At 55.6% G+C, this 56,722-nt stretch carries 53 protein-coding genes and 1 pseudogene (1 of these 54 cut by a window edge); 28 read left to right on the plus strand and 26 right to left on the minus strand.

Annotated elements, in window-relative coordinates; translation table 11 throughout:
* Positions 1–733 precede the first annotated feature (733 nt).
* The 3 genes from Q0932_RS18030 to Q0932_RS18040 form a co-directional block, all read right to left on the minus strand.
* Positions 734–1,321 (minus strand): dihydrofolate reductase family protein, encoded by a 588-nt coding sequence (locus Q0932_RS18030; RefSeq protein ID WP_299356208.1) that lies wholly within the window; start codon positions 1,319–1,321, stop codon positions 734–736.
* 241 nt (positions 1,322–1,562) lie between these two features.
* The gene (locus tag Q0932_RS18035; protein WP_299356210.1) at positions 1,563–2,498 is read right to left on the minus strand and encodes a carbon-nitrogen hydrolase family protein; all 936 of its coding nucleotides are present in this window, start codon (positions 2,496–2,498) and stop codon (positions 1,563–1,565) included.
* Positions 2,499–2,509: 11 nt separating this feature from the next.
* On the minus strand, positions 2,510–3,361 hold the full coding sequence (locus Q0932_RS18040; protein WP_299356212.1) for a class I SAM-dependent methyltransferase: 852 nt from the start codon (positions 3,359–3,361) through the stop codon (positions 2,510–2,512).
* A 128-nt stretch (positions 3,362–3,489) separates the two neighbouring features.
* On the opposite strand from Q0932_RS18040, the gene Q0932_RS18045 reads away from it, so the two are divergent.
* Positions 3,490–5,094: a winged helix-turn-helix domain-containing protein gene (locus Q0932_RS18045; protein ID WP_299356214.1), complete on the plus strand. Its 1,605-nt coding sequence runs from the start codon at positions 3,490–3,492 to the stop codon at positions 5,092–5,094.
* A 26-nt stretch (positions 5,095–5,120) separates the two neighbouring features.
* Here Q0932_RS18045 and Q0932_RS18050 read toward each other — a convergent pair whose 3' ends face one another.
* From Q0932_RS18050 to Q0932_RS18065, 4 genes are all read right to left on the minus strand, one after another.
* The gene (locus Q0932_RS18050; protein ID WP_299356216.1) at positions 5,121–6,536 is read right to left on the minus strand and encodes an FAD-binding oxidoreductase; all 1,416 of its coding nucleotides are present in this window, start codon (positions 6,534–6,536) and stop codon (positions 5,121–5,123) included.
* A gap of 128 nt (positions 6,537–6,664) precedes the next feature.
* A complete protein-coding gene (locus tag Q0932_RS18055) occupies positions 6,665–6,922 on the minus strand; it encodes a DUF4242 domain-containing protein (protein WP_073251810.1) in 258 nt (85 codons plus the stop codon).
* 30 nt (positions 6,923–6,952) lie between these two features.
* Positions 6,953–10,561, minus strand: coding sequence for an adenylate/guanylate cyclase domain-containing protein (locus Q0932_RS18060; protein ID WP_299356221.1), 3,609 nt, complete (start codon positions 10,559–10,561; stop codon positions 6,953–6,955).
* Positions 10,562–11,105: 544 nt separating this feature from the next.
* Positions 11,106–11,408, minus strand: a complete 303-nt coding sequence (locus tag Q0932_RS18065) for a DUF2282 domain-containing protein (RefSeq protein WP_299356223.1) — start codon at positions 11,406–11,408, stop codon at positions 11,106–11,108.
* Between the two features lie 836 nt (positions 11,409–12,244).
* Between Q0932_RS18065 and Q0932_RS18070 the strand changes: the two genes are divergently transcribed.
* On the plus strand, positions 12,245–13,414 hold the full coding sequence (locus tag Q0932_RS18070; RefSeq protein WP_299356225.1) for an aminotransferase class V-fold PLP-dependent enzyme: 1,170 nt from the start codon (positions 12,245–12,247) through the stop codon (positions 13,412–13,414).
* Positions 13,415–13,753: 339 nt separating this feature from the next.
* Here the strand turns inward: Q0932_RS18070 and Q0932_RS18075 are convergent, their stop codons facing one another.
* Positions 13,754–14,098 (minus strand): MerR family transcriptional regulator, encoded by a 345-nt coding sequence (locus Q0932_RS18075; RefSeq protein WP_299356228.1) that lies wholly within the window; start codon positions 14,096–14,098, stop codon positions 13,754–13,756.
* A gap of 108 nt (positions 14,099–14,206) precedes the next feature.
* On the opposite strand from Q0932_RS18075, the gene Q0932_RS18080 reads away from it, so the two are divergent.
* The 4 genes and pseudogenes from Q0932_RS18080 to Q0932_RS18095 all read left to right on the plus strand — a co-directional run bounded on the left by Q0932_RS18080 (position 14,207) and on the right by Q0932_RS18095 (position 18,277).
* Positions 14,207–15,286, plus strand: a complete 1,080-nt coding sequence (locus Q0932_RS18080) for an FAD-dependent oxidoreductase (protein WP_299356230.1) — start codon at positions 14,207–14,209, stop codon at positions 15,284–15,286.
* Between the two features lie 350 nt (positions 15,287–15,636).
* A complete protein-coding gene (locus Q0932_RS18085; RefSeq protein ID WP_299356232.1) occupies positions 15,637–15,972 on the plus strand; it encodes a DUF2846 domain-containing protein in 336 nt (111 codons plus the stop codon).
* Between the two features lie 146 nt (positions 15,973–16,118).
* Positions 16,119–16,750, plus strand: a pseudogene (locus Q0932_RS18090) (tyrosine-type recombinase/integrase).
* Positions 16,751–16,987: 237 nt separating this feature from the next.
* Entirely contained in the window at positions 16,988–18,277 is a 1,290-nt protein-coding gene (locus Q0932_RS18095) for an adenylate/guanylate cyclase domain-containing protein (protein ID WP_299356234.1), read from the plus strand.
* A gap of 317 nt (positions 18,278–18,594) precedes the next feature.
* Here Q0932_RS18095 and Q0932_RS18100 read toward each other — a convergent pair whose 3' ends face one another.
* The gene (locus tag Q0932_RS18100; protein ID WP_299356236.1) at positions 18,595–18,765 is read right to left on the minus strand and encodes a hypothetical protein; all 171 of its coding nucleotides are present in this window, start codon (positions 18,763–18,765) and stop codon (positions 18,595–18,597) included.
* Complete coding sequence (locus Q0932_RS18105; protein WP_299356238.1) at positions 18,743–18,907, minus strand: hypothetical protein; 165 nt, start codon at positions 18,905–18,907, stop codon at positions 18,743–18,745. Before Q0932_RS18105 ends, Q0932_RS18100 begins: the two co-directional genes overlap by 23 nt.
* 368 nt (positions 18,908–19,275) lie before the next feature.
* Between Q0932_RS18105 and Q0932_RS18110 the strand changes: the two genes are divergently transcribed.
* The gene (locus Q0932_RS18110; RefSeq protein WP_299356240.1) at positions 19,276–19,608 is read left to right on the plus strand and encodes a TfoX/Sxy family protein; all 333 of its coding nucleotides are present in this window, start codon (positions 19,276–19,278) and stop codon (positions 19,606–19,608) included.
* 62 nt (positions 19,609–19,670) lie between these two features.
* Here the strand turns inward: Q0932_RS18110 and ndk are convergent, their stop codons facing one another.
* The gene (gene ndk / locus Q0932_RS18115) at positions 19,671–20,093 is read right to left on the minus strand and encodes a nucleoside-diphosphate kinase (RefSeq protein ID WP_299356242.1); all 423 of its coding nucleotides are present in this window, start codon (positions 20,091–20,093) and stop codon (positions 19,671–19,673) included.
* A 132-nt stretch (positions 20,094–20,225) separates the two neighbouring features.
* On the opposite strand from ndk, the gene Q0932_RS18120 reads away from it, so the two are divergent.
* Genes Q0932_RS18120 through Q0932_RS18130 form a run of 3 tightly spaced genes read left to right on the plus strand, consistent with a single transcriptional unit; the run spans position 20,226 to position 23,342 of the window.
* Positions 20,226–22,085 carry an ABC-F family ATP-binding cassette domain-containing protein gene (locus Q0932_RS18120; protein WP_299356326.1) on the plus strand — a complete coding sequence of 620 codons (1,860 nt, stop codon included), beginning with the start codon at positions 20,226–20,228 and terminating at the stop codon, positions 22,083–22,085.
* 4 nt (positions 22,086–22,089) lie between these two features.
* Positions 22,090–22,710, plus strand: a complete 621-nt coding sequence (locus tag Q0932_RS18125; RefSeq protein WP_299356244.1) for a MarC family protein — start codon at positions 22,090–22,092, stop codon at positions 22,708–22,710.
* Positions 22,711–22,760: 50 nt separating this feature from the next.
* Entirely contained in the window at positions 22,761–23,342 is a 582-nt protein-coding gene (locus Q0932_RS18130; protein WP_299356246.1) for a TIGR02281 family clan AA aspartic protease, read from the plus strand.
* A 10-nt stretch (positions 23,343–23,352) separates the two neighbouring features.
* Here the strand turns inward: Q0932_RS18130 and Q0932_RS18135 are convergent, their stop codons facing one another.
* Positions 23,353–23,823 carry a DNA polymerase III subunit chi gene (locus tag Q0932_RS18135; protein WP_299356248.1) on the minus strand — a complete coding sequence of 157 codons (471 nt, stop codon included), beginning with the start codon at positions 23,821–23,823 and terminating at the stop codon, positions 23,353–23,355.
* Between the two features lies 1 nt (position 23,824).
* Positions 23,825–25,300 (minus strand): leucyl aminopeptidase, encoded by a 1,476-nt coding sequence (locus Q0932_RS18140; protein ID WP_299356251.1) that lies wholly within the window; start codon positions 25,298–25,300, stop codon positions 23,825–23,827.
* A gap of 128 nt (positions 25,301–25,428) precedes the next feature.
* On the opposite strand from Q0932_RS18140, the gene lptF reads away from it, so the two are divergent.
* Genes lptF through rsmA form a run of 6 tightly spaced genes read left to right on the plus strand, consistent with a single transcriptional unit; the run spans position 25,429 to position 32,882 of the window.
* Complete coding sequence (gene lptF, locus Q0932_RS18145) at positions 25,429–26,547, plus strand: LPS export ABC transporter permease LptF (protein WP_299356253.1); 1,119 nt, start codon at positions 25,429–25,431, stop codon at positions 26,545–26,547.
* Positions 26,544–27,644 (plus strand): LPS export ABC transporter permease LptG, encoded by a 1,101-nt coding sequence (gene lptG / locus Q0932_RS18150; RefSeq protein WP_299356255.1) that lies wholly within the window; start codon positions 26,544–26,546, stop codon positions 27,642–27,644. Before lptF ends, lptG begins: the two co-directional genes overlap by 4 nt.
* On the plus strand, positions 27,641–29,797 hold the full coding sequence (gene lptD, locus Q0932_RS18155; protein WP_299356257.1) for an LPS assembly protein LptD: 2,157 nt from the start codon (positions 27,641–27,643) through the stop codon (positions 29,795–29,797). The genes lptG and lptD overlap by 4 nt, the downstream gene beginning before the upstream one ends.
* A gap of 20 nt (positions 29,798–29,817) precedes the next feature.
* On the plus strand, positions 29,818–31,053 hold the full coding sequence (locus Q0932_RS18160) for a peptidylprolyl isomerase (RefSeq protein ID WP_299356259.1): 1,236 nt from the start codon (positions 29,818–29,820) through the stop codon (positions 31,051–31,053).
* Positions 31,050–32,036, plus strand: a complete 987-nt coding sequence (gene pdxA, locus Q0932_RS18165) for a 4-hydroxythreonine-4-phosphate dehydrogenase PdxA (protein WP_299356261.1) — start codon at positions 31,050–31,052, stop codon at positions 32,034–32,036. The genes Q0932_RS18160 and pdxA overlap by 4 nt, the downstream gene beginning before the upstream one ends.
* 3 nt (positions 32,037–32,039) lie before the next feature.
* Positions 32,040–32,882, plus strand: coding sequence for a 16S rRNA (adenine(1518)-N(6)/adenine(1519)-N(6))-dimethyltransferase RsmA (rsmA, locus tag Q0932_RS18170; RefSeq protein WP_299356263.1), 843 nt, complete (start codon positions 32,040–32,042; stop codon positions 32,880–32,882).
* A gap of 51 nt (positions 32,883–32,933) precedes the next feature.
* On the opposite strand, the gene Q0932_RS18175 is transcribed toward rsmA, so the two are convergent.
* The 3 genes from Q0932_RS18175 to prfA all read right to left on the minus strand — a co-directional run bounded on the left by Q0932_RS18175 (position 32,934) and on the right by prfA (position 35,605).
* Positions 32,934–33,500 carry a DUF4167 domain-containing protein gene (locus Q0932_RS18175; protein WP_299356265.1) on the minus strand — a complete coding sequence of 189 codons (567 nt, stop codon included), beginning with the start codon at positions 33,498–33,500 and terminating at the stop codon, positions 32,934–32,936.
* Positions 33,501–33,725: 225 nt separating this feature from the next.
* A complete protein-coding gene (gene prmC / locus Q0932_RS18180; protein ID WP_299356267.1) occupies positions 33,726–34,553 on the minus strand; it encodes a peptide chain release factor N(5)-glutamine methyltransferase in 828 nt (275 codons plus the stop codon).
* Positions 34,550–35,605 (minus strand): peptide chain release factor 1, encoded by a 1,056-nt coding sequence (gene prfA / locus Q0932_RS18185; RefSeq protein ID WP_299356269.1) that lies wholly within the window; start codon positions 35,603–35,605, stop codon positions 34,550–34,552. Before prfA ends, prmC begins: the two co-directional genes overlap by 4 nt.
* A gap of 61 nt (positions 35,606–35,666) precedes the next feature.
* Here prfA and Q0932_RS18190 point away from each other — a divergent pair, with 61 nt between their 5' ends.
* The gene (locus Q0932_RS18190) at positions 35,667–35,987 is read left to right on the plus strand and encodes a hypothetical protein (protein ID WP_299356271.1); all 321 of its coding nucleotides are present in this window, start codon (positions 35,667–35,669) and stop codon (positions 35,985–35,987) included.
* Here Q0932_RS18190 and Q0932_RS18195 read toward each other — a convergent pair.
* The 3 genes from Q0932_RS18195 to Q0932_RS18205 all read right to left on the minus strand — a co-directional run bounded on the left by Q0932_RS18195 (position 35,910) and on the right by Q0932_RS18205 (position 38,803).
* A complete protein-coding gene (locus Q0932_RS18195; RefSeq protein WP_366141430.1) occupies positions 35,910–36,314 on the minus strand; it encodes a DUF1499 domain-containing protein in 405 nt (134 codons plus the stop codon). The two genes, Q0932_RS18190 and Q0932_RS18195, sit on opposite strands and share 78 nt — an antisense overlap.
* Before the next feature lie 205 nt (positions 36,315–36,519).
* Positions 36,520–37,485 (minus strand): agmatinase, encoded by a 966-nt coding sequence (speB, locus tag Q0932_RS18200; RefSeq protein WP_299356275.1) that lies wholly within the window; start codon positions 37,483–37,485, stop codon positions 36,520–36,522.
* Positions 37,486–37,642: 157 nt separating this feature from the next.
* Positions 37,643–38,803: a M20 aminoacylase family protein gene (locus Q0932_RS18205; protein ID WP_299356277.1), complete on the minus strand. Its 1,161-nt coding sequence runs from the start codon at positions 38,801–38,803 to the stop codon at positions 37,643–37,645.
* A 64-nt stretch (positions 38,804–38,867) separates the two neighbouring features.
* On the opposite strand from Q0932_RS18205, the gene mazG reads away from it, so the two are divergent.
* The 3 genes from mazG (at position 38,868) to Q0932_RS18220 (ending at position 41,324) form a co-directional block, all read left to right on the plus strand.
* Positions 38,868–39,692 (plus strand): nucleoside triphosphate pyrophosphohydrolase, encoded by an 825-nt coding sequence (gene mazG / locus Q0932_RS18210; protein ID WP_299356279.1) that lies wholly within the window; start codon positions 38,868–38,870, stop codon positions 39,690–39,692.
* A gap of 31 nt (positions 39,693–39,723) precedes the next feature.
* Positions 39,724–40,152, plus strand: a complete 429-nt coding sequence (locus tag Q0932_RS18215) for a thioesterase family protein (RefSeq protein WP_299356281.1) — start codon at positions 39,724–39,726, stop codon at positions 40,150–40,152.
* A gap of 158 nt (positions 40,153–40,310) precedes the next feature.
* Entirely contained in the window at positions 40,311–41,324 is a 1,014-nt protein-coding gene (locus Q0932_RS18220; RefSeq protein WP_299356283.1) for a Fe(3+) ABC transporter substrate-binding protein, read from the plus strand.
* Between the two features lie 32 nt (positions 41,325–41,356).
* On the opposite strand, the gene Q0932_RS18225 is transcribed toward Q0932_RS18220, so the two are convergent.
* Positions 41,357–42,196, minus strand: a complete 840-nt coding sequence (locus Q0932_RS18225) for a LysR family transcriptional regulator (RefSeq protein ID WP_299356285.1) — start codon at positions 42,194–42,196, stop codon at positions 41,357–41,359.
* Between the two features lie 101 nt (positions 42,197–42,297).
* Between Q0932_RS18225 and Q0932_RS18230 the strand changes: the two genes are divergently transcribed.
* Complete coding sequence (locus tag Q0932_RS18230; protein WP_299356287.1) at positions 42,298–42,888, plus strand: HD domain-containing protein; 591 nt, start codon at positions 42,298–42,300, stop codon at positions 42,886–42,888.
* Positions 42,889–42,935: 47 nt separating this feature from the next.
* Here Q0932_RS18230 and Q0932_RS18235 read toward each other — a convergent pair whose 3' ends face one another.
* Complete coding sequence (locus Q0932_RS18235) at positions 42,936–43,397, minus strand: GNAT family N-acetyltransferase (protein ID WP_299356289.1); 462 nt, start codon at positions 43,395–43,397, stop codon at positions 42,936–42,938.
* Between the two features lie 162 nt (positions 43,398–43,559).
* On the opposite strand from Q0932_RS18235, the gene Q0932_RS18240 reads away from it, so the two are divergent.
* The 4 genes from Q0932_RS18240 to Q0932_RS18255 all read left to right on the plus strand — a co-directional run bounded on the left by Q0932_RS18240 (position 43,560) and on the right by Q0932_RS18255 (position 47,609).
* Positions 43,560–44,735 carry a PLP-dependent aspartate aminotransferase family protein gene (locus Q0932_RS18240; protein WP_299356291.1) on the plus strand — a complete coding sequence of 392 codons (1,176 nt, stop codon included), beginning with the start codon at positions 43,560–43,562 and terminating at the stop codon, positions 44,733–44,735.
* A gap of 73 nt (positions 44,736–44,808) precedes the next feature.
* Complete coding sequence (locus Q0932_RS18245; protein WP_299356294.1) at positions 44,809–45,750, plus strand: nucleoside hydrolase; 942 nt, start codon at positions 44,809–44,811, stop codon at positions 45,748–45,750.
* Positions 45,747–46,196, plus strand: a complete 450-nt coding sequence (locus Q0932_RS18250) for a GNAT family N-acetyltransferase (protein WP_299356296.1) — start codon at positions 45,747–45,749, stop codon at positions 46,194–46,196. Before Q0932_RS18245 ends, Q0932_RS18250 begins: the two co-directional genes overlap by 4 nt.
* A gap of 9 nt (positions 46,197–46,205) precedes the next feature.
* Positions 46,206–47,609, plus strand: a complete 1,404-nt coding sequence (locus Q0932_RS18255; RefSeq protein WP_299356298.1) for a protein adenylyltransferase SelO family protein — start codon at positions 46,206–46,208, stop codon at positions 47,607–47,609.
* Positions 47,610–47,661: 52 nt separating this feature from the next.
* Here the strand turns inward: Q0932_RS18255 and Q0932_RS18260 are convergent, their stop codons facing one another.
* Complete coding sequence (locus tag Q0932_RS18260) at positions 47,662–48,537, minus strand: DMT family transporter (protein ID WP_299356300.1); 876 nt, start codon at positions 48,535–48,537, stop codon at positions 47,662–47,664.
* 126 nt (positions 48,538–48,663) lie between these two features.
* Between Q0932_RS18260 and Q0932_RS18265 the strand changes: the two genes are divergently transcribed.
* A complete protein-coding gene (locus tag Q0932_RS18265; protein ID WP_299356302.1) occupies positions 48,664–49,359 on the plus strand; it encodes an endonuclease/exonuclease/phosphatase family protein in 696 nt (231 codons plus the stop codon).
* A gap of 103 nt (positions 49,360–49,462) precedes the next feature.
* Positions 49,463–50,305: a PhzF family phenazine biosynthesis protein gene (locus Q0932_RS18270; RefSeq protein ID WP_299356304.1), complete on the plus strand. Its 843-nt coding sequence runs from the start codon at positions 49,463–49,465 to the stop codon at positions 50,303–50,305.
* Positions 50,306–50,348: 43 nt separating this feature from the next.
* Here the strand turns inward: Q0932_RS18270 and Q0932_RS18275 are convergent, their stop codons facing one another.
* A complete protein-coding gene (locus Q0932_RS18275; RefSeq protein WP_299356306.1) occupies positions 50,349–50,975 on the minus strand; it encodes a GNAT family N-acetyltransferase in 627 nt (208 codons plus the stop codon).
* A gap of 136 nt (positions 50,976–51,111) precedes the next feature.
* The gene (locus Q0932_RS18280; protein WP_299356308.1) at positions 51,112–52,425 is read right to left on the minus strand and encodes a DEAD/DEAH box helicase; all 1,314 of its coding nucleotides are present in this window, start codon (positions 52,423–52,425) and stop codon (positions 51,112–51,114) included.
* A gap of 342 nt (positions 52,426–52,767) precedes the next feature.
* Here Q0932_RS18280 and Q0932_RS18285 point away from each other — a divergent pair, with 342 nt between their 5' ends.
* A complete protein-coding gene (locus tag Q0932_RS18285; RefSeq protein ID WP_299356310.1) occupies positions 52,768–53,178 on the plus strand; it encodes a Fur family transcriptional regulator in 411 nt (136 codons plus the stop codon).
* Between the two features lie 15 nt (positions 53,179–53,193).
* Here Q0932_RS18285 and Q0932_RS18290 read toward each other — a convergent pair whose 3' ends face one another.
* Together Q0932_RS18290 and Q0932_RS18295 are read right to left on the minus strand one after the other, a co-directional pair.
* A complete protein-coding gene (locus Q0932_RS18290) occupies positions 53,194–54,363 on the minus strand; it encodes a BamA/TamA family outer membrane protein (protein ID WP_299356312.1) in 1,170 nt (389 codons plus the stop codon).
* Between the two features lie 63 nt (positions 54,364–54,426).
* Positions 54,427–56,722 carry the 3' portion of an FAD-dependent oxidoreductase gene (locus tag Q0932_RS18295; RefSeq protein WP_299356313.1) on the minus strand. 128 nt of this gene lie beyond the right edge of the window, so only the last 2,296 of its 2,424 coding nucleotides appear in the window; the start codon falls outside the window, past its right edge; the stop codon is at positions 54,427–54,429.

Genomic DNA, 56,722 nt, shown 5'->3' on the forward strand with positions numbered 1-56,722 from the left:
TCAGTCGCTTGTTTGCCATTCTTAGTCCTCCGTTTCCTAACCTTAACGGTGGACCCATTCAGATGGGGAGGCTCAACGAAACCTACAGAACGTCACTGCGAATTCTGACCGGTGATACTTGAACTCCTGTCTTATGTAGGTAGGTTCCCAAAGGCTTGTTTGCAGTTCCCCACTTATCCCCGGGAAAAACCGTAGTCCGCCCCCGCGCACTAAACGACAGTAGGATAATGACCAACATGCCCACGGCGTACCAACCTATCGTACAGCACCCATAAGCCCAGAACAAACCCCTTAGTCTGGAAAGTTTCAACGCTTCATCGTGCAAAACCCTTTAAAATAAGGTCAGAAACCTACAGGAACAGGGGATAGATCATCACTTGCGCATCATTCCCCTCCTTCACAGCTCGCTCTGGTAATCCGAACCACCCAGCCCCCAGTTAACATGCTAATAGCTACTGACAATACCCCTGCCCCCAGATACCCCCTGCCATAACGACGAAAGTGCGAGCGTGGCGCGTTAACAAATTCTGTCTTCTTTTTCAAAAGTAACAGTTAGTTTCCGGAACACCGGTACGTGTTGCAAGGCACACGAAGAAACCCAACCGACAAATGTCTGCTCAGCGGGACAATCCGGGCCTTCACCTGGATCGGACTATTTGGCGTTTTCGACCCACAGCCGACCTTGGTTCGGCTCGCAGCCAATGGCTGCTCCGAGCCCCTTTTACTGAATACTTTACGCAGCAGAATGTCTGCTCTTGGGTTGTCCCTTTTTTATCCGATAACGAAACTGGATATAGTCATTCGGGCAAACCACCGCCTGCGCATCAATAAGGTCCACATCTCCGAGCGTACTTCCGAACAAAGGCGCGCCATCTCCAATCAAAATTGGCATCTGCGTAATAGTGATCTCATTCAACCTCCCGAGGTTGATGAAGTTTTGAATGGTTGCGCCACCATCAATGTAGGCGCTGCGATAGCCGTCCCTCTCAAGCTCGTCTAACAGCACCGTCAGGTCGCCAGAATACATTTTGACCTTGTCTTTAAGGTTGTCCGGGGGCGTTTGAACCGTGTTGCTGAGAACAACAATTTTCAGTGCTCCATAGGGCCATTGCTCTGGCGACAGATCGAAGCTGCTGATTATGTCCATGCACTTGCGCCCCATGATCATACAATCGACCGACGCGATGTAGGTCTCAAAGTCGATATAGCCTTCGCCTACACCGGCCTCTGGATTTCCAGCGGTCTGCAGCCAGTCAATGCTACCATCGGGTCTGGCAATGAACCCATCCACGCTCGCCGCGATGTATGCAGAGCACTTCATGGGAACCTCCTCGATATTTGGTCGAGCCTTAGGTTATGCATTAACACCCGATTTTGAAAGCTGGCATTCGCTGCGAGTAATTGAACAACAGCTTTGTCCGCTCACCGGTCCTTCAGGTATCGCGCAGCTAAGGTCCGGTTTGAGCCCAATCTTACAAATGCTGCGATTGGCGCGAACCGGATGTTAGGGCGGAGAACTGACATCCGTTTCTCCCCAAATGGACGACGGCTCTTGTAGTTGGTCAATCAAAAAAAGCGACAGGAGGTTTCACTTGTCGATCCACAGACAAGCTGAAAACATCCGGGCGCGCATAGTGACCAGAGGCGTCAAACTTGCGACGTGATGCGCGGGCTTCCTCCACATTTATCTCTGCGATCAAGAAACCTTTTTCACGACGCATCGGCCCCGCACAGATTCCACCGAAGGGTTTGTAGATGACGGCGTCACCGGGATTGATCCATTCGTCCTTGTTGGGAAAGAGTTCATCAAAATATGGGATATCGGTCGGAATATCAGAGGCTTCCAGCGCGGTGGCGCAACCTATCACCCAACAACCGCCTTCCCGTGCAACATGTTGCATCGTTGCCTGCCAAGTGTCGCCACAATCCCAAGTCGGCGCGACATAGATGTCAATGTTCTGCGCATAGAGTGCATAGCGCGCCAACGGCATGTAGCTTTCCCAGCAGATAAGCGAACCGATCCGCCCCACGGCTGTATCAACGACTTTCAGTCCGGACGCGTCCCCAAATCCCCAAACCATGCGCTCCGGGTTGGTTGGCATCAGTTTGCGATGGTTGTTCACGATCCGCCCATCCGCGTCGATGATCGTACAGGAATTGTAAAGAGTAGAGCCGGAGATCGCACCATCAAGTTCTTGATACCCTACCACCAGTACCATCTCATGCTCACGAGCCGCTTCTTGCAGGGGCATCATTTGTTTCTTGCTCAAGTCGATCGAGTTGGCTTGCAGCCGCGTAAACAATTCGTCCGTTTTTCCCATTCCTGCCCCGGGTGAGAGACGCCACAGGAATGTCGGATATCCTGGAAACCAGGCTTCGGGAAAGACAAGAAGGTTGGCACCCTCCCGAGCGGCCTTTCCGACAAGCTCAATGGCACGCTCCATGCTGGCAGAAAGATTAAGATAGACGGGCGGTTCCTGAACAATTGCAGTTTTCATGCCGTTTCCTTTCAATTGCGACCCGAAGTGACAACCATCTCGCAAGGGCCCTCAAACCCATCCGCTGTTTCAAATTTTGTCAGCGCGACGGCGATTTCCTCCCAAACGGTGTTCTGGTCTTTGGCGGTTAGGCCGGACAGCATCTGATGCAGGGCCCCAAAGCTCTCGCGTTCGAACCGCAGACAGTCCGCAGCCGACGGCAATCGCAAGGGAGAGTGGATTACGGTTTCTTTTATCTCGGTAAACCCTGCACGCTCCAGAAGCTCGGCCAGAACCCCGTGGCCGCCCAGGCTGAACGGACCAGGCTGCCCTGGCAAGGGCGGCGGAAGGGCGGCACGATCCCGAATAATCGACACCGGTACAGAGAAAAAACCGTTGTTCTGAGGTGTGGAATAGACCATCGCTGCAAATCGCGAACCTGGCTTCAAAGCCGTGCGAATTCGGGCAAGCGCGGCCAATTGATCAGGAAAGTAGATCAACCCCACACGGGAAATGGCGGCGTCAAATGAGGCTGGCGCAACGTCCAGCGCCTCAGCATCAACGACCATGGTGTCCAGATTTTCATACCCTTCCGCGCGTGCATTTTCTGCTGCGAACTCCAGTTTGTTTTCAGAAATATCTGTGGCCAGCACCCGACCTGCCGGGCCAATTCGGGCAGCCGCGCTTAGCGATTGCTCGCCGGCTCCGGCCGCCACATCCAACACATGGGACCCGGTGGTAACGCCCGCCATGTCAAGCATCGTTTTGGTTGCCGGTCCTAGCCATTGGTTAAGCACCTGCCCCCAATCGTTCCAAGCTTTTGCCGCATCTTGCCATTGGGCGTGTGTCGTCGTCTTGTAACCTTTCGGATCAAATACTGTCATGACATGTCCTATCATTTAATCTGCTCAAAGCCTGATGAACATGACGAAATAAGTCCCAACGGTTTTCCAACGATTTTCCGATTTTTGCGGTATGATGAGGAGACTAGCCTCGAAAAGAAAACTCTTAAATGTGCTCCGCTGCTTCCTCTGACAGATACCTAGTGCATGGCCATACAGTGACCCCGGCAACCTGTGAAATTGCCAGTGGAGATACTGTCACTCGTATCGAACCTAAATCCATGGAGGTGCTGGTGTATCTATTTGCCCATCAGGACAGCGTAGTGTCACGAGAGCAGATTCATGACGCCATCTGGGGCGACGTTGTCGTGGGTGACGACTCTTTGACCAACGCCATAATAAAAATCCGCAAGGCTTTTGGGGACAATGCGCGAAATCCCAGCGTTATCGAGACAATCCCAAAGCGTGGGTATCGGCTGATCGCCGAAGTCACGACCCCAAAACCACCCGTGGCAAAGCAAAGTTTCGGCTTGGTCTGGGTGTCGGTTGTTTTGGTTCTGTTGCTTCTTGGAAGTGTTGCCATAACCCTATTCCCACGAACCGAAGCTGCAGCGCCTCAAATCAAATTGCAATCCGACGCCCAAACGCGAATTGTAGTGTCTCCCTTTGTGAACCTGTCCGGTGACGCCTCGCAGGATTATCTCGTGCGTGGCATGGAGCAGACAGTTGTCACCGGATTGGCTGCTATTCCCCATGTTTCAGCTATGCAGTCTCATCCACGCATCAATCAGGCTGACTATCGCCTTGAAGGAAGTGTATGGCCCACCGAAAACCGCATCCTGATCCATACGCGACTGCTAGATGGTGAGGATGGAACAGTGTTGGCCATCCACCGCCATGACCGGGCATACTCCGATCTGCTCACTGTGATGACAGAAATTGAGACGACCATTACTTCGGACCTTTCTCTTGTAATCGAACAAGCCAATCTCAGCGCTCAGGCACGAGGGTATACCGACAGCGTGGAAGCATTCGATTTGTTCTTGCAGGCTCAGGCAGCCCTTTTGCCTCGCGACCGCTCGGGAACTTCGTTGGCGCGAGCCCTGTATGAACGCGCCATTGCCCGCGATCCGGGTTTTGCTCGAGCCTATGGAGGGTTGGCTTTGGTTCACGCTGCCGAATACCGAAACGAATGGGCCGAAGATAGTAGCCTTGCACTTAACCGGGCTCTGTCCATGGCAGGTACAGCCCTAAGCATTCAGCCCAATTTGCCGGAACAGTATTGGGTGATCGGATATGTTCACACCCAAAGACGCCAGCTGGAAGATGCGGAGAACGCATTACACAAGGCTTTGGCGCTGGACCCGAGCTACGCGGATGCGTTGGCCTTGCTTGGTGGCATCCGGACTTATGCGGGGCAGCCCGGTAAATCGATACCTCTATTACGGAAGGCAATGCGGCGGAATCCGGGTGCAGGGTACCTCTATTTCATGCTGTTGGGACGGGCTTACTATTATCTTGGCGACTGCGGTCAGGCTCAGATCAATCTCCACGAGGCCGCTCGCCGCAATCCATCCAATTTGGAAACCCGATTGTACATGGCGGCCTGCCAAGTACAGTTTGGCGAACCAGACGAAGCAGCCTGGGAGGTCGAGGAAATCCTGGGACAGGAACCTGAATTCTCCCTGACTGGTTTTCTGAGCACCTATCCGATGGAGGATGACGGACAGATAACAATGCTGACCCGAGATCTGAAATTGGCAGGGCTACCCTGATCTGTCCAATATCGGACCAATCGTTTTCAAGTGGGCAAAATGTTGTGATTTATTCTGAAAAGGTTATCCGGATCATATTTGCCCTTGATCAGAGACAATTTATCACCGTTTTCACCGTAAGCACCCGCCATGTGATCCGCTTCATCTTCGGGCATGAAATTCACATAAGCGCTGCCAGTTGAATAGGGCTTCATCCGATCATAAAGGGTGCGCGCCCACGCGATACACTCATCATCCTTTGCGGGATCTTCCCAGCGAGTGTGCACATTCATGATGAAATGCGATGACCGCTCTGGGTATGCGGTCTCACCTGCACCAACCCGTGCCATTTCACCGCCCACATGGGCAATGAACACTTCACAAGCCGGATCCGGCAATGTGGCAATTCCTTCCAGAAGTGTTGCAATCGCGTCTGAAGAAAGAGCCGCGAAGTCGTGGCTCTTCCAATAATTGCGGGCACCGGCGGCCAGAAGTGGATCAAAGGCGGCCTGCCAACCAACGAATGGATGCGGGGAAATGACATCAACGATCGGGTTTCCAAGGCCACGCAAACCTGCCATTGCCGCTTCGCCTTCATCCATGGGACCGGCATAGCAAGCGGCGAGAATGAGAACCTCGCGTCCGTGCCAATCCTCGGTAAGAAATGGCAAAGGCGGGGCTTTGCGCATCACGCTCCATACTGTCAATTCATCCGGCGCATTATCAGCAATTTTTGTGACTTCTGCCAACAGACCAGATGCCTCTTCGATCGGATGAACGATCAATCCAGACAAGACCTCGGGCCCCAGAGAGTGCAATTGGAATTCAAAAGAGGTAATCACCCCGAAATTGCCGCCGCCCCCCCGTATGGCCCAAAAAAGGTCAGGGTGACTGGTCGCTGACGCTGTGACGATAGATCCATCCGCTGTCACCACTTCGACTGACAAAAGACTGTCGATTGTCATTCCAAATTTCCGGGTGGTCCAGCCAAAGCCACCACCCAGCGTGAGGCCTGCAATACCAGTGGTCGAGTTTATACCCGATGGAACGATAAGCGCGTGCGCTTGGGTTTCGCGATCCACATCGCCCAGAAGTGCGCCGGGTTCCACACGGGCAGTTTTGTTCATTGGGTCCACATCAACAGAACGCATTTGCGACAGATCAAGTAGAACCGTTCCGTCGGCAACCGCATGCCCGGCGATCTGGTGGCCACCGGACTTCACTGACATAACCAGCCCGCCGTCCCGAACAAAATTTACCGCTTTTTGTACATCGTGGGGCCCTAGAGCTCGGATCACAAAGCCTGGATGGCGGTCAACCATTCCATTCCATATCGTTCGGGCGTCGTCGTATTCCGCACTGCCCTTAAGATGCACCGCCCCCTTGAGCGAAGCATCAAGTGCGTTCAAAGTTTCTTGATCTACGGCAACTGCGCCGTCATTGAGTGTAAGTAATTCAAGCATAAGAATTGGCCTTCCTTTTTCAGGTAAGGCTTCTTGCGAGACTGCCTCGACTGGAGAAAAGACCTCTTCTCACCTGTTCCCGGTGATGGGGCAGAACTTGTAAGTATTAGTTTAGGCGGTCCGGACCTTCAGGCAAAGATGCCGGGGTCGATCCGATCCACCGATGTTATGACATCAGCTGGAATATTCAGGCGCTCAGCAGCCTTTCGCAGGCTGTCTTCGTCGGGCGCTTCGTATAGGCAATATGTTTTGCGTTTATCAGCGCTTAGAAACGAAAAAATCCATTCGACGCCCTCTTCATCATTGATCTCTTTAATTTGAATTTTGGCTTCGTTGTCTATTTCGAGCTGTTCCGCAAAGTTTCTTTCAATAATAAATCTAGGCATATTTCACCCCCAAAAGTGTTCGCAGAATTCCTAAGTCATTTGTCCTTGGAGCTTTGATATAAGTGTTACCATACCCAGATCCCCGGCCGTTGCCAACGCTTCTGCTTCCAGATGAATAGCACGTTCCGCATCTTTGAGGCGACCTCGGCGTCGCAAGGCGAACGCATATGCCGCCTTGCTATGCGCAATCCACGGTGGTGCGGCCATGCTCGTGTCAATTTTGATTGCCTTATCAAACATTTTGTCCGAAATTTCCCAATTCCCCATCAATCCGGCAAGGCTGCCAAGCCGACGAGCAGCGGCACCAATACAGGCCGTGGTCGCACCCGCAGTGATTGTAAGGTTTTCGTAAGGGACCAGCATGTCAAAAATGGTTTTGGCATGTTTTTTGTTTTCCACCGCCACACAAATGTCGGCCAGATACGAAAGCGTTGTCGAATACATGGCATCTGGCGATATCGAAAACCCAGTTTCCGCCAGTTCGTTCAGTATGCGTTCAGCCGTTTCTAAATAGCCCAATTCAGCAGCGATTACACCGAAACCCGGTTTCCAACTCGCATCACCCGGACTCTCTGTCATCAAACGTTTAATGACTGGCGCGACCTCCTGCAATCGACCTTGCTCCCGGCGAATGGTGAACATCTGAACGCCATAAACACCCTCAACATGTTTGCCATGAGTCTGGCGTCCAATCTTTACAGCTTCGTTGGCATAGCTCTCGGCGCGCTCAAAGTCCCCTTCCAGAGTAGCAACCATCGCCCGGGCATGTGTTTGCACCCAATAAAGCTGACGATGATTATCTTTGGTCGATATCTCTGTCAAAAGCTCAAGTGAGTTATCCATCAACTGGCGATCCGCCATTTCCGCTCCGACAAACAGGCTCAGCGTTCGGTCCCGCCCCTGATCAATGTTGCCCAGTTTCTCGGCAACCTTGTGCATGGCCTCAAGGTTTTTGCGCCAATCGCGCACTTCGTCTTCCTGTCTTGCAACAAATGACGCGGCAAATCGCGCCATCATGACGTGGAATTGGGATTTGAGGTCGCCCAGTTTCGCGGCCAACTTCAGACATTGTTGGCTGTACTCTGCACTTGCCGCAAATTGACCAGTGAACATGTAAGTGCGTGCCAGCTGGCTCATTAATTTGCATCGTCGGACCTCATCATGCTCTGGCAAGTCGTTCAGAGCCTTCAAGCAAACCTTGATGGCTTGTTCATGCAATTCACCGGCCATCATGCTTGAATCAGCAAAATGGTGTGCGGCATCTGCCGCGATTTCGACATCTCCGATTTCACACGCGGCTTCTGACGCTTCTTTGAGAGTGGCGATACCTTCCGGCAATCGACCGACGCTATCATAGCCTCTTCCGACAAGAATTTTGCCAACAATTACTTCCCGGCTGGATTCACCTCCTAGTTTGTGCGCGGCTTTGAGGGCTTCCTTTGCATTTGTCATCGCCTCATGACTGGCCGAACGTGCAAGGGCCATTTCAGTTGCAGATTGCCAGCGTTGAAAAGCTGCTGCCCAATCTTCTGCGGCGGTCAAATGGTGTGCTAACAGTTCAGGACGACGCTCAATTTCGGCAGATCGAAGCAGAGTCAGAGCGCCGGCAACTTTCGCGTGCAACTCCCTGCGGGTCGAGGCCAGCATAGATTGAAAGGCTGTGTCTCGGATCAGGGCGTGCCGGAAAACAAAGTAGCCGCGGTTATGGCCGCTTTCGAATATCAGGCCCGATTTGCAAAGATCATCGAGGCAGTTTCGGATTTCCGCCTCGCCTTTATCCATTGTAGCGCGCAGTAACGCTGGTTCAAATTCGCGGCCTATAACCGAGCCAGCTAGTGCCACTTGCTTGGCTTCCAGTGAAACAGCGTCGAGGCGTGCCATCAAAGTGCCCTTTAATGACGAGGGCACTTTGAATTTTCCTTTTTCTCCTGACGTGACTATGGCGCGCGTCAATTCCTCTACAAACAGCGGAATGCCATCCGTCCTCTCAACAACCGTCTGAACGAGATCTCGATCTGGCTCGCTTCCGGAAATACTTCGGACCAAATTAGCAACATGATCAAAATCAAATCGCCGCAGTTGTAGCGTTTGAACATGGGCGTCACCATCGTCTTGGTCCAACTCCCAACCGGGTCTGTGGGTTATCAAGAGCATCAGCGGAAGATCCGCACAAATTGCTTTAAAACGATCCAGAAGAGCATTGGTCGACGGGTCGATCCAGTGGGCATCTTCAATGAACAGAATGACTGGACGCACATTTGCACGCGCTTTGACGGTGTCTATCAGTGTCTGAATTGTAAGGTCGCGTTGTTCTTGGGGGGACAAATCGAGTATTTGCTGGGCAATCTTACTGCGTGGCGCCACCAGAGCGGCAAAAACTGGAAGCACCTGATCAATGTCCAAACCCTGCCTTGCTTCAAGCATTGCCTGTACTTGTTCCAAAACACGATCATCGTCAAAACCCGGTTCGACACCCGCGTCCCGAGAAATGCGTTCGGTAACTGGGTGGAACGGGCTACTGGTTAGATAAGGTGAACAATTCAATCTCATTATATCTGCATTGCCTGCGATAGCTTCGTCGGCCAGGAACTCTTCGGTCAAACGGGATTTCCCGATGCCCGCCTCACCTGCGAGCAACACGACCTCGCCCTTACCGGTATTGGCGCCTTTCCAAGCCTGACGAAGGATGCCGTTTTCAAGATTTCTCCCGACCAGTGCGCTGTTTGAATCCCCCCGATGTGTAGCGCGAAATCGGCTTTCGGCACTGTGCTCAGCAACGACCTGTAAAAGCGTGCGTTGGCTGTCAAACCCTATTAGCTCAACCCGCCCAAGTGAAGAAAATTCGAAAATTCGGCGCAGCGCCGCCTCTGTTTCTTCTTCAGGGAGGACGATCGTGTTAGGTGGAGCATACTCTTGTATTCGCGCAGCAAGATTGAGGATTGGGCCTGTCATCGCTCCTTCTTCGTATGTGTTTTCTCCGATTGCGTCACCGACGACGACCTCACCACTTGCGACGCCCATCCGAACCGCCAAAGGTTCACCGTCCGGTGTTTTTAACTCTTTCACACGGTCCACCGCGTCCAGACCAGCTTTTACGGCGCGAACTGCGTGATCTTCGTAGGCGCTAGGCCATCCAAAAAACACCAAAAGCCCATCACCGAGATACTTGGCAACGTAACCTCCATAACGGCTGACAGCACCAGCAACGGCATCCTGATATCGCTGCAACAGGATGCGCATATCTTCGGGGTCCAAACGGTTGGTGAGTTTGGTCGACCCGACGAGGTCGGCGAATAGAACCGTTAGGTGGCGACGTTCCGCAATCGTGTTTGCATTTGGCTTTGACGAAACCACCGTATCAGGTACGGAGTGGCCGGAAATTTGAGAGGGTTCATTTTGAAGGGTTTGCTCGTTCAAAGATGGCGCCAGCTCGGGCGTTGACAAACTTGCTAAGCTGTTTTGGGGGTCCTTGATAGCAGCCAAAATAATCTTTCGATGGCCCAAGCTTACGCCCAATTCTTTTAAGTCATCACCAGTAAGCAACGGCAAGACTCTTTCATCTACATCATTACTGATGAATGAATCAGTGTACTGATCCAAACCTAGTTCAAAGAGCCATGCGTCGATGTTAAGGGCCATACTGTTAACAATGCTTGTTTATGAGATTTCGATCAAGATATTGATCTCAGTGCGGAACCCGCCCCACTAAACACTAAACGGCCATCGGCTAGATTTGGGAATTCGCCAATTGATGTTGCATCAAGCATGACACGCGACTGAATTGGCCGGTGTAACCACGGCCTACACGGCCGTTGCATCAAGCATGTTCCACAGCCATTCGTTCCTTTGATGGGGTTTTTTCACTTCCAAAACCGACGAAACTTTCGTTTCAGAAAAGTCGGCGATCTTCCGTGTCAATAAATTTGGGCTTTGACCGCATCCCTACACTCGACAAAGTGGGCAAGTTTAGTTTGGCTTCAAAGCTGACTTTTGCGCGAATATCCGACAAAGGCAAGTTTGGGCCGAAAACGACGGTCAGAGCCAATCGTCTCAGCGGCAACAAAGTCCGCAACTGAGACATCCAAGACTTGCGCAGCCAACGGCTGGTTTTCCGCATTGCCGCCATTGGCGCATTACGCGGCGAATGACGGCAGTGAGCCCGAACCGACAAATGCTGCAATGTTCAGGAGGGTAGGTCACGCTCGATTGGTTTGAACGATGATTTGCGTTCGGTTCCGTCTGCCATGTCCGGCAGTTCGATATCCAAGCAGGTGCCTTGTTCCACTAAGGTCCATGCATTCCCCTGATAATCGACGGTCGAAGTTCCGGCGCAAGTCGTACCTGGTCCAGCACCACAATGGTTTTCGCCAGCTTTTGATATACCGTAGCATTTCTCTTGGGGGCCCGCTTCTGAAATTGTTGGGTTTACTGCCACTGCCGCAGTTACGACACTTGCGAGGGTCAGGGCTGTTGTTCGGTGAGACATGCTGGTCCTTTCTGAAATGACTTGGGCTCAGTACGCCGCTCCAAATTGCGCGCTGACTTCAGTACTCTTAAAGATGCTAAATTCCGGCAAATGTTTTCAAAGAATGCCTTCACTGCAGCAAGCGACGTGAGCCAAAACGAGAAAACGAACAGTGCTAAAGTAACACATGTTACGTCACTTTGTACACTTCCTGCCCTCGAAGCCGCTGGCGTAGAGTTCATTCCTGAGAACAGCGGTGCACTTCCAACCGGGGGACATGCCTTGTTTTCTTTTTCTCGTTATACTCACGTCAAGCTTGGGAACCACCATAAGTCCTGGCCACTGTCCTTTCGGCTAAAAACAAAATTTGGCAGTAGCGCCCCGCCTTGTTCCCCAATCACCAAGGCGGGGTTATTCTTTACCCTGCGACATCAGTCAAATTGCCACATTCTTATGTTTGAATGCTCGTGGGATAATGAGGTGCCTGCTATTTCCAGGCTTCCGTGAGTGGACTTAAGCACCTTCAGCCCTGCCTCTCCCCTGAGGTGGGGTTATTCTTTGCCTATAGTCGATTGTAAGACCCGCCAACTGTTCCCTAGGCCGTCACGTCGTTGGCCGTTAGGAAACCGCCTTTCTTTAAGTTCTCCTTCGCTGATGCAGCGCCGATTGAGCACTTACAGCGAACGGCGGGAAAGTCCCGCATAGCAGACCTTTGTGCAGGACGCAGCTAACGGCAGGTTTGAGCCCATTCTGGCAAAAACTCTTCGTCGTTGCGAATGTCCAAGATTTGGTACGTTGTTCCAATCGGTTGTTTTCATTCTCTTGCGTTGCTACATCTCGCGCATGGGGAGTAAGGCATGATAGACATTGACAAAGTTCGTTTGGATACTCCGAGCTGCGAAAAAGTTTTGCATTTCAACAATGCAGGATCGTCGCTCATGCCCACGCCTGTTTTTAGCGCGCTGCAACGTGTGTTGCGCGATGAAAACGAGGTTGGCGGTTACGAGGCCGAACGGCGCGCACAAAGCGATATACAAGCTTTCTATTCCGAATTCGCAGGCCTTCTGAACGCCGATCCTGATGAGATCGCCTTTGTTGAGAATGCGACCCGCGCTTGGGACATGGCCTTCTACGGTCTGCATTTGAGACCTGGTGACAGGGTCATCACCCACGGGTCCGAATACGCGTCCAATTACCTCGCGCTCTTGCAACAGTCGCGTCGGCTTGGGTTTGAGATTGATCTCGTGCCGTCTGATGAGTTCGGCCAGATTGATGTCGACGCGTTGGATGGCATGATCGGCCCAAAGACAAAGTTGATGGCAATCACGCATGTTCCGACACAGGGTGGCTTGGTTAATCCCGCCGCCGAGGTTGGAAAAATCGCGCGGAAACACGGCGTTCTGTACTTGCTGGATGCCTGCCAATCCGTCGGGCAAATCAACGTAGATGTCGCCGAGATCGGCTGCGATATCCTGTCAGGAACGGGTCGGAAGTTTTTGCGAGGCCCAAGAGGAACAGGTTTTCTATACGTTCGAAAGGGCGTCATTGATCAGATCGACCCCCCCTTCATTGATCTCCTTTCTGCGAAATGGACCGGCACTAACAGCTTTGAATTTGTTGATGGCGCAAAGCGATTTGAGAATTGGGAAAGCTATGTCGCTGGTCGCGTTGGCCTGATGGAAGCGGCCCGGTATGCGCGAAACATTGGCCTCTCAAACATAGAAACGCGTGTGGCGTTGCTTGCTCAGGATCTACGTGATGCGCTCGCAGGAATCAAAGGCGTTTCTGTGCATGATTTGGGTCAGCAGAAGTGTGGGATTGTCACGTTCACAAAGGTCGGAATTGAACCCGCCACTGTTACAGAACGTCTCCGCACTGACGGGATAAATGTGTCAGTTTCTGCCATGCCCTCTGCACGTCTCGATCTTGAACCGCGTGGCCTCATGTCGATGACAAGAGCCTCTGTGCATTACTTTAACACGCACGATGAGATTGCCCGATTTGTTGACGCCGTCAAAAGGGCATAGCGGAAAGCAGACCTTGGACGTGCCTTTGGGAACGGAAGCCTTGTCCGCTTTGCAGTCCTTCGGGGTAGTTTGGACGCTCGCAGATGCAGCGAATGGCGGCAGAGAGCCCATATTGACCAATGCTGCGATTAGCGTGAACTGGAAGTAGGGCGGATTGCGGACCTTCGCTGCGTTTCACATGAATTCCCGAGTTGTGGACAAAACGGATATTCGCTTCACCTAGCCAAATGTCAGCTTTGCCAATCTCTCGGTTCTACTTTTCAAGCCAAATTTACAGTGTAATGCGCGCTGCAACGAAGCAGACTCTTACTGTGAAACTCCATCAAGGCCGTAGGTTATTCATCCTAACCTGGACAAAGTGTTCTCCAGAAACCGGATTGCATTTCCAATCTGATCTGCCCGCTCGTTCAACTCTTCGATTTTACCTAGGACGACGGCGCGCGCGGCCTCGCGGTCGCAACTTTCTGCATTGGCCTCCACAATTGAGCGAAGGTCAGCGACTGACATGCCTGCTTCTCGTGCACCTGCGAAAAACTCGAGCCAGACTAGGCAGTCGTCTTTGTATTTGCGGTAACTATTCGTCTCACTGTCCCCAACGGTTGAGGTGATGAGACCGTTTTGCTCATAAAACCGGATGGTGTCCCGGCTGAAGCCGGATCTCTGTGCAAGTTCGCCAATACGCATAGCAAAATCCCAAACCATGGACAGTGGTCTATTGTTTTTATTTCTACTTTGTTTATATGCAACCAAGGGAATGAAATTGCAATCACTTCAGGCATCAGGACATAGCATATGAAAAAACGCATTATTATTATCGGTGGGGGCTATGTTGGCGTTCAACTGGCCAAGGCTTTGGACAACAAGGCCGAAGTAACGCTGATTGAGCCTCGCAGCCATTTTTTCCATGCCCCTGCGATGATCCGCTCAGTTGTCGATCCGCGAGTTCTGGACCAGGGGTTGATCCCCTATGATGATTTGCTCAAGAGTGGCCAGATCCTGCGCGCGCGTGCAAAAAGCATTAGTGCTGAAGGCGTCACACTTGAAGACGGAACAGAAGTGCTTGGCGATTACATCGTTGTCGGGACAGGCTCTGACAATGCGATGCCGTTTAAGCCTGCAAATGATAGCATCGAAGCCTTTCGCGCGGACAGCGCGCGTATCCACGCGATGCTGGAAGCCGCGCAGAGCGTGGCCATTGTTGGTGCAGGTGCGGTCGGAACAGAATTGGCTGGCGAAATCGCGCATTTCATGCCGGACAAAAAGGTCACATTGGTTTCTTCAGAACAGTCACTGTTCCCGACTAAGCCATCAAAACTTGGGACAGCCCTACACGGTAAACTCAATGATGCTGGCGTGACGACAATCTTTGGTGCGCGTGCTGAAAACCTTGAGAGCATGACCGAGCCTTATGCTGGGGCGCTTCACCTGAATAACGGTCACAGAATTGCTGCCGATCTGATCTTCCCCGTCATCGGGTCTCGTGCCTCGTCCGCCATTCTTGAGACACTACCCGGCATTACCAAAGGTACCGCCAATAGGGTCAAGACCGACCCGTGGTTGCGCCCTTCTGACCTGCCGAATGTCTTTGCGGCCGGAGATGTGGCAGAGGCCGGTGATGCGATGACGATCGTCGCTGTCAGCCGCCAAACGCCCTGGTTGAAAAAGATGCTGGCGTCGCTGATCAACGGCAAAAAGGTCGAGGAAATGACCAAATACAAGCCATGGAGCAAAGCGCCTTTCCTAGTCCCCTTGGGGCCGAAGAAAGGGAACTCCTATCTCGTTATGATCACTGCCGGAGATACGATAACACGTCTCATGAAGGGCAAGGACCTGTTTGTGTCCAAATATCGGAAGATGCTGAACCGGACCTGAGGCGAACCATGTCCAAGAAAAGGAATTCACCCTCGGGGCCAATCGGGTTTTTTGCATTGAACTCAACCATCACGGCAGACATTCGCTGCATTGCGAAAAAGGACACAAAGCCGCCGTTCCATGCGTTTAGTTTCAAGGTCAGCAAAGCGGACAAAGCTGCCGTCAACACTCACCCTTCGCATTTCTAACGGAGCGACAACATAGCGAGTTGGAAAAACTTTGAAAGCCGATCGATAGTACGACGACCCAAAATGAGAAAATGACCAATGCTCAGACGTCGATTTCTTTTCGCTTTCGCCGGCCTCACTACTTTGACCGCCTGCATGGGTGGGCAAGAGGCGGGAACCGTAATGCAGACCGGTTCATCTTTCGAGGCTCCCGCAGGTAAGGCGTTGGTGGTGTTCTACCGCCCTGCAGCGTTTGCCGGTGGCGCAATCCGCTTTCAAGTGCAGCATACAGACGGGCCTGTAGGCCAACTGACCAGCGGTGCTGTGCTACAGAAAGTGGTCAGTCCAGGCGAACAAACTTTCTGGGCACAAGCGATAAGTCAGGACGCCATTACCATTCAAACGCAGGCGGGCCAAACCTATTATGTGCGAGGTGATGTTCGCATGGGGATCTACGCAGGTCGTCCACAGTTCACGCAGGTATCCGAGACTACAGCGCGTCAGGATATGTCGCGTTAGAGTGGCGACCATTTTTTGTTAGCTCAGTCAACTTCAGAAAAGGGCTCCCACCCGACTTTCTCCGCAGGTGCACATAAGTTTGTTATCTTGAGTTGCCAACGTCTGGCTGGCGCTGTGGTGGATCGTGGCGGATGGGAGGAGCCATCATGGCCATTGCAAACTTACCTGCCATTCGAGCCTGCCGCCCTGCTTGGAACAAGGGCCGTGTCGTCGGGCAAAAACGCCCTCTGATGCCGAAACATGTCTGGGCCATTCGCGTGCGACTAGAAATCGCCGAGAACACCGTGATCTGGCTTTGTTCAACCTTGCCATCGACAGCAAGCTTCAAGGGTGTGACCTGGTAATGCTGAAGGTTGCCTACATCTACGCCTCGGGCCAGGTCAAGGAACGGGCTTCGATTATCCAAAGCAAAACGCAGCGACCCGAGCGGTTTGAAATCACCGAGGGCACGCGCAAATCAATTCTGCGATGGATGAAGGAGCCGCTGATGGTTGGTTCGGAATACCTATGGCCCGGACGGTTTCACGAACGGTTGCATATTTCGACCCGTCAATACGCACGCTTGGTTCGCGAATGGGTCAAATCCATAGGGCTCGATCCTACATCATTTGGCACGCATTCGATGCGAAGAACCAAGGTCGCGCACATCTATCGCAAGACTGGAAATCTGCGAGCGGTTCAGCTTCTGCTCGGCCACACGAAGATGGTCAGTACTGTTCGATACCCTGGTGTCGAGCTGGAAGACGCGTTGGCTATCTCGGAAGCCGTTGAAATTTAACCACAAGGGCCGCCTTCTTGGGCGGCCCAAACCGGCAATTGATCTACCTTGCGCTATGCTGCGACGCGGCCCGTCAAACCTGACGTTCGCTGCGAGTGCGACAACGGTCGACCATCGAACTTACAGTTCGTGGGACAAAACTGCCACTCTTGAGTCAAGTGTTCTTCGCCCGCGAGATGGTCAGAGCAACCCTGACACTCTATGCTCACAGCGACTAGAGAATTGGGGGAGGGGCAGATGCAAGGGCAAACGACGGATACCGAAAACGCTAACCTGCGGGCCGAGGTCGACCGATTGCGTGAACGTGATGCCGCGACCAGAGAAATCCTGTCAGTTATTCGCCAGAACCGGGACGACGAACAGCCAGTTCTGGACACGATCATTCGAAACGCAGTGATGCTTTGCCATGCAAATGGCGCAGGTCTGTGGCTACTAAATGAGGCTGGTGACATCACTCGTTTGGCTAGCGTGGCAACCGTCGATCCCGAAGAGGCGAGTTTCTCTCCGGGATTAGAGTATCCACGCGACGAGAATTCACCCATGGGGCGGTGTCTGCGCGACGCGCGGGCGATCAATGAGGCAGACATCCACAACGATCCATACTACTTTGATGGAGAACCCAACCACGTCAGAATGATCGAGGAAGTTGGCATTCGAAGCCGGTTGCTGGTGCCTCTCGTGGAAAACGGTACTGCCTTTGGATGTATCAGTCTGGTTCGACTGGAAGTGCGCCCGTTTTCCGACGAGGAAGTTTCGCTAATAGAATCCTTCGCCGAGCATGCCGTGATCGCCATCGGGAATACCCGCCAATTCAACGCGCTGGAAACTTTGAACCTGGAACTCAGCGATAGGGTCAATGAGCAGGTAGTCGAGATCGAGCGCATGGCGCGCCTAAAGAGGTTTCTGCCAGCGGTCGTGGCGGACGAGGTGATCAGTCAGGGGGCTGACTCGGTGCTGTCGAGCCATCGCGCGCTGCTGGGGGTGTTGTTCTGCGACATTCGCGGGTTTTCGGCATTTTGCGAAATGGCGGAGCCTGAGGAAACCATCGAGGTCCTGCAAACCTACTACGAAGAAATGAGCAAACTAATTAGCGTGCACGGTGCGGGAGTTGATCAGCGCATGGGAGATGGGATCATGGTCTTGTTTAACGACCCTCTTCCCTGTGATGACCCGGCTGGAAACGCGGTTCGGCTAGCACTTGAAATGCGCGCCCGCATGACCGAATTGTCCAAACAGTGGAAGCGCTTGGGGTATCGGTTGGGATTTGGTGTGGGTGTTTCGCTAGGTTATGCAACCGTCGGAATGGTGGGTTTTGAATGCCGGTTCGACTACACAGCATCGGGAACCGCGATCAACCTTGCTTCCCGCCTTTGCGACGAAGCCGCGGACGGTGAAATTCTACTCAGCCCACGGGCGTGCATCGCGGTTGAAGACAAGTATCCGGTCGATTCGCGCGGGGAATTTGCGTTGAAAGGTTTTCGTGATCCGATCGAAATCTTCACATTGGGCTCCGGTGTTGTGCCGTAACAATTCAGAAAACTGGAGGGTCGATCCAGTTTCTAATTTGGGCTCGTTGTCGCCATTGGAGCAATCGCAGACATCTTGTTGTCTAGCCCGGCTCGCGACAACACGACCGGCCCATAGCCGACCTTGGTGGGCTGCGCAGCGATTGTCTGGATTTAAACCAATAGCCGGATGTTATCTTGTCGAAGTCACTCATTGCCTTTCTATAAAAAATTAAGGCTGTAACCTATGTTCAGGCTGTGAGCCCGATAATATCCGTTTGCAAAATCTGTCGGGATAACCACTTGGGTCGTACTCAGCCGGTTGTCATACATCCATTTTCAGCGATTGGTTCGCTGGTGATCAGGCGCCCCGCGTGCGGATGTAACTGGCGTAAAGGCGCTTGTATGCTGGGTGGATGCACCGGCTTTCTCGATCGAGACATTCTGGCGCTTGGCGTAGTCTGCGGCCATCGCGTCCATCTCATCTTCAAAGCCCGCCGCGCATGTCATCGGCGTGTTTGCCTTCCATGATCTCGCTACGGGCAACCGCTTTCTCGACATGTTCGAGGGCATCGTTACTGCCTTGATGGGCGCGCTTCTGGATGCCGGAAATCGTGCTGCCCTGTCCGAACAGGTCTGAAAAATGGCTCATGATGTTCTCCTTTTCTAAAGTGTCTTAGCCCCCTAAAACTGTGCCACTATTTAGTGTCATGAGAGGATGTGGGGATGGCTCGGAAACGGCATTCGGCATCAAATCGGCAAGAAATCATCCTTGTTTCGGCAGCGCGATGCCATCTTCTTAAGTTCTGCTGACCTCATCCAATACCTGCAACGCACAGGACTGAGGAAGGAGCAGACAAATGAAAACATCAACCAGCAACACCCGCTACCCGGCGCAACCGGCAAAGCAGGCGCCTCAAACCCCTGCCCCAAAATGCCGTTCATGTTTGACGACTGGGCGATGATCTGAGCACGAATTTCGTGCATGACACCGGTTAAACACTTGCCTAGGCTGGCCGAATGCATTCACCGGTTTCATCTATTCGAAATCTCGGCCCGGCCTTTGAGGCCGCCTGCAAACAGGCTGGCATACATTCGGCAGAAGAGTTGCGCGAACTTGGGGCCGACGACGCCTATGCGCGTCTGCTGCAATCAGGAACCCGGCCGCATTTCATCGGCTACTATGTACTGGTGATGGGGCTTCAGGGCCGCCCCTGGAACGATTGCAAGGGCAAGGAAAAAGCCGCTCTACGACAGCGATTTGACGCGCTCAAAGCCCGTGCGCATGACAAGGGCCGCTCCGATCTGGAAGCGGCCCTCAACAGGATCGGCGTTATCGAAAAACGCCTTTGATCTTCATTTTGGCAAAAATACTCCGGGGAGCGCGAGGGGTTGGCCCCTCGCCTGCGCCGGCCTTAGCCGACCAGTTCGAGGCCCGAGAAGAAATACGCGATCTCGACGGCCGCAGTTTCGGGAGCGTCCGAACCGTGAACCGAGTTTTCGCCAACTGATTCAGCAAATTCTGCGCGGATGGTGCCCGCTGCCGCGTCTGCCGGGTTGGTTGCGCCCATGACTTCGCGGTTTTTCGCGATGGCGCCTTCGCCTTCCAGAACCTGAGCGACGATGGGAGCCGAGGCCATGAATTCGCACAGTTCGTCGTAGAACGGACGCTCGGCGTGAACCGAGTAGAACACGCCAGCTTGTGCTTTGGTCAGGTGGATGCGTTTTTGTGCAACGATGCGCAGGCCAGCTTCTTCGAACTTGGCATTGATTGCGCCAGTCAGGTTGCGGCGGGTGGCATCGGGTTTGATGATCGAAAAGGTGCGTTCCAGCGCCATGTGTCAGTCTCCTAAATGCGGGAACAGGCACCCTGCCCGTCCCAATGTGCGAATTGGCGCCCCGATACCACGGGCAAAGCGACTTGAAAAGCAGTGATTGACGCCGCTCTTGTGTTCGGTCAAACGGTGCGCATGCTCAAGATTTCAGACATCAGTTATTCCGTCGAAGGCCGCCCTTTGTTTGAAGGCGCAACTGCGACCATTCCACCGGGCCACAAAGTCGGGCTTATCGGGCGCAATGGCGCCGGAAAAACCACGCTTTTCCGCCTGATCCGCGGAGAACTGGCGCTCGAAGGGGGGGCTATTTCTCTCCCCCAGCGCGCGCGCATCGGTGGGGTTGCCCAGGAAGTTCCCGGCAACGAGGTCTCACTGATTGATACCGTGTTGGCCGCAGACACTGAACGAGCGTCGTTGATGGCTGAAGCGGAAACCGCCACAGACTCGCACCGGATTGCAGATATTCAAACCCGTTTGGCTGACATCGATGCCTGGAGTGCCGAGGCGCGCGCGGGCTCGATCCTCAAAGGCCTGGGGTTTGACCATGCCGAACAACTCAAACCCTGCTCTGCCTTTTCGGGTGGTTGGCGTATGCGTGTGGCCTTGGCCGCTGTTCTATTTTCGCAACCTGACTACCTGTTGTTGGACGAACCGACCAACTATCTGGATCTGGAAGGCGCACTTTGGCTGGAGAATTATCTGGTCAAGTATCCCCACACAGTTCTGATTATCAGCCACGACCGCGAGCTATTGAACCGATCTGTCGGTGCCATCCTGCATCTGGATGAACGCAAACTGACCTATTACACCGGCCCCTATGACCAGTTCGCACGCCAACGCGCCGAACAGCGCGCAGTTCAGGCGGCAGCAGCGAAAAAGCAACAAGCCCAACGCGAACACCTTCAGGCCTTTGTGGACCGCTTCAAAGCCAAGGCCAGCAAGGCCAAGCAGGCACAGTCTCGTGTAAAGATGCTGGAAAAGATGACGCCCATTACAGCGCCCGAAGATGCGGCGCGCGTGGTCTTCACTTTCCCCAAACCTGAAGAACTGTCTCCGCCCATCATCGCCATCGAAGGTGGCTCAACGGGATATGGTGACACTGTTGTTCTGAAAAACCTCGATCTGCGCATTGACCAGGATGACCGCATCGCCCTTTTGGGGAAAAACGGCCAAGGCAAGTCCACGCTGGCAAAGCTTTTGTCTGGGCGTTTGGACGCGATGGGTGGAAAATTCACCACATCCAACAAACTTCGGATCGGGTTCTTTGCCCAGCATCAGGTTGACGAGCTTTATGTTGACGAGACCCCCATCCAGCACCTTCTGCGCGAACGACCAGCCGAAGGTCAGGCACGTTTGCGCGCCCGCCTTGCAGGCTTTGGTCTGGGCGCGGCCCAGGCCGAAACCGAAGTGGGACGACTGTCTGGTGGTCAAAAGGCGCGTCTGTCGCTGCTTCTGGCCACGTTAGATGCGCCGCATCTTTTGATCCTTGATGAACCGACCAACCACCTTGATATCGAAAGCCGCGAAGCGTTGGTTGAGGCGCTGACGGCCTACTCGGGCGCTGTTATTCTGGTCAGCCACGATATGCATTTGCTGACGTTGGTGGCGGATCGCCTTTGGCTGGTCAACAACGGCACCGTGAAGCCCTACGAAGAAGACCTGCCAACATATCGCAAGATGTTGCTGACCGCAGACAGACCGGCAGGCAAATCCAAACCCAAACCAGCAGCCAAACGCGCAACCCGTGATGAGGTTCTAGCCCTCAAAGCTGAGGTGAGGAAATGCGAGCAACGCGTTGAAAAGCTGAATGAAATGTCAGACAAGCTTGCCAAGAAACTCGCGGATTCGTCGCTCTATGAAGACGGCAAACTGGGTGAGATGGAGGTCTGGCAAAAGAAATACGCCGAGGTGCGTGACGGCATGGACCGTGCCGAAGAGTTATGGATACGCGCCCTTGAAAAGCTTGAAAAAGCTGAAAGCAGAGGCGTAACCTAATCCGATGGACAGCGCCGCCCTGATCACCGCTTTTGTCACGCTCTTTGTGATTATCGACCCGATTGGGCTGACACCGATGTTTGTCGCTCTGACCCAAGGGGTTGATGCTGCGTCCCGGCGGTCAATCGCACTCCGGTCCTGCCTGATCGCGTTCGCCATTCTTGCCTTGTTTGCATTTTTTGGTGAGGCCGTTCTTGGATTTGTCGGCATTTCGATGCCCGCCTTTCGCATCGCCGGTGGTGTCTTACTATTCCTGACCGCGCTCGACATGCTGTTTGAGCGCCGGACAAAACGCCGCGAAGACCGGGTGGACGAGGACGAAGGCCCTGACCCATCGGTGTTTCCGCTTGCGATCCCGCTGATTGCCGGGCCCGGTTCAATTGCCACGGTGATCTTGCTCAGTGGCCAATTGGGATCAGGGATTTCCGGCGCAGCCTTGGTGCTGGGAGTGGCCGTGGCAGTGCTCGTGGTTGTGATGGGCTTTTTTCTGATGGCTGGCGTGCTGGAACGGGTTCTGGGCAAGACCGGCGTCAATGTCGCAACCCGTCTTCTGGGCATGTTGTTGGCGGCCTTGTCGGTGCAATTCATTCTTGAAGGGTTGCGAGATTTCGGTTTCGCCGCCTGACTTTATCCGGCGCAATGCCGTGCCTATATACCTCTGAACAAGGAGGCGACATGGACGAACATGACTACATGAGCTTGGTTTACCTGGTGGTCCTAGGCAGTGCAGTGATCTTTTGGTTCGTGACAAGCCATCGCCAGAGTTTCAGCAAGAACATCCAACAAGGTTTGGCGTGGGTTTTGATCTTTGTTGGCGTGCTGGCTGCCTATGGCATGTGGGAAGATATTCGCAGCACTGTGCTTGTAGAACACCGCGTAGACGCAGACACCGGTCAGATTGAAATTCCCCGCAGCCCTGACGGCCATTACCGGCTGGCACTGGATGTGAACGGATCGCGGATCGACTTTGTCGTCGACACCGGGGCGACAGACATCGTTCTCAGCAAAGCCGACGCCATCCGCGCTGGCTTCGATCCCGAGGCGCTGCCCTATTTCGGACGGGCCTATACCGCCAACGGCGAAGTGCGCACCGCACCAGTCGAACTTGACGAAATCCGTTTGGGCGACCTGATCGATCGAAACATTCCGGCCAGCATCAACGAAGGAGAGTTGAACCAGTCTTTGCTGGGCATGCGGTATCTTCAACAGTTCAGTGAGATTACGATCACCGGTGGAAAACTGATCCTTACAAGGTAAGGAACCCTGTTTAATCGCTGGTTTTTTCGGCCTTTTTCTGCCAACGCCCGTCGTCTTCAGACCAGTACTCGGCCGCGCACCCTGCGTTGGTCAGGGATGTCCATTGTGTGCGGGCATGGGCCACGGCGGCCTCGTCATGACCGTCAAACAGGATCACACCCCGTTCTGCCGCCTGCACCTCATCGGGCGTAATATCGGCGCCATCAATACTGACGACATAGACAGCGCCGTTAAGGTTGTCCGCGGCGGTTGTGAGCAAGACCGGCTGATCCGCGTCATGCGAGCCCCCTGCCATGCCATGTGGCAGAAACCCGGCGTCGCCGCCAGCCTGCCACAGCTTTTGATCCAACCACTCCAGCCGTTCTCGGTTACCGCCGCGTACGAGGATCGGCCAGCCCTGCTCCAACGCCTTACCCACCAGCGTCGTCAATGTGACGTCGACCGGGTTGCGGGTCAGGTGATAGAACAGGGCTTTGCCCATTTTATGCGCCTGTTTCGAAGTGATTGGACACCAATCGGTTCAGCGCCATCACGCCCCAGCCCGTTGCCCCGGTTGGCGCATAGGTACTTTCGAATTTCACGCTGGCCACGCCTGCGATGTCGAGGTGAATCCAGGGTGTGCCTTCGGCGATAAAGCGATGCAGGAACTCTGCGGCCGTGGCAGACCCTGCAGGACGCCCGCCAGTGTTCTTCAGATCAGCAATGCGAGACTTCAACTGATCAGCATAGCCCTGCCCCAGCGGCATCCGCCATGCGCCTTCATGCTCAGCCTCTGCCGCTTTGAGGAAGCGGTTACAAAAACTGTCATCGTTTGAAAACACACCCGCCTTGTGATGTCCCAAACCGATAATGATCGCGCCGGTCAAGGTGGCCAGATCGATGATGCCCGCAGGCGCAAACCGCTCTTGTGTGTACTGCAGCACGTCGCATAGCACCATGCGGCCCTCAGCATCGGTGTTGATGACTTCAATGGTGTCACCCTTCATAGATGTGACTACATCGCCAGGACGCGTTGCACGGGCCGACGGCATGTTTTCGACCAACCCGACAAGGCCCACCACGTTGGCAGGCGCTTTGCGCAAAGCAAGCGCCCGCATGGTGCCAGCGACAACGCCCGCGCCGCCCATGTCCATCGTCATATCTTCCATGCCTCCAGCGGGTTTCAGCGAAATCCCGCCGGTGTCAAAGACCACGCCTTTGCCCACCAGTGCTAGCGGCGCGGCGTCTTTCTCGCCGCCCTTCCACTGCATGACAACAACCTTCGAAGGGCTGTCGGACCCCTGCCCGACACTCAGCAACGCGCCCATGCCCAGGTCTGCCAATTTGTCTTCGTCCAGCACTTCGACCTCAAGACCGATCTCGGTCATGGCTTCAAGCCGGTTGGCGAATTCTGTCGTGGTCAGAACGTTGGCAGGCTCATTTGTCAAATCGCGCGTCATGAACACGCCTTCGGCCACGGCCAACAAGGGTGCAGCAGCGCTTTCAAGGTCGTCCGGCTTTGACGCCATCACTGACACAACGCGCGCATCTTTGTCTTTGTCACCACTCTTGTGATCGTCAAAGCCATAGTCCCGCAGCGCCAAGCCCAAAAGGATATGTTCAGCCCGCCGGAACGATCCAGCACATAACGTGAGTGCTGATTTTCCTCGTGCCTTGGCCAACGCCACACCACACTTACGTGCAGTTTCAATATCCGCGTTGCGGGCGACGAACACCACGTCGACCGCTTCGGCCGCCAATCCCGTTGGAAAGGCAAGTGTTGCAAGTGTTGCAGGCTTGGCATCTGCTGCGCGTTCAGCGATCAACCGTGCCAAAGCACCTTTGGTCAGACGATTGATACGCCGCACGGCAGTATCCATCTTACCGTCCTGCGGCACCAAGAGCGCGATACGGCCCTCGCGCGCCGCCAGCGCATCGGTTTCGGTCTCAAAAAATTCAAACCGTACCGGCTGAACCATAACAATACTCCCCTGTTGCTGCCCAATTCCTAGCGTGCCCACACAACATATGCCAGATAGCAGTTTCCGTACGGCTACATTTCCATTATTGTCGCCCAAAAGAAGAGCACTTGGGGGATTCTCGTGCCGTGAGCAGATTCGACAGATATATGCTGTCGCAATTGTTGATCCTGTTCAGCTTTTTTGCGTTGGTCCTGGTATCTGTCTACTGGGTTAACCGCGCAGTTAAGCTGTTTGATACGTTGATTGCGAATGGCCAGTCTGCGCTGGTCTTCCTTGAGTTTTCGGCGTTGAGCCTGCCCAAGGTGATTTGGCTCGTGATCCCGATGTCGGTTTTTGCCGCAGCGGTCTATGTCACCAATCGCCTGAGCAGCGAAAGCGAATTGACCGTCATGCAGGCCACGGGATTTAGCCCTTGGCGTCTGGCACGCCCGGTTTTGATGTTTGGCATCGTGGTAATGCTCATGATGAGTGTGCTGTCGCACTACTTGGTGCCAGCCAGCACCGAACGTTTGAAACAACGCGAGCGCGATATCACGGAAAACATCACCGCCAGATTGTTGACCGAAGGCACCTTTCTGCACCCCACAAATGGCGTGACGTTCTACATCCGTGAGATTACCGCCGATGGCGTTCTGAAAGACGTGTTTTTGTCTGATGGACGCGACCCAGACCAAATCTCAACCTATACAGCGTCGGAATCATATCTGGTCAATTCAGATACCGGGCCAAAGATGATCATGGTGGATGGGATCGCACAGATCTACACCCCCTTGGACAATCGGTTGTTCACGACGAACTATGCAGATTTCACCTATGATATCAGCAGCCTGATCCGCAGGCCCGAAGAACGGCCTAAGTCCATAGAATTCATATCCACATTTAGATTGCTGAGTGATCCGGAATCCGTGATGGCAGAAACGGGTGCGGGTTATGGCGATGTAATGGAGGAAGCGCACGGCCGGTTCAATCGTCCCTTGATGGTTGTCTCGGCAGCATTAATCGGGTTTGCGACGCTGTTGTTGGGCGGTTACAGCCGGTTTGGAGTCTGGCGTCAGATTGTCATCGCCTTTGTGCTTTTGATCCTAGTCGAGATGGTAAGGTCGACAACGCTTGACCCGGTGACCTCGAATGGCGACCTCTGGCCTTTGATCTATGCGCCTTCGGTCTTTGGGTTCGCCTTAAGCGCCGCTTTGCTCTGGCTGGCGGGGCATCCAATCCATTGGCGACGGAGGCTGGCCGCATGATCATCCACCTCTACTTCGCACGGAAATTTCTGGTGATCTTTTTAGGGCTTCAAGTGGTTTTTCTTGCCCTGCTGATGATGGTAGATCTCATCGACAAGTTGCGCCGTTTCGATGTCGAGGAAGTCGGGTTTTCGACGGTGCTGTATCTCACCATCCTCAAAACGCCCGAGGGCCTTTACCAAATCCTGCCATTGGTTGTGATCCTCGCGACCATTGCCCTATTTCTAGGGCTGGCACGTTCAAGCGAGCTGGTTGTAGTACGTGGGTCTGGCCGTTCGGCGATGTTGTCCCTATTGTCGCCTGTCATCGTCGCTGTGTTGATCGGGATTCTGTCGGTCTCGACCTTCAACCCGATCGTGGCAGCAACTTCGGTTCAGCATGACTCATTGTCGGACCGGTTACGCTCCGGAAGAGCCAGTAGCACCCTGTCGATCAGTTCAGAAGGGCTGTGGCTGCGTCAGGGTGGCGCCGCAGGGCAAGCGGTGATTCATGCGCTCTCGACCAATGCGGATGCGACTGTGTTCTATGACATCAGCATCGTCGCTTATGCGCCGGACGGTGGACCACAAGAACGCATTGAAGCCCGGTCAGCTGAATTGGTCGAAGGTGCCTGGGCCTTAAAGGGCGCAACAGTCTGGCCTTTGGAGCCGGGAAAGAATCCCGAAGAACATGCCAAAAACTTTGACGTTTTGGAGTTTGGCAGCACACTGACCCACGAGCGCATTCGCGACAGCTTTGCAACTCCTTCTGTGATTTCCGTTTGGGATCTGCCGCAATTCATCAGAGATCTGGAAGAGTCCGGCTTTTCTTCCCGTCGCCACAAAGTCTGGCTGATGATGGAATTGGCATCGCCTCTGTTTCTGGCTGCGATGGTTTTGGTCGCCTCGGCCTTCACAATGCGCCATACGCGATTTGGCCGCACAGGTGTGGCTGTTCTGGGTGCAGTCTTGACCGGATTTGCGCTGTACTATGTGCGCAATTTCGCGCAAATTCTCGGCGAGAATGGGCAAATTCCTGTTGCACTAGCCGCCTGGGCGCCTCCCGTTGCCAGTGTCTTGTTGGCACTCGGGCTCTTGTTACATATGGAGGACGGATGACGACTGTTCTTCGAAATCTCGTTTTTTGTATGGTGGCCGTGTTGTTGGCCCTACCTGCTTTTGCGCAGGCGCCGCCCTCTGGCAATGTCGTGCTGATTGCCGACCGCGTTTATCTGACCGGCGAGGATGTCTTGATCGCCGAAGGTCATGTCGAGGCGGTGCAGGGTGATGTGCGTCTAAGGGCCAGCAGAATTCAATACAACCGAACGACGGACTTGGTCACCGTGTCCGGCCCGATCCACCTTCAGCAAGGGTCAGAAATGCGGATCGTGGCCACTTATGCCGAGCTGGATCCTGAATTTCGCAATGCAATCCTGTATAGCGCGCGCGTGGTTCTCAGCGATCAGGTGCAGATGACCTCGACGAAAATGCGTCGCATCGAAGGTCGGTATGATGTTCTTGATAAAACACTGGTCACGTCGTGCCGTGTTTGTAGTGACGGGTCACCTCCTCTATGGCAAATCCGCGCTAGCCGTGTTGTCCATGACGAAGAAGAACGTCAATTGTATTTTGACCACGCACAGTTTCGCGTACTGGACGTGCCGGTCCTGTATTTCCCTCAATTGCGGATGCCGGACCCAACGATGCGACGCGCAACTGGGTTTCTTATCCCGACGTTGCACCAGAGTTCGCTTTTGGGATTTGGGGCTAGAATTCCCTATTTCAAAACTTTTGGGCAACACAAGGACCTGTTGATCCGACCGTTTCTGGCACAGAACACCACAACACTCGAATTGCGGTATCGGCAAGCATTCCGCAATGGACGGATGACTTGGGAGGGGGCGATTTCCGACGATACGCTCGGATATGATCAACCTCGCCATTTCGTATTTGGCGAAGGCAAATTCAATCTCAAACGCGATTGGAAATTGAGCTTCAATGTAAAAGCCGTATCTGATGATGCCTATCTGTTCGACTATGACTATTCGGATGAAGACAGGCTGAACAGTGATATCACACTGCGGCGCTCGCGTCGTGATGAAAACACCCGTATTGCTTTGCTGCATTACCAATCCCTGCGGGACGCCGAAGAAGACAACACCATTCCCTCAATTGTCGGTGTTGCCGAAACCGAACGGCGCTATTTCCCGTCGGCAATCGGTGGTGAGGCCCGAGTAAATCTTCAGTTGCACAGTCACTACAGAGATTCGTCTTTTGATATGGATGGTCCAGACGACGACACAGAAACAGATGGGCGAGACATGACACGGGTCACGGCCGCAGCGTCTTGGCGCCGTAATTGGACACACGACAATGGCCTGCGCTCTGGCGTCACGGGTGAAATTGCCTTTGACGGTTTCCACACAAAAGACGATGCGATCTATGAAGGGTCTGTCTGGCAAGTCACGCCGACTGTCGCCACGCATCTTCGCTATCCTATGACCCGCATAGAAGAAGATGGCACCACCCAGGTTCTCGAGCCACTGGCGCAACTTAGCTATAGTGGTGGCAACACGCTGGATATCGCCAATGACGAAAGCACCCGCGTGGAATTCGACGAGGGCAACTTGTTGGCGCTATCCCGCTTTCCGTCAACCGACAGACGCGAAAGAGGGTTGGTGGCCGCGGTTGGTGTGAACTGGGCGCGCTACGACGTGGATGGTTGGCGGACGAATCTTTCGTTTGGGCAGGTTTACCAGCAAGACCCACATCCGGATTTCACCAACAGCTCGGGTCTCTCTGGCTCGGCTTCGGATTTCCTGATGGCAGGTCAGATCAGCAACGACAAAGGCCTAAGCTTTATGGCTCGAGGCCTGCTCAATGATCTAGACGGACTTAACAAAGCGTCAGCCCGGGCCACATGGACAAACGACACGTTGTGGCTGGATGCTAGTTTTATCTGGCTGCGCGCCGATGCCCGCGAAAATCGCGCCGAAAACTTGTCTGAATGGGTCATCGACACGCGTTATCGTATGAGTCGCCATTGGACGGCACTTGCAGACTGGCGCTACGACGTTCAGGCCGGACAGTCGGCGAAGGCCGGAATTGGCGTTGAATACCGCAATGAATGTGTCAAAATCGGATTTTCCGTCTCACGCAGCTTTGTGACGACCACGAACCTTGAACCAAGAACCGATATCGGGCTGACACTTGCGCTAATGGGCTTTAGTGTTACGGCCAAAGACAAAAGCTATCACCGCACTTGCGGTTAACATTCAGGATGACAGCAGGAATGAATGCTCCGAGTTTCTTTACACGCGTGATCGGTGCCGGTGCTCTTTGCCTCGGTCTGGCCACAGGCGTATTGGCGCAAAGCGCCTTTTCTCCGGCCATCACGGTGAACGATCAGATCATAACCTATTATGAGATCGAACAACGCAGTCTGTTGATGACCCTGATGAACGCCCCGGGCGATGTTCGCAAGGAAGCACGTGATCGGTTGATCGAAGAACGGTTGCAGGTCGCCGAGGCGCACTTTCGCGGAATTCGCCCCAGCGAAGAAGGCGTGATGAGTGGGATTGCTGAATTTGCCGGACGTGCAGGACTGGAGCCTGATGAACTGATCAAAGCCTTGGAAAAGGAAGGTATTGCAGAAGAGACGCTGCGCGACTTTATCTATTCCGGCATGGCTTGGCGGGGGTTGGTGCAATCACGATATGGCCGCAGCGTGCAAATCACCGAACCAGAAATTGACCGCGCGATCGCATCAAACACAGGCGCGGGCGGTTTGAACGTGCTGCTGTCCGAGATCGTCATGGCCGTCACACCGCAAAATGCCGCGCAGGTTCGCGCGCTGGCCAACCAGCTCGCGTCGATCACCACCGCAACCGAATTTGAATCCGCAGCCAAGCAGTATTCTCAGGCCGCAACCAAAGACGAAGGTGGCAAGCTGGACTGGCTTTCAATCACCAAGCTACCGGCCGAGATTCGGCCGTCCATCATGGCACTTGGCCCCAATGAGGTGACCCAACCCATTCAATTGCCTAATGCCATTGCGCTGTTTCAGATGCGTGGCAAGTCTGAGGGCGCCACCTCGGCGCCACGTTACTCTGCAATTGACTATGCGGTCCTGAGATTGCCGGGCGGGCGCACCGCCGAAAACCTTGAACTCACCCGCGACATTGCAGGGCGCATTGACACATGCGACGACCTTTTTGGTGAAGCGCGGGTTTTCCCGGCTGAGTATCTAACGCGCGAAGCTTTAGAACCCAGCAAGATCCCGCGGGATATCTCTTTGGAACTGGCCAAGCTGGACGCCAACGAGGTTTCAACAGCGTTGACCCAAACGGCCAGCACCGGACAGCAACAAATGCTCATGCTGATGCTCTGTGGTCGGACGGCAGAACTGGGAGAAGAGATTTCCCGGGAAGAAGTGGCTGCGATCCTGCGCAACCAGCGCCTGCAATCCTTTGCCCGAGGATATCTTGCACAGTTGCGGTCTGACGCCAAAATCACCGAAGCAAAATGACCTATGCGCCCATTGCCGTGACATGCGGTGAGCCCGCAGGCGTTGGGCCAGAATTGGCAGAGAAAGCTTGGAGCGCTCTTCGAGACGTCACCCCGTTCTTTTGGATCGGAGACCCAGAACATTTGCCGGGATCAGTACCGACGGTCAACATCTCAACACCTGACGAGGCCAAATCCGCGATGGCGCAGGGCTTGCCTGTTTTGCCGATGCCATTTGCCGGAAAAGCAGTGCCCGGCGCGCCCGATCCACGCAATGCTGTCGGAGTCATTCAGGCCATCGAATTGGGAACCAAACTGGCGTTGCATGGCGAGGCAAGCGCGCTTTGCACGGCCCCCATTCACAAAAAGGCACTAAAAGACGGGGCCAATTTCGGCTTTCCCGGTCACACCGAGTTTTTGGCTCATTTGGCCGGAGACGCGGATGTGGTGATGATGCTGGCCAGTGAACAACTGCGTGTTGTCCCGGCGACAATCCACATTGCCCTCAGCGATGTGCCACACGCTCTGACCGCCGACCTTTTGCGCCAGACGATTGAGATAACGACACGAGGGCTGACGGACCAGTTTGGCGTAGATCACCCACGGCTGGCCATCGCCGGCTTGAACCCACATGCCGGCGAAGGCGGTGCAATGGGTCACGAAGAGCTGACGTGGATCAACGGTCTTGTCGATGAGATGCGCGCCGAGGGCCACGATCTGATCGGCCCCCTGCCCGCTGACACGATGTTTCACGCCGCCGCGCGCGCGCGCTATGACGCGGCCATCGCGATGTACCACGATCAGGCGCTGATCCCGATCAAGACGCTGGATTTTGACAAAGGCGTCAATGTCACTCTGGGCTTGCCATTTATCCGGACATCCCCTGATCACGGCACCGCGTTTGACATTGCCGGTCAGGGAAAGGCCAACCCTTCCAGCCTGATCGAAGCGCTGAAGCTGGCGGATCGCATGGCTGCGGCGCGTTCAGATGCAGGAACGAAATAATTCATGAGTGCCATTGATACCCTTCCTCCGCTGCGCCAGGTCATCGCCGATCATGGCCTTTCTGCACGCAAATCACTTGGGCAGAACTTTCTTCTGGACCTGAACCTGACCGCCAAGATTGCCCGGCAAGCGGGTGACATGACTGAATGTGACGTACTTGAAATCGGACCAGGGCCTGGGGGACTAACCCGCGGCCTTCTGGCCGAAGGCGCCCGCAAGGTTCTGGCGATTGAAAAAGACATGCGTTGCATGCCTGCTCTGGCTGAGATCGCGACCGCATATCCCGACCGGCTAGAGGTGATCAACGGCGACGCGCTTGAGGTGGATCCGCTGGCGCATCTGACCCCCCCAATCCGTGTGGCCGCCAACCTGCCCTACAATGTCGGCACCGAATTGCTGGTGCGCTGGCTGACGCCCAAAGATTGGCCGCCCTTCTGGCAGAGCCTCACACTAATGTTTCAGAAAGAGGTGGCCGAGCGCATCGTCGCCAAGCCCGGCTCGAAGACCTATGGGCGGCTGGCAATCCTCGCACAATGGCGTGCTGACGCGAAAATCGTCATGCACCTGCCACCGGGGGCCTTTACGCCCCCGCCTAAGGTGTCCAGCGCCGTGGTGCATCTGAACGCCCTGCCTGAGCCGCGCTATCCCGCGGATGCCAAGGTTTTGAGCCATGTGGTTGCGAAGGCCTTCAACCAACGTCGCAAGATGCTGCGTGCTTCGCTAAAGGGCGTTGCTCCCGATATGGAAGACCGCCTGCGCGCGGCGGGAATTGAGCCGACAGATCGCGCGGAACAGATTGATCTGGAACGGTTCTGCGCCTTGGCCCGCGAAGTGGCGCGCACATAAAAAAGCCCCGGGCGCGATGCCGGGGCCTTTCCAAATTCTTTTAACAAGCGATTACTCAGCGGCTTCGGGGTTGTCCGGTGCAGGTGTGTCAGCCACAGGGGCGTCGTCTTGCTTTTTTGGGGCCCGGCGGCGCGGTTTGCGCGGCTTGGGTTTGTCTTCAGACTTGGCCTCGGGCGTCTCAACCAAACCTGCATCTTCACTTGCACTGGCATCAATGAAGTCGGGCTGCGGGGCTTCTGAAGGGTCAGAAGAAGCCGGGGCTCCTGCACCGTTGGCTTCGCGTTCCTGACGGTCAATGCGTTCCTGGCGCTCGCGGTCACGTTCCGCTTGGCGCTCACGGTTCTGGCGCTCTTGTTCTTCACGCTTGGCTTCTTGCTCGCGCTGAGCTTCGGACAACAGGCGAAGATAGTGTTCGGCGTGCTGCTGAAAGTTCTCGGTTGCCACACGGTCATTGCCCAACTGCGAGTCACGCGCGAGCTGGTTGTACTTGTCGATAATCTGTTGCGGAGTGCCGCGTACCTTGCCCTCGGGGCCGGAGCTGTCAAACACACGATTGACGATATTTCCGGAGGGACGATTGCGGTTGTTCTTACGCGAACGGGATTTGGAAGATCTCATATAACTCTGGTCCAGCCTGGGTCAAATATGTGTCGTGTTCCCGTTTCACGCCTCTTGCGCTCTGAATGACCGGGTGTCGACTTTTGGGCTTGGCGTCCGGGGAGCCGCACTAGGGCATCACCTTCCGGACACCCCCTGAGTAAAACGCTTGAGGCGGCGGCACAAGAGGGATTCGCCCAAAAGGGTTGCAAAAGGCTTATCGAATTGTGTCTTTTTCGTCGCAGATCAGCGGGTTTGCGCCAGAACCACCCGGTCACGCCCGTCCATATCCTGCAGGATGCGGACCCCAACAAAGCCTTGCGCCTTAAAGATCGCGGCGACATCCGCACCTTGCGTCCAGCCGATCTCGACCATCAACCGCCCCCCCGGTTTCAGATGGGGTCCGGCATCGCGTGCGATCACCCGATAGGCCGCCAGCCCGTCACTTTCATCGGTCAAAGCCATACGCGGTTCATAAGCCAGTTCCGGCGCCAGATCCGCCATCTCATCCAGCGCAATATACGGCGGATTTGATACGATCAGGTCAAACTGCCCCCCAACGACTGCAAACCAATCGCTTTCGATCAACGCGCAGCGATCTTCAACACCATGGGCCGCCGCGTTTCGCCCCGCGACAGACAGGGCTGCACCAGAGATATCTGTACCAATCCCCGTGGCTTTGGGACGCTCTGCCAGCAACGTCACGAGGATGCACCCTGTGCCAATGCCAAGGTCGAGAAGATCCTCGAAGTTCTCAGAAAGTGCCGCCTCAATCAGCGTTTCCGTTTCCGGGCGCGGATCAAGAACCTCTGGTGTCACCAGAAAACGCCGGCCAAAAAACTCGCGCCACCCCAGAAGATGGGAGATCGGTTTGCGCTCAGCGCGCTCCATCGTGTCTGCAAAAAACGCTGCTTCCGGGACATCTTCGAGGGGGTCCCGCAGATGCAGGGTCACGCGCCCCACATCGACACCAAGGCTCGCGGCCATCAGCTTGCGTGCATCCCGCGCAGGATCTGGAATCCCGGCATCTTTCAGCATTTGCGTCGCAAGCGTCAACGCAGCCTGAACGTTCACCCGTTCATCTCCGCCAGCATGCGTGCCTGATCGTCAGCAGTCAGCGCATCCACGATCTCATCCAGATCACCGCCCATCACCGCATCCAGCTTGTAAAGCGTGAGGTTGATCCTGTGATCGGTCATGCGCCCTTGCGGAAAATTATAGGTGCGAATGCGTTCAGAGCGATCGCCAGAACCCACCTGACTGCGTCGATCCTCTGATCGCTCGCTGTCAATTCGCTGCCTCTCTGCGTCATAGAGCCGGGTTTTCAGAACCTGCATGGCAATCTCACGATTGCGGTGCTGGGATTTCTCTGAGCTGACCACCATGATGCCCGTCGGCACGTGCAGAATACGTACGGCAGAATCGGTGGTGTTGACGTGCTGTCCGCCAGACCCGCTGGCGCGCATGGTGTCGATGCGCAGATCGCCCGGCTCAATGTGAATGTCCACATCTTCGGCTTCGGGCAAAACAGCCACGGTTGCCGCCGACGTATGGATACGCCCACCACTTTCAGTTTCCGGCACACGTTGGACCCGGTGCACACCCGATTCATACTTCAGCCGCGCAAAGACGTTTTCGCCCTTGATATGCCCCACAACCTCTTTAACACCGCCCAGTTCGGTCAACTGTTCCTCGATGATCTCAAACTTCCAGCCACGGGCTTCACTATAACGTTGATACATTCGCAAAAGGTCGCCCGCGAATAGCGCGGCCTCGTCCCCGCCTGTGCCGGGGCGAATTTCGATCATTGCCGGGCGTTTGTCAGCCTCGTCCTTGGGCAACAGCGTCAACTGCAGCGCATGTTCGGCCTTGGGCAAACGCTCTTTCAGGATTGGCAGCTCTTCTTCAGCCAGTTCCTTCATGTCCGGGTCATCCAGCATCAGCTCGGCCTCTTCGAGGTCGGCCACCAGCTGGCGATAGGCCGCGATTTGCTCGACCACGGGTTTCAGGTCGGCATATTCTTTGGCCAGCGTCGCAATATCCGCGCCCGCTGTGCCTTCTGCCATCTGCGCTTCGAGAAACTCGAACCGCTGGGTGATCTGTTCTAAACGCTCTATCGGAACCATGAGGTTAAGTGGGACAAACCGCTGGCTTGGTCAAGGGGGCGGATTACGGTATGATGTGGTCATGAAACGGCTCATCCTGATCCTGACCCTTGCGGCCCAACCCGCCATTGCCGATTACAATCTGAACGGCAAGGTTATCGATTGCTATTGTACGGACACCGAAGGCGCCCGCGTCGATGTAGGCGAGTCGATCTGCCTGCATGTGGATGGACGGAGTTTCATGGCGCAATGCCAGATGTCGCTGAACGTGCCTATGTGGCGTGAAATTGCCCCGGCCTGTCTGTCGTCAGAGATGCGCCCCGGCTCAATAGGCGGTCAGAGCAGCAATCCAGCGCTCGACACGCTTCCGGTTGACGTCAAAATCCTTGCGACCAAAACGTGAGCGCGCATAGATCACCAGATCTTCACCATCCTGAATAACCGTCGTGTAGTCGGGAAATCCCATCATGCGGGTCCGCGAGATATAGGTGACTTTACCTTCATCAACAGCCCCCGCAAGAACGGCAGACCGCGGGTCTGAGGTGATTACAGAATCCATCCTGCGCAATCCGCCTGTTCCCGTACTGATCCGACGGATCACTCCATTGCGAAAGGTTTTGTCCACGGATGAGCTGGGGTCTACGTGCCAAACATTCGGGTCACTTGGTGCCAATCGTACAAAGGCAAACACACCTAAAAAGGCGAGGAGGAGTATCCAGACCAGCGTCATGCGCATAAATCCTTGCTTTCAAATCTTTTGGGGTGATCACGACGCAAACACCGTTACACACCAAAATAACAAATAAACATACCAACGCCAATGCGCCGCGACCACTGTTTATAAGATAGGGCAGACCTGCCATTTCCAAGGCTCATCACAGTTTTTTTATGGGTTCTGTGATGTTCAGAATGTGGCAGTTAGCTTGGATTGGTCGTCATTTTTGCCTTTGGCCTGCGCCCCATATGCTCAGCAACTCTGTTGCAACATGTGCCCCTGCGATTGCTGTGGCACCGGTTGTGTCGAAAGGCGGAGAAACCTCGACAACATCGCCCCCAACCATGTTAATGCCTGCAAGGTCACGCAGGATCGCAGCCGCCTGACCCGAGCTGAGGCCGCCCCAGACCGGCGTTCCGGTACCAGGGGCAAAAGCTGGATCAAGACAGTCAATGTCAAAGGTCAGATAGGTTGGGTGATCGCCAAGGATCGACTTGATCTTGGCCACAACTGCGGCAGGGCCGGTTTCATGCACCTCGCGCGCGTCGATGGTGGGAACTCCCAAATTATCCTCATTGGTGGTGCGAATTCCCACCTGAATCGAGCGTTTGGGGTCAACGATTCCCATTTTCACGGCCTTGTAAAACATCGTGCCGTGATCAATCCGGTCCATATCATCGTCCGCCCAGGTGTCGGAATGGGCATCAAACTGTAGAAGCGAGATCGGGCCATACTTCTCGGCATAGGCCTTGAGAATGGGGAATGAGATATAGTGGTCACCACCCAGCGTCAGGCTGGCAACGCCAGCATTCAAGATCGTGCGGATGTGGTTTGTCAGGCGGTCGGGAAAGTCACTGACTTTGGCGTAATCAAACGCAACATCGCCGTAATCAATGATGTTAAACTCGTCCATCACGTTGAAATCCCAACCATAAGGCGCATCAAATGCCTGTAGTGCCGAGGCTTCGCGTACCGCGCGCGGACCGAGCCGCGTACCAGTTCGGTTTGTCACCGCCTGGTCGAACGGGACACCCGTTACAGCGATGTCAACGCCGGTCAGATCCTTGGTATAGCGACGTCGCAGGAACGAAGTCGCACCACCAAAAGTGTTTTCAAAGGAACAGCCACGATTGTTCTGACGGGTAAAGGCCTCGTCTACTTGATTGCTTGCGTCTTCCAGTCCCATTGCGATCGTCCTTGTTCAAATCACATAATTTGATCAAATTCTGACAACCACCTTTTGAAAGGTCAAGTGTTTGTTTGAGTGACCGCACAAATCTGCGGCCGCAGGACGCCTCCGGCGGGAGTATTTTGGCAACACGAAGCGCAAGGTTGGGCGCGGCTCAGAGAGGTTGCGCTTTTTCCACCAACCGGGCGAAGTAGGACGCGCCGATGGGCGAAATCTCATCGTTGAAGTCATATTTGGGGTGGTGCACTCCCGGCCCTTCGCCCTGCCCCAGGAAAAAATAGGCACCCGGGCGGGCCTCAAGCATATAGGCAAAGTCTTCGGCGCCCATTTCCATACCGGTATTTGCGTTCACCGCATCCTCACCAGATACCTCGCGTGCAACTTCTGCAGCAAAGGCAACTTTATCGGCATCGTTGACCGTGGCCGGGTATCCCTTGTCATAGCGCAGAGTCGCCTGCACGTCATAGGCCGCCGACTGTCCGGTCACGATGGCCTCCATCCGGCGAATGATCATCTCTTGCACGGCCGGATCAAAAGTGCGCACCGTGCCATTCAAGTAGGCCGTGTCGGGGATCACATTGTCTGTTGAACCTGTGTGAATCTGCGTCAGAGACACCACCGCTTCGCCTCGCGTGTCGTGGTTCCGGCTGATGATGGTTTGCAGGGCATTGCCAATGGCCAGCGCTGCGACGACAGGGTCCGCGGTGTCCTGCGGGTAAGCGCCGTGGCCGCCACGCCCTTGTATATCAACGTGAAACTCATCCACTGCCGCCATGATCGGGCCTGGAGTGGAGTAAAAATGCCCAACCTCAATTTCGGGAATGTTGTGCAGGGCATAGACCTGATCCACCCCAAATCGGTCCATGATGCCTTCTTCAACCATCACGCCAGCCCCGCCGCCACCTTCTTCGGCGGGCTGGAAGATCAAAGCAACCTTGCCTGAGAAGTTCCGCGTTTCTGACAGATACTTCGCGGCCCCCAACAGCATGGTCGTGTGTCCGTCATGACCACAGGCATGCATCGCGCCGTCCACAGTTGACGCATAGTCCAGCCCGGTCATCTCAGGCATTGGCAGCGCGTCCATATCTGCCCGCAGACCTATTGTGCCGCCGGCGCCCTTGCCATTGATGATTGCGACCAGCCCAGTTGTCGCGATGCCTTCGTGGATCTCATCCACACCAAACTCGCGCAGGCGCTCAACCACAAATGCTGCCGTTTTGTGGCAATCGAACTCAATCTCAGGGTTGGCGTGGAGATGGCGACGCCATGTTTTCATCTCATCTGCAAAGGCAGCAATGCGGTTCACAACGGGCATGGGCTGGACTCCGGTCAAAGGTTCATTTGTTATGCGACAGAACACTGTTGATGAGAGAGTTGCAATGGCCGAAGACCCGCTGATCCTGAACCCAAATGGCGGCATGCCCCGACTGATCGAGATTATGCGCCGCCTGCGTGATCCGGAAAATGGCTGCCCCTGGGACATTGAACAGGATTTCAGCACCATTGCGCCCTACACCATCGAAGAAGCTTATGAGGTCGCCGATGCCATCGAACGCGAGGCCTGGGACGAGTTGAAGGGCGAGTTGGGGGACCTCTTGTTCCAGTCCGTGTTTCACGCGCAAATGGCCAGCGAACGCGGCCTCTTCACCTTTGACGAGGTGGCCGACACCATGTCAGACAAAATGGTTGCGCGGCACCCGCATGTCTTTGGTGACGAAAGCCGAGAGAAATCCGCCGAGCAACAGACCCGCGACTGGGAAACGGTTAAGGCGGCAGAACGCGCAGGCAAAGCGCAAACTGGCACATTGGACGGTGTGGCGCTGGGTCTACCTGCCTTGTTGCGTGCCGTGAAACTGCAAACACGTGCGGCGCGCGTGGGCTTTGATTGGCCGGACATCTCACAGGTTGTCGACAAGATCGTTGAAGAAGCTGGAGAGTTGGCAGAAGCGCGCGACAAACTCAGTCAAACCGAGATCGAAGAAGAGTTTGGTGACATGCTTTTTGTGATCGCCAACCTCGCGCGTCATCTCAACATCGAACCCGAAGCGGCCCTGCGTGCCACCAACGCCAAATTTGTGCGCCGATTTGAGGCGGTCGAAACAAAATTGGCCGCACTTGGGAAACGCCCCGAAGACAGCGATCTGGCTGAAATGGATGCGCTGTGGGATGCTGTGAAAGCCGACGAGAAATCACGTCAGGAATGACGATTAACTAATTGAATAGAAAGGTAACCTGATGGACGTTCCGTTTAAGACCACGCGCATGCTGAACTTTGGCGATTGCGATATTTCTGGCACCGCCTATTACCCCGCCTATCTCAACATATTGAATGGGGTAAACGAAGAGTTTTGGTTAGAACTTGGCTACCCCTGGCACGAAATCATCTGGAAGGAACGCTGGGGCACACCGACCGTTCACATCACCTCGGATTTCTCTAGCCCGTCCTTCTTTGGCGAAGAACTGGAATTCGAAGTCAGTGTCCTGAAAGTGGGTCGGTCTTCGGTTTCCGTTCACCACGACATCAGCTGCAAAGGCCAGAAACGCTGGTCATCAACACAGGTGCTGGCTGCGTCGGATCTCGACAAACACACATCGATGCCCTGGCCAGATGACGTGCGTACCGCATTAGAAGCATGCCTGGTGAAAGAAGACCCGGCCGAATAAGGCCGTTTTACCGACGGAACTGATGAGCCCCGCCCGTCCCGGCGGGGCTTTCTTTTGATCCACGTCAAATACCCAACTACTTTATTCAGGTATTGACCCGAGTAATTTAGTCGGGTACCTCCCGACACCAGAGAGAAACGCAATTGAGAGTGAGTCGCATGATCACCAAACTGAAATCCGCAGTCTTTGCCGCCACGGCCTTTGCCGTCGCCGCGCCGGTGCTGGCCGAAGAGGTCAACATCTATTCTTACCGTCAACCTGAACTGATCAAGCCGCTCACCGATGCCTTCACCGCGGAAACAGGTATCAAGGTCAACGTCGCCTACCTCAAGAAAGGCATGATCGAACGGATGCAGGCCGAGGGCAAACGCTCGCCAGCCGATCTTGTTCTGACCGTGGACATCTCGCGCCTTGCTGGCGTTGTGAATGCCGACCTCACCCAGCCCGCAACCAGCGATGCTCTGACCCAAAACGTGCCCGAGATCTATCGCGACCCGGAAAATCACTGGTTCGGCCTGACCACCCGTGCGCGGATTGTTTACGCGTCGAAAGAGCGTGTGGCCGATGGCGAAGTCACCACTTACGAAGACCTGGCTGACCCCAAGTGGAAGGGCCGCATCTGTACCCGTTCGGGCACCAACGCGTATAACGTCGCTCTGACCTCGGCCGTCATCCACCACCACGGTCAGGAAGGTGCCAAGGCATGGCTCGAAGGCGTCAAAGCTAACCTTGCCCGCAAACCCCAAGGTAACGACCGCGCACAGGTCAAGGCAATCTGGGCCGGAGAATGCGACATTGCGATCGGCAACACCTACTACATGGGCAAGATGCTGAGCGACGACGAGCAGAAAGCCTGGGCAGAAAGCGTCAACGTGTTGTTCCCTGTCTTTGAAGGCGCCGGTACACACGTAAACATTTCGGGCGTTGCCATGGCCAAATACGCACCAAACCCCGAAGCTGCCTTGAAGATGATGGAATTCCTGACCTCACCCGAAGCACAGGAAATCTATGCCAAGGCCAACTTTGAGTACCCGATCGCACCCGGCACCGCGGCAGATCCGTTGGTACAAGGTTGGGGTGAGTTCACTGCCGACGACGTCAACCTGATGACCTTGGCGGGGCACCGGTCGACTGCTCTGAAGATCACCGAAGAAGTTGACTTTGACGGCTAAATCTCAGCAGAAATCCACCACAAAGGGACGCCTCAGGGCGTCCCTTTTTCTTTGGTGATTTCGCTCAGTCCCGGCAAAATCTGCTGCACCAAATCTGCGGAAGGTCCGTTTGGAGAATACACAGCGTAACGCGGTATTTCGAAACACTCCCAACCAGTTACGGGATGCAGCTTATGGGCCATCCTGGCCGGAAGGCAGGTCATCCCGGAACGACGTGCCAGATAGTGCCGGGCCATCAGCGCGTTTCCAAGAAACAGATGCCCGGACCGGTCGCCAAGTTGCTCAAGAACCGCCGCATCATACTCTGGCCCAAGCTGCAGATTAAGAAACAGTGGCAAATCGCTATCCGCGAGATCGCAAGGCTCTGAGGCCACCAGCACCATGCGTTCAGGTGGCATAGTCATATAGTCCAGCCGTTGACCTGCCGGTTTTTCACCTGTGATAATCAGATCAACGACACCATCCCGAACCATGTCTAACCCGTTGCTCTCATGATCGAAATTCAGGCTGAGGGGCAGTTTTTCAAGCGTCTCTTCGGCCCAGATCGTCAGATCAACCAGCAACCCGTCCCAGATCGAGAGCTGACATCCCAGACGCAGTGCGATCCGCCCGGCAAACTGCCGCCCCAGTCCGGCCCGAACCTGGTCCCATTGGCTTAGCAATTGTTCAGCATGGGGACGCAACTGCACGCCGGCCTCTGAAAGACGTGTGCCTCCCGGACCACGTTCGAACAGTGCCACCTCAACCGCCTCTTCCAACGCCCGGATACGCGCACTGACCGCGGCCTGTGTGACGTTCAACCGTTTTGCCGCCCCATGAAAACTCTGGGTATCGGCCACGGCCAAGAATGTTCGCAGTAGTTTTCCATCCATAGCTGATAACTAAATCCGATTGATTTGATAAAAACAATACGTTTTGTCTATCAGGTATCCTTTGCTATCCCTGCCTCAAACAGGACAACAGGAGGCATCCCATGCTCGACAAATCACACAAACCCACATGGACCAGCTTTGAAGAGGCCACGCAGGCCGACTGGGACGCAGTGATGGATTATGAAGAACAGTTTAACGCCGAACTGGTCGACCGCATTATCACTATGCTGAAATCGCTGGACGAGGATTGGACCCCCTACCCGATCAATCGCTACCACCATTGCCTGCAGGCCGCGACCCGTGCCCATGCGGATGGTGCGGATGAGGAAATCGTGATCGCAGCGCTGATCCATGACATTGGCGACATCCTGTCCCCATACAACCACGGTGAACTCGCCGCTGCGATGGTGCGCCCCTACATGAGCGAACGCGCCCGCTGGATCATCGAACATCACTGTGTGTTTCAGGGCTATTACTACAACCACATGCTGGGCGGAGACCGCAACGCGCGCGAAAAATACAAGGACAGCCCCTATTACGAGGACGCCGTCTATTTCTGCCACAACTACGATCAAAACGCCTTTGACCCGAACTATCCGTCAAAACCGCTAGAGTTTTTCGAGCCGATGCTGCGCCGGGTGTTCTCGAAGTCAGGTGGGCATATGGAGTTGAACGAAACTGCTGCCGAATGAGGGGAATTTGGATTTCATGCCGTCCTCCCATCTACAAATGGTCCCGTCTACAAAATCTGACGTAGGCGCGGACCAACCTCTTCAAAGCCTTCGCGCAGATAGAACTGTAATGTGCGGTTCCACGCGGGTTGATCTGGTGCACCCACCTCAAACCGCTCCCATCCACTTTGCTGCGCCACGCGCCGTGCCTCGGCCAGAAGCGCCACGGCTACGCCACCCGAGCGGTTGTCGGGCGTTACATACAACTCTGTAATCTGGCCAAACCGACCTCCAGCATAGATCGCCGCACACTCGTTCAGCATCAACACGCCAATGGGCTGATCGCCCGCTTCAGCGATCAGCGCGATCACCACCTGCTCAGTCATCAAAGTGCGCGTGGTGGTCAACAGCGGTTCTGGATCAACCGCCGTGCCACCCAGCTCTTCAAGCAACCCCTGGACAAGTCGCGCCACATCCGGCGCGTCACGTACCGTTGCTTTGCGAGTCGTTACACTGCCTGATTGTCCCATTTCGCACTCCAATCCTGACTTTTGATCAAATTATGGGTGACTGGCGTGTGGGTCAATCTTGGTGTGCGGCGTCTGCTTTCACCTCGCCAGGGCGAAAACAATTTGCACTGTGTAAAATCTTGGGCCTAGGCTCGCACCAACACATCCAACAAGGCCAGCATCATGGACAAATCAAACCGACACGCCTTTGAAACCCGCGCCATCCACGCCGCACAAGAGCCCGACCCTCAGACCGGCGCCGTGGTGACACCCATCGTTCAGGCCTCAACCTTCGTTCAGGACGGTATCGGTGAAAATCGCGGCTATATCTATGCCCGCGCCGGAAACCCCACGCGGGACACGGTGTCCAAGTGCATCGCCGATCTAGAAGGCGCCGAGGCCGGGTTTGTTTTTCCTACCGGGTTGTCCGCCGCGGCCACGATCCTTGAGTTGTTGGATGCGGGCGCCCATGTCGTGGCACATGGCGATCTTTATGGCGGAATTCATCGGCTGTTGACCCAAGTGCGCATCCGTTCAGCCGGGTTCAACGTCACCTTTGTTGATTTCTCGGACACTGATGCCGTGCGCACTGCCACGACGAAGCAAACCGCGATGCTGTGGTACGAAACTCCTTCGAACCCGACCTTGCGCATTGTCGATATTGCCGCAATCTCGCAAATCGGACGTGAAGTTGGCGCGTTGACGGTCTGTGACAACACCTTTTGCTCGCCTTATCTACAAAATCCGCTGGCCTTGGGCGCTGACATCGTGATGCATTCGGCGACCAAGTTTCTCTGCGGGCATTCCGACATGATGGCGGGCGTGGCCTGTGTTGCCTCGCATGTTCCCGCCGAGATCACCGAGCGTCTGGGGTTCCTGCAAAACTCGGTTGGCGCCGTGTTGTCGCCCGTCGACAGCGCACAACTGCTGCGCTCGGTCAAAACCCTGCCCGTGCGGATGGATCGCCATTCCACCAATGCCCGCGCCGTGGCAGAGCATTTCGCCGAGAACCGGGATCGCTTTGGCCTGAGCGACGTGCGTTATCCCGGCCTGCCCGATCACCCCGGCCATGAGATTGCGGCCCGCCAGATGCGGGACTTTGGGGCGATCGTCACAATCTGCGTCAATGGGGGGGAAGAACGCGCCAACGAGGTGCTGAAACGCACCTCACTGTTTCAGTTCGCAGTCAGTCTCGGCGGTGTCGAAAGCTTGATCCAGCACCCCGCATCTCTGACCCATAAAACCATTCCCGAAGCCGAACGCGCCGCTGCGGGTATTTCCGGCGGGATGATCCGCCTGAGCGTCGGCATTGAGCACGTAAATGACCTGATTGCCGATCTGGAAGAGGCCTTTCGCTAGGCGTAGTTAATCGCCCGAGTTTACTTCCCCGCTTGGGGCTGCCACTCTTTAACGGCAAAGACAGGAGAGGCCCATGGCGCCGCGCAAAATCATCATCGACACTGATCCCGGTCAGGACGACGCCGTTGCCATCTTGCTGGCACTGGCCAGCCCTGATGAGATCGACGTTCTGGGGATCACGGCCGTCGCGGGCAATGTGCCGCTGGCTTTGACCGCCAAGAACGCCCGGATCGTCTGTGAACTGGCCGGAAAACCAGAGACTTTGGTTTTCGCAGGATGTGATCGCCCCCTGGGTCGTGATTTGGTGACAGCCGAGCATGTGCACGGCAAAACCGGGCTGAACGGTCCTGTTCTGCCGGACCCGACCATGCCCCTACAGGACCAGCACGGCGTCGACTTCATCATCGACACGGTGCGCGCCCATGACCCGGGCAGCGTCACCTTGTGCCCGCTGGGCCCCCTGACCAACATCGCTATGGCCTTTGAAAAGGCCCCGGATATCATGGAGCGGGTGCAGGAAATTGTGCTCATGGGTGGGGCGTATTTCGAAGTTGGCAACATCACGCCGGCGGCAGAATTTAACATTTACGTCGACCCGCAAGCTGCTGGTATTGTGTTTAAATCCGGCGTGCCGATTGTTGTTATGCCGCTGGATGTGACCCACAAGGCGCTGGTCACCAGACCCCGCAATGACGCGTTCCGGGCGATCGGCAACGAGGTCGGAACCGCTGTTGCCGAGATGACCGATTTCTTTGAACGCTTTGACAAGGAAAAATACGGCTCCGAAGGCGCACCGCTGCATGACCCCTGCGTGACCGCCTATCTGATCCAGCCCGAGCTGTTCACCGGCCGTCATATCAACGTCGAGATCGAAACCCACAGCGAACTCACTATGGGCATGACCGTCGCCGACTGGTGGCGCGTCACCGACCGCCCCCCTAACGCCATGTTCATGGGGGACATCGACGCGGACGGCTTCTTTGCCCTTTTGACAGAAAGGTTGGCCCGCCTATGAGCACCGCCCTGCATCTGGCCCGTCCCGAAGACCTGGACCGTCTTGTTCCGTTGGTCGAGGCCTTTCACTCGGAAGAAGGCATCCTTCAAGACGATGAGATCCGGCGCGGCGCGCTGTTGCCCTTGCTGGATGGCAGCCCCCTGGGCGCGATCTACCTGATCGGCCCAACCCGCGCGCCGGTGGGGTATGTCGTGGTGACCTTTGGCTGGTCGGTCGAATTTGGCGGTATGGATGCCTTTGTTGACGAGATTTATATTCGCCCCAAAGTTCGTGGGCGTGGCATGGGTGGCGATGCGCTGATGGCGCTGGCCGGCGCCTTGGGCGATGCGGGCGTGCGGGCTTTTCACCTTGAGGTCGACCGCGAGAAAGAGGCCGCACAACGCCTGTACCAACGGGCTGGTTTTCAGCCGCGGGAACGCTACATGTTGATGACACGCAAGCTCTGACCGGGTCCCATGTTGCACATTCCTTTTGACAATTCTTACGCACGCCTTCCGGCGTCTCTTTTCACGCGCCAGAACCCCGAGCCCGTTAAGGCCCCGGAATTGCTTGCGTTTAATCACTCTCTGGCGCGCGATCTCGGAATCTCAGGCGATCAGGATATCGAAGAACTGGCCACCGTCTTTTCCGGAAACGCCATTCCCGACGGCGCCGAACCCTTAGCGCAGCTATATGCCGGGCATCAATTTGGCCATTGGAACCCGCAATTGGGCGACGGGCGCGCGATCCTTTTGGGCGAAGTGCAGGGCCGCGACATCCAACTCAAAGGCTCGGGCCGCACGCCCTACTCGCGCAATGGTGACGGGCGGGCCTGGGTTGGCCCAGTTTTGCGCGAGTTTGTGGTGTCTGAGGCCATGCATGCCCTCGGCATTCCCACAACCCGCGCCCTGGCAGCGGTCGCAACCGGCGAGATGATCCAACGCGAAACTGCGCTGCCCGGCGCAGTCCTGACCCGCGTGGCAGCCAGCCATATCCGCGTTGGCACGTTTCAGGCCCTCGCAGCGCGTCAGGATTACACCGGCCTGCAGGCCCTTTTTGACCACGCACGCGACCGCCACGACCCAGAAGCCAAAGACCCGTTGGAGTTTTTGAACGGCGTGATCGAACGACAGGCCCAACTGGTCACAAAATGGATGAATGTCGGCTTTATCCACGGCGTCATGAACACCGACAATTGCAGCATTTCGGGCGAAACCATCGATTACGGCCCCTGCGCCTTTATGGACAGCTACGACCCGATGACGGTGTTTTCTTCGATTGACCGTCAGGGCCGCTACGCCTGGGGCCGCCAGGCCGACATCATCGTTTGGAACATGGCGCAGCTGGCCACTGCATTGGTACCGCTGATGCCGGATCAGGATGACGCCATCACAAAGTTCACCTCAGCCGTGCATGCCATGCCGGAACGCCTGAACAGCTTGTGGAATGCTACGCTTTTGCGAAAGATTGGAATATCCGATCCGCGGTCTGGTGATCTTGATCTGGCCAAACAGCTTTTGACTCTGATGGCCGCGCAAAGCGCTGATTTCACAAATACATTTGCTGCACTAGCCAGTGACACCGCCGGAGATCACTTTGTGGATCGTGAGGCGTTTGAAGTCTGGGCCAAAGACTGGCGCGCACGCCTGAAAGACGAAACCGCGGCACAAGACACGATGCGCGCCGCCAACCCACTTCTGATCCCGCGAAATCACCGCATCGAAGAGATGATCCAAGCGGCCGTCTCTGGAGACATGGCGCCATTTTCAAGGCTGATGCAGGCCTATGACACGCCGTTTGAGGTCTCAACCGAGAGCCGGGACCTCACCCATGCGCCCTTGGATGGCGAACGGGTCCACGCCACCTTTTGCGGCACCTGAGCGATCGTATTGCCCAAAATACTTCCACCGGAGGCATCCGCTCCGGCACCGCTCACTTGCGGTTGATGAGCATAAGACCCAGAACCACAAGACCCAGTGCAGCCCAGATGCTCACTCCAACGCTTTCGCCCAAAAGCCACCAGCCAAACAGAACGCTCAGAACCGGCGACAAAAAGCTAAACGACGCCACGGATGAGGCTGGATAGATGGTGAGCAACCAGAACCAGAACACGTATCCGATCGCGACGACCCCGAGGGATTGAAACAAGATACCCGCGACATGAATTATCTCAGGGTCACGCAACAACGGGCCAAACAAGGGCGCCACGGCACTCAGGATCACGGCCGACACCAGAATTTGCCACATCAACTGGGCTTCGGGCGGTATCGTTTTCAAGGGCTTTATCCGTATCATCAAGGCGATCGCGGCCCAGCCCCAGGCGGCCCCCAGCGCTGCGAGATCCCCCCAGATGTTTGCCGCGCCTCCGGCGCGGTCCATCAATGCAACGGCCACGCCCGTCATTGCCAGCGCCAACCCCAACATGCGCCTCAGACTTAGCCGTTCCCCTGGCAAAAACACATGCGCCGCCAAGGCCAGCCAGACCGGCATCGAATAGAAGATGACACTGGCCCGGGACACATCCGTGAGATCAAGAGCGATATATAGACATATGAATTCAAAAGAAAAAAGAACACCCGAGAACACACCCGCCACAACAATGTCACGCCGCCGTTCAAACCGAATACCGCGCAAGGCCATCCATCCGCCAAGAGCAAAGACTGCAATCGCTGACCGGATTGCCGCCACGAAAACCGGCGAGAACCCTCCGTTCGTGACTTTGATGACCACCTGATTAAAGGCCAGCAAGGCCGCAAAAAGGATCAGCGAAGTCGCTCCAAAAGCGTCGATATGTTGTTTTCGGTCCATAAGGCACTCGCGCCTGATTTGCTAAATTTGTCAAGCAGTTCCACCAATTATGCACCGCAGGGCGTTTCATCCCTCGCCTTTGTTGCGGCAACATGCCAAAACCAGACCGATCACTTGAGAGACCCCATGACCGCCACCCTGCGCATCGCCAGCTACAACTTGCAAAAATGTGTCGGTATGGACATGCGCCGCCGACCCGATCGCTCCATGCAGGTGATTAACGCGATTGGTGCGGACATTGTGGTGCTGCAAGAGGCCGACAAGCGATTGCCACCCCGCCCCGCGGCCCTGCCCCATGACGTCATCGAAACCCAAGGCTGGCAGGCGCTGCCCTTTGGCCAACCCGGCGGATCGCTCGGGTGGCATGGCAACGCTATGTTGATGCGGGGAGATCTGGGGCTGATCGAAACAGACCATCTGGAACTGCCGGGTCTCGAACCACGGGGGGCCATTTTGGCAGACTTTGACACCTCCATTGGCGCGCTTCGGGTCATTGGTGTGCATCTTGGCCTGCTCAGACGATTTAGATTGTTGCAGCTGATGGCCATCACGCGCCACTTGCGCCACCGCCCGCCCTTGCCAACGGTGCTTGTCGGAGACTTCAACGAATGGGGACCAAAGACGGCACTGGACGCGGCCACACCGGGGCTTGAGTTCGTGGATCCCGGCCATTCATTTCCGGCACCGCGCCCCGTTGCCGCGCTGGATAGCCTTGCTCACACTGACAATTTGCGCGTGGTGGATAGCGGCGTGCATCGTGCGCGTCCTGCAGCCAGTGCATCCGATCACCTGCCTGTCTGGGCCGAGATTTCAAAAGCCTGATCCCGACGGTCACTTATGGTGTGGTGATCCTTTCGATCATCGTGCAAGGTTTGTCTGTGGCGCCCATGGCACGAAGCGTGGGCCGCGAACCGGAGTTGATGTGATGCGCGACTACCTCGTCTATGACGTTTTTACTGATCAGCCTTTTGGAGGCAATCAATTGGCCGTCTTTCCTGACGCCAGCGACCTGGCGGAAAACAGTCTTCAGGCCATCGCCGCCGAGTTCAATTTTTCCGAAGTGACCTTTGTCTATCCTCCTGAAAACACGGCAAACACCGCCAAAGTGCGCATCTTTACCCCGACGATGGAGGTTCCTTTTGCGGGCCACCCCACCATCGGAACGGCCGTTGCACTGGCGGACCTTGGACAAGGCCCAGACATGGTGCTGGAATTGGGTATCGGCCCTCTGGCCTGTCGGGCGCAAAATGGCAGCGCGCAGTTTACGACCAGCGCGGCACTGGAATTGACTGAGCGGCCTGATCCCAACCTTGTTGCCCGCGCGCTGGGTCTGGCGCAGGACGCGATCCTGACCACCACGCATACACCTGTTATGGCCTCACTGGGACTGGCCTTTACCATCTCAGAGCTGGACTGTCGGGACTCACTGGCGGCGATCCAGACTGACGTTGCGGCCTTCCGTGAAGGCAACGCCACCCACCCTTCCGGGCTGGATTTCGCACAGTTTGCCTATGTGCGCGAAGGCGACGTGATCCACGCCCGCATGTTCGCGCCGCTTGACAATATTCCAGAAGACCCCGCCACCGGCAGCGCCTGCGCGACGCTGGGCGCGCTTTTGGCACAGCTTGGAGGTCAGGACGTCACGCTGCGCATTCATCAAGGCGACGATATGGGACGGCCTTCAGTTATCGGTGTCAGTACCGAAGGACCATCAGTCACGGTGAGTGGACAGGCCGTGAAAATGAAGGAAGGGCGGCTCGTATTTTGACGCAGGGTCCCCAAAAGCTAAGGTAGGGTCAAGGATGGAGCGTTCAGGTATCGTCTGAGATATCGCACACCATATGCAGGTGCAGTCCGATTTCGTGATTGTCATCCAACACCGGAACCCGCGTTTCCACCTCGGTTTGAAATCCAAGGTGGCGATAAAAGCCAACCGCTTCGTTATCAGCAGCGACATCCAGACAAATCTGCTGACACCCTAAGCCAATGGCCCGGTCTTTTGCTGCGTTGAACAAGCGGCCAGCAATGCCTAACCCTTGCGCCTGCGGGCTCACCGCAAACTCAAGAATGTAGAATGACCCAGTGCGCGGCACAGGGAACAACCGGTCCATCCAGTGCAATGCCGCCTCTATATGTGCGGCCTCTTGGCCGCCCAGAGCTTTCGGTTGATTGCGCATCGAAGCGTTAAAACAAGCGGCATATTCCTCATCGCTAAAGCCGATCAAAAGCCCCACGATTTCATCTGAAAACAAGGTCGTAAACGCCTGCTTAAACGAGAATAAACCACTTGCGGATGACCATTCACTCTCGATCAATCTGTGTAGCGTCGGCATGGTGCCGAACATATAGGCATTCAGCTTAGGGTCGGTGCTCCACAACAGGTCCGCCAAGGCCTCCGGCGAAACATCCTTTGAAGCAGGTACGGTCAGAGCATCCATGTCTGGACCCCCTCTTGCTTGCAATTACCCATTGGCAAAAACGTCAGCCTTGCCGCGTCTATTGCCAATGGTCCTTTGGTCATACAAGCACAGAGACGTCACCCTGTTAAGCCATGTCGCCCGATGCGACCGGCTCTCAGGCAGCGCGGCCGCGGTTCGGCCTGCGACGACGCTTCTGCCCGCCCCCCGGTCCACCAGCAGGCTTACCACCCCCGGATCTTTGCGAGTTGCCACCACCACTGCGGCGCGGGCCACCTTTGCCACGACCACCGCCGCCTGTGTTTTTGGGTTTGTTCTTGTGGGACGGGTCGGTCATTCCCAACCAAGGCGTCCCAGACAGCACAGGGATTTCGATTTTCAAAACCTTCTGGATGGCTTTCAACTCGTCGGTTTCATCCGGTGAGCAGAACGCCACAGCCGCGCCGTCCATACCGGCCCGTGCCGTACGGCCGATCCGGTGAACATAGTTTTCAGGCACATTGGGCAGGTCAAAGTTGTAGACATGGCGCACTTGGGGAATATCCAGACCGCGTGCGGCCACATCGGTGGCCACAAGCACCATTGCCTCTCCGTTACGAAATGCCTTGAGGGCACGCTCTCGTTGTCCCTGGCTCTTGTTGCCATGCACAGTTTGAGCTTCATACCCTTGCTTCACGAGGACTTTCACCAGACGGTCAGAGCCGTGTTTGGTGCGGGCAAACACGATCGCCGCTTCGTCACGGTGCTTGCTCAGCAACTCGATCAGCAGATTGGTTTTCTCGGCCTTCGAGATGTAGTGAACCCCTTGGGTCACCTTGTCAGCAGTTTTACCGGGAGGCGCCACCTGCACGCGTACAGGGTTGTTCAGGTAAGAACCTGAAATCTCGGCCATCAGCTTTGGCATCGTCGCCGAAAACAGCATGGTTTGGCGTTTGGCGGGCAGAAACTCAACGATTTTGCGCAAAGCATGGATGAACCCCATGTCGAGCATCTGGTCAGCTTCGTCCAAAACCAGGAAATCGGTCTGCGACAGGTCCAGTGCGCGGCGGTCCAGAAGGTCGATCAATCGCCCCGGTGTGGCAACCAGAACATCCGTGCCGCGCGCAACCCGCTTAATCTGTGGGTTAATGGCCACGCCACCAACCACAAGTCCCACTTTGAAATGGCTTCCATCCACCAAGACGCCAAGGCTTTCCTTGATTTGATTGGCCAGTTCGCGTGTCGGAGCGAGGATCAGACTGCGCACAGTCTTTGGTTCGGGTGGGCGACCATAGCTTTGCAGCTTGGCGATCAGCGGCAGGCCAAAGGCCAGCGTTTTGCCGGTGCCAGTCTGCGCCAGCCCCATCACGTCTTGCCCTTCCAGTGCGTGCGGTATCGCACGTTCCTGAATGGGGCTTGGTTTGTCGATGCCTGTGGCAATCAGCTTCTCAACCAGCTTTTTCGGCAGGCCGAGGTCATAAAACGTCGTCATAAATTTCTTTCCGGCGCTTCGGTGCAACGAAACGCCTGTGTCGCCCCATCTGTCGGGGCCGGTTGGTGGAAGGCCACAAAGCGCACTGCGTCTGTGACGTCAGCCCTATGCAACCCTGGCCCCACGCGTGATCTTGGGATCGGATGAACGCCTATGTCTTTGGCCGGATTTCGCTCCGGTCTGATATTTGCTGCTCACGCGGCAGTAGGCGGTTGAGGCTGCACATGGGGCCTGACGCTTCACATGTCAACCAAGAAAGCACTGTAAACCCGCGACAAAGAGGTGGCCACTCAGGGTCTTGGGCGATAAAACCGTAGGTCAGGAAGTTAACGGAACAGCCCCATGAGCGACACGATTCTAGCCCGCTGCGAGACCAAAGGCCTGCGCATGACCGAGCAACGCCGGGTGATCGCGGCCGTACTGCAAGAGAGCAGTGACCACCCTGACGTGGAAGAACTCTATGCACGCGCCTCAGCACGCGATGCCGGGATTTCTCTGGCCACGGTCTATCGCACGGTGAAGCTGTTCGAAGAGGCAGGTATCCTGGACAAACTGGAATTTGGCGATGGGCGCGCTCGGTACGAAGATGCCGAACGCGAGCATCACGACCACCTGATCGACATTCAGTCGGGCGAAGTGATCGAGTTTGTAGACCCCGAGATCGAGGCCCTGCAGGAAAAGATCGCCGAAAAACTGGGGTACAAGCTTAAAGGTCACAAGCTAGAGCTTTATGGCGTGCCGCTGCGCCGCTAACCTGATCACGGGCACCTATTTCATGTGGCGTGCCCAGGCCTGACCCAATGTGATGTACCAAATGTTCGCTTCGGGACCGATGGCATAGTCAATGCCCAGATCCATCCCCATTTTGCGCGCGATCCGATAACGGAACCCGACACCATAGGCAAAGGCCTCAAAATCTCCGCCAATAACCGAAGTTCCGCTGGCTTGGGTTGCACCATAGCCCGCAAATCCCAAAACCGACCAACGCGGATCGACCTGCCTGCGGATCTCAATCTCGGTCGAGAACACCTGATCGCCTTGATAGCGGTTGTAGGGAACACCACGCAGGGAAATCGATGGCTCCATAAAGAATGGGGCGTCGCCATGTGTGCCTTCGTAGAGCCCCATGGCCGAAAAGGTCCAGTTCTCATCCGGTGAGAAGAACCCTGCCCCAAACAGTTTGGAAGCGACAAACTCGCTATCACTGCCCCAAGTTGGCGAAAAGCTTTTGACCGACAGGCTGGCGCTTAATCCATTACGCGGCGTGTGAGGGTTATCACGTGAGTCAAAGGTCAACTCTAATCCCAAGGCCGCCTGATCAATGGTTTGGCTAAGGCTGGGCGGGATCGGCGTGCCATTGTCGTTGTTCGGCGAAATGTTGGATCGGTTCAGTGTCAGGCTCGGCCCGAGGAAAAACTGACTGTTTCCCAGTCGCTTGCGGGCGTCCGCAAAAAACAACCAGGCTTTGTTATTAAACTCTAAGGGTGTAGAGCCGATATTGGGAAAGAATGTCAGATTGACCGACCCGCCGCCTAAGGCAACGCGATACTTGATATCACCACCCTGCAAACTGCCTTGGCGACCGGCAAATGCCAGCTGTGACCCGTTGGTGGTCCCGGCTGCACCCACCAGCGAGATCGTGGTATCTTCGCCGTTCGGCACGCCGGAGTTGTCAAAGAATGCCAACGCCATGCCCAAACCTTTGCCAAGCGCAGGTTCGGTGATGACAAATGGCAGCGGGATAAACCCGCCACGCCCCAGAAAGGCGGAGACATCAAACTTGCCATCCTCTGGATCGGTCATCATTTGCGAAAAACTGAGCTTTGGCTGGTCTTCGACTGTTGTTGACTCGTCTTCGCCAAAAGCAGCAGAGGCGGCAAAAACCGCAATCCCGAGCATTCCTGCCCGAGCCATGCCTGATAGCTTTGCGATCGCCATATGACGGTCCCCGCTCTCTCTCAGCGGGCAGATTGGCATGAATGTTGTTTTATCTCAAGCGGTTCAGGCCCGTAGCTTTTCCCCTTTGGGATCAAACGGTGGCTCATGCAGAATGCGCGCTTTGTGGGGTTGGCCCAACACCATCACCTCAACCTCGTCGCCCGGCTCTGCACCACTGACGTGGGCCAGCGCCAGTGACATACCGACCGTGTAACCATAGGTGCCCGAAGTGACCTTGCCGATGCCTATTCCGTCCTTAAAGATCGGCTCACCGCCCGTTGCGTCAGCATTAGACGCTGCGGTGTCCGCCTCATCCAGATGCAACAAGACCAAGGTTTCGCGCGCCTCTTGCGCCAGTGTCTCGGCCACGGCCTCTTTGTTGAGGAAATCCTTGTCCATCTTGCAAAGGCGATCCAACCCGATCTCTTGCGGCCAGTATTCCGGGCTGTATTCGCGGCTCCACGAGCCATACCCTTTCTCTACCCGCAACGACATCAAGGCACGGCCCCCGACAGGACCTGCACCAAAGTCTTTGCCTGCACTCAGCAATGCTTCATAAAGTTTGGCCTGATCTTCCACCTTACAGTGAATTTCCCAACCCAAATCACCGGTGAACGACACGCGCAAAGCCAGCGCCTCGATCCCGGCAATGTCGATCATTTTCGAGCGCATAAAAGGGAAGTCTTCGGTATTAAGCGAGGTATTGGTCAACCGTTGCAACAGGTCGCGCGACTTGGGTCCGGCGACGTTAAAGCCGCAAATGCTGTCTGTGTGGCTTTCAAATGTCGTGCCCTTGGGCAGCGGCACCTGTTTGAAAAAGCGGCTGTGATAGCGTTCGGCAATGCCCGATCCGATGATCCAGAACTCATCTTCAGCCAATCGCGTGACCGTAAAGTCTCCGGCAATGCCTCCGCGTTTGCCAATCAGAGGCGTCAGGCACGACCGGCCAATTTCTTTTGGCATATTGTTGGCAAAGACGGCGTTCAGCCAGTCCGAAGCCCCCGGTCCTTTGCAGATGTATTTGGCAAAGTTCGAGATATCGATGATGCCCGCTCGGTCCCGCAGCATCTTGCATTCTTCACCCACAGGGCCCCACCAGTTCTGGCGGGTGAATCCGTTGGTATCGACGGTGCCGGGGTCTTTGGCAAACCACAAAGGATGCTCCCAACCATAGTTCAGGCCAAAGACCGCCCCCATGGCTTTTTGCGTCTCATAAATCGGCCGCGTCCTCACGGGTCGTCCCGCCGCGCGCTCTTCGTTGGGGAAGTGAATGGCAAAGCGGTGCGAATAGACATCCCGCACCTTGGCTTTGACAAAGTCGGGATTGTTGGCCCAAAGACCGAAACGCGCCACATCCCATGGAAACATGTCGTACTGCATTTCGCCTTCGATGATCCACTGCGCCACCATCAATCCCATGCCCGCCGATTGCGAGAAGCCGGGAATGATGCCGCCGCACATAAAATAGCCATCCAGCTCGGGCACCGGCCCGAGGATCACGTTGCTGTCCGGCGACCAGATCATCGGCCCATTAATGACCCGCTTGATCCCTGCGGTGGCCGCCACCGGAACCCGGTCCATGGCGCGCAATACGTTTTCCTCGATACGTTCCAGATCATCCGGGAAAAGGTCATGGGCAAAGTCCAGCGGCGTGCCATTTTCAGCCCAGAACCGCATGTCCTTTTCATAAGCGCCGATCAGCAGCCCCTGCCCCTCTTGACGCATGTAATATTCGCCGTCCCGATCCGCGACCGAGGGCAAGCGACGGTCCATCGCATCAATTTCGGCAATGGTCTCTGTCACAAAGTACTGGTGTTCCGTGGGTTGCAACGGCATCTCAAGACCCGCCATCTTGGCCACTTCACGCCCCCAGAGACCGGCGGCATTGATGACCCAAGGCGTTTTGATGTCGCCCTTGGTGGTGCGCACGATCCAAGTGCCATCAGGTTGCTGTTCGGTGCCAGTCACCGGGGTAAAGCGATGGATCTCACCGCCGCGCTGCGTCGCGCCCTTGGCATAGGCATGGGTCACGCCCGAGGGGTCGACGTTGCCGCCGTCCTCTTCCCACATGATGGTGCGGATACCGTCGAAATTGACCAGCGGGTGCAGACGCTCAGCCTCATCCCGGCTGATCTCGTGGAATTTCATGCCATAAAGCTTGGCCTTGGCCGCCTGCAATTTCAGCTGGTGCTCGCGGTTTTCAGTCTGCGCGAGGTATAGCGAGCCCGGTTGAAACACGCCGCAGCTTTGACCAGTCTCAGCCTCGAGCTCGTTATAGAGCGTCATCGTATAGTGCTGAATGCGGCTGATATTGGCGCTATCATGCAGCCCGTGAATGCCCGCCGCCGCGTGCCATGTG

It is taken from the genome of uncultured Shimia sp. (assembly GCF_947498095.1).
GTDB lineage: Bacteria > Pseudomonadota > Alphaproteobacteria > Rhodobacterales > Rhodobacteraceae > Shimia.

Excerpts from the sequence above, each read along its gene's own strand:
- Q0932_RS18030 (WP_299356208.1), bottom strand. The coding sequence starts at position 1,321 with ATGAAGTGCTCTGCATACATCGCGGCGAGCGTGGATGGGTTCATTGCC.
- Q0932_RS18035 (WP_299356210.1), bottom strand. The coding sequence starts at position 2,498 with ATGAAAACTGCAATTGTTCAGGAACCGCCCGTCTATCTTAATCTTTCT.
- Q0932_RS18040 (WP_299356212.1), bottom strand. The coding sequence starts at position 3,361 with ATGACAGTATTTGATCCGAAAGGTTACAAGACGACGACACACGCCCAA.
- Q0932_RS18045 (WP_299356214.1), top strand. The coding sequence starts at position 3,490 with ATGTGCTCCGCTGCTTCCTCTGACAGATACCTAGTGCATGGCCATACA.
- Q0932_RS18050 (WP_299356216.1), bottom strand. The coding sequence starts at position 6,536 with ATGCTTGAATTACTTACACTCAATGACGGCGCAGTTGCCGTAGATCAA.
- Q0932_RS18055 (WP_073251810.1), bottom strand. The coding sequence starts at position 6,922 with ATGCCTAGATTTATTATTGAAAGAAACTTTGCGGAACAGCTCGAAATA.
- Q0932_RS18060 (WP_299356221.1), bottom strand. The coding sequence starts at position 10,561 with ATGGCCCTTAACATCGACGCATGGCTCTTTGAACTAGGTTTGGATCAG.
- Q0932_RS18065 (WP_299356223.1), bottom strand. The coding sequence starts at position 11,408 with ATGTCTCACCGAACAACAGCCCTGACCCTCGCAAGTGTCGTAACTGCG.
- Q0932_RS18070 (WP_299356225.1), top strand. The coding sequence starts at position 12,245 with ATGATAGACATTGACAAAGTTCGTTTGGATACTCCGAGCTGCGAAAAA.
- Q0932_RS18075 (WP_299356228.1), bottom strand. The coding sequence starts at position 14,098 with ATGCGTATTGGCGAACTTGCACAGAGATCCGGCTTCAGCCGGGACACC.
- Q0932_RS18080 (WP_299356230.1), top strand. The coding sequence starts at position 14,207 with ATGAAAAAACGCATTATTATTATCGGTGGGGGCTATGTTGGCGTTCAA.
- Q0932_RS18085 (WP_299356232.1), top strand. The coding sequence starts at position 15,637 with ATGCAGACCGGTTCATCTTTCGAGGCTCCCGCAGGTAAGGCGTTGGTG.
- Q0932_RS18095 (WP_299356234.1), top strand. The coding sequence starts at position 16,988 with ATGCAAGGGCAAACGACGGATACCGAAAACGCTAACCTGCGGGCCGAG.
- Q0932_RS18100 (WP_299356236.1), bottom strand. The coding sequence starts at position 18,765 with ATGACATGCGCGGCGGGCTTTGAAGATGAGATGGACGCGATGGCCGCA.
- Q0932_RS18105 (WP_299356238.1), bottom strand. The coding sequence starts at position 18,907 with ATGAGCCATTTTTCAGACCTGTTCGGACAGGGCAGCACGATTTCCGGC.
- Q0932_RS18110 (WP_299356240.1), top strand. The coding sequence starts at position 19,276 with ATGCATTCACCGGTTTCATCTATTCGAAATCTCGGCCCGGCCTTTGAG.
- ndk (WP_299356242.1), bottom strand. The coding sequence starts at position 20,093 with ATGGCGCTGGAACGCACCTTTTCGATCATCAAACCCGATGCCACCCGC.
- Q0932_RS18120 (WP_299356326.1), top strand. The coding sequence starts at position 20,226 with ATGCTCAAGATTTCAGACATCAGTTATTCCGTCGAAGGCCGCCCTTTG.
- Q0932_RS18125 (WP_299356244.1), top strand. The coding sequence starts at position 22,090 with ATGGACAGCGCCGCCCTGATCACCGCTTTTGTCACGCTCTTTGTGATT.
- Q0932_RS18130 (WP_299356246.1), top strand. The coding sequence starts at position 22,761 with ATGGACGAACATGACTACATGAGCTTGGTTTACCTGGTGGTCCTAGGC.
- Q0932_RS18135 (WP_299356248.1), bottom strand. The coding sequence starts at position 23,823 with ATGGGCAAAGCCCTGTTCTATCACCTGACCCGCAACCCGGTCGACGTC.
- Q0932_RS18140 (WP_299356251.1), bottom strand. The coding sequence starts at position 25,300 with ATGGTTCAGCCGGTACGGTTTGAATTTTTTGAGACCGAAACCGATGCG.
- lptG (WP_299356255.1), top strand. The coding sequence starts at position 26,544 with ATGATCATCCACCTCTACTTCGCACGGAAATTTCTGGTGATCTTTTTA.
- lptD (WP_299356257.1), top strand. The coding sequence starts at position 27,641 with ATGACGACTGTTCTTCGAAATCTCGTTTTTTGTATGGTGGCCGTGTTG.
- Q0932_RS18160 (WP_299356259.1), top strand. The coding sequence starts at position 29,818 with ATGAATGCTCCGAGTTTCTTTACACGCGTGATCGGTGCCGGTGCTCTT.
- pdxA (WP_299356261.1), top strand. The coding sequence starts at position 31,050 with ATGACCTATGCGCCCATTGCCGTGACATGCGGTGAGCCCGCAGGCGTT.
- rsmA (WP_299356263.1), top strand. The coding sequence starts at position 32,040 with ATGAGTGCCATTGATACCCTTCCTCCGCTGCGCCAGGTCATCGCCGAT.
- Q0932_RS18175 (WP_299356265.1), bottom strand. The coding sequence starts at position 33,500 with ATGAGATCTTCCAAATCCCGTTCGCGTAAGAACAACCGCAATCGTCCC.
- prfA (WP_299356269.1), bottom strand. The coding sequence starts at position 35,605 with ATGGTTCCGATAGAGCGTTTAGAACAGATCACCCAGCGGTTCGAGTTT.
- Q0932_RS18190 (WP_299356271.1), top strand. The coding sequence starts at position 35,667 with ATGAAACGGCTCATCCTGATCCTGACCCTTGCGGCCCAACCCGCCATT.
- Q0932_RS18195 (WP_366141430.1), bottom strand. The coding sequence starts at position 36,314 with ATGACGCTGGTCTGGATACTCCTCCTCGCCTTTTTAGGTGTGTTTGCC.
- speB (WP_299356275.1), bottom strand. The coding sequence starts at position 37,485 with ATGGGACTGGAAGACGCAAGCAATCAAGTAGACGAGGCCTTTACCCGT.
- Q0932_RS18205 (WP_299356277.1), bottom strand. The coding sequence starts at position 38,803 with ATGCCCGTTGTGAACCGCATTGCTGCCTTTGCAGATGAGATGAAAACA.
- mazG (WP_299356279.1), top strand. The coding sequence starts at position 38,868 with ATGGCCGAAGACCCGCTGATCCTGAACCCAAATGGCGGCATGCCCCGA.
- Q0932_RS18215 (WP_299356281.1), top strand. The coding sequence starts at position 39,724 with ATGGACGTTCCGTTTAAGACCACGCGCATGCTGAACTTTGGCGATTGC.
- Q0932_RS18220 (WP_299356283.1), top strand. The coding sequence starts at position 40,311 with ATGATCACCAAACTGAAATCCGCAGTCTTTGCCGCCACGGCCTTTGCC.
- Q0932_RS18225 (WP_299356285.1), bottom strand. The coding sequence starts at position 42,196 with ATGGATGGAAAACTACTGCGAACATTCTTGGCCGTGGCCGATACCCAG.
- Q0932_RS18230 (WP_299356287.1), top strand. The coding sequence starts at position 42,298 with ATGCTCGACAAATCACACAAACCCACATGGACCAGCTTTGAAGAGGCC.
- Q0932_RS18235 (WP_299356289.1), bottom strand. The coding sequence starts at position 43,397 with ATGGGACAATCAGGCAGTGTAACGACTCGCAAAGCAACGGTACGTGAC.
- Q0932_RS18240 (WP_299356291.1), top strand. The coding sequence starts at position 43,560 with ATGGACAAATCAAACCGACACGCCTTTGAAACCCGCGCCATCCACGCC.
- Q0932_RS18245 (WP_299356294.1), top strand. The coding sequence starts at position 44,809 with ATGGCGCCGCGCAAAATCATCATCGACACTGATCCCGGTCAGGACGAC.
- Q0932_RS18250 (WP_299356296.1), top strand. The coding sequence starts at position 45,747 with ATGAGCACCGCCCTGCATCTGGCCCGTCCCGAAGACCTGGACCGTCTT.
- Q0932_RS18255 (WP_299356298.1), top strand. The coding sequence starts at position 46,206 with ATGTTGCACATTCCTTTTGACAATTCTTACGCACGCCTTCCGGCGTCT.
- Q0932_RS18260 (WP_299356300.1), bottom strand. The coding sequence starts at position 48,537 with ATGGACCGAAAACAACATATCGACGCTTTTGGAGCGACTTCGCTGATC.
- Q0932_RS18265 (WP_299356302.1), top strand. The coding sequence starts at position 48,664 with ATGACCGCCACCCTGCGCATCGCCAGCTACAACTTGCAAAAATGTGTC.
- Q0932_RS18270 (WP_299356304.1), top strand. The coding sequence starts at position 49,463 with ATGCGCGACTACCTCGTCTATGACGTTTTTACTGATCAGCCTTTTGGA.
- Q0932_RS18275 (WP_299356306.1), bottom strand. The coding sequence starts at position 50,975 with ATGGATGCTCTGACCGTACCTGCTTCAAAGGATGTTTCGCCGGAGGCC.
- Q0932_RS18280 (WP_299356308.1), bottom strand. The coding sequence starts at position 52,425 with ATGACGACGTTTTATGACCTCGGCCTGCCGAAAAAGCTGGTTGAGAAG.
- Q0932_RS18285 (WP_299356310.1), top strand. The coding sequence starts at position 52,768 with ATGAGCGACACGATTCTAGCCCGCTGCGAGACCAAAGGCCTGCGCATG.
- Q0932_RS18290 (WP_299356312.1), bottom strand. The coding sequence starts at position 54,363 with ATGGCGATCGCAAAGCTATCAGGCATGGCTCGGGCAGGAATGCTCGGG.